58 protein-coding genes (2 of these 58 running past the window's edge) are annotated in these 54,819 nt (G+C 64.7%); 29 read left to right on the plus strand and 29 right to left on the minus strand.

The genetic code is table 11. The features are described from left to right. Window positions 1-264: the beginning of a phosphonate metabolism transcriptional regulator PhnF gene (gene phnF / locus BKY27_RS05820; protein WP_071673514.1), read on the minus strand. The gene continues 447 nt to the left of window position 1, outside the view; 264 of the gene's 711 nt are visible here — the first part of the coding sequence; its start codon is at window positions 262-264; its stop codon lies off the left edge, out of view. Between the two features lie 95 nt (window positions 265-359). Between phnF and phnG the strand changes: the two genes are divergently transcribed. The 3 genes from phnG to BKY27_RS05835 are packed head-to-tail and all read left to right on the plus strand — an operon-like array spanning window position 360 to window position 2,481. Further along, window positions 360-809: a phosphonate C-P lyase system protein PhnG gene (gene phnG, locus BKY27_RS05825; RefSeq protein WP_071673515.1), complete on the plus strand. Its 450-nt coding sequence runs from the start codon at window positions 360-362 to the stop codon at window positions 807-809. Window positions 810-811: 2 nt separating this feature from the next. After that, the gene (gene phnH, locus BKY27_RS05830; RefSeq protein ID WP_071673516.1) at window positions 812-1,384 is read left to right on the plus strand and encodes a phosphonate C-P lyase system protein PhnH; all 573 of its coding nucleotides are present in this window, start codon (window positions 812-814) and stop codon (window positions 1,382-1,384) included. Next, complete coding sequence (locus tag BKY27_RS05835) at window positions 1,384-2,481, plus strand: carbon-phosphorus lyase complex subunit PhnI (protein ID WP_071673517.1); 1,098 nt, start codon at window positions 1,384-1,386, stop codon at window positions 2,479-2,481. Before phnH ends, BKY27_RS05835 begins: the two co-directional genes overlap by 1 nt. 92 nt (window positions 2,482-2,573) lie before the next feature. Here the strand turns inward: BKY27_RS05835 and BKY27_RS20505 are convergent, their stop codons facing one another. After that, entirely contained in the window at window positions 2,574-2,708 is a 135-nt protein-coding gene (locus tag BKY27_RS20505; protein WP_267888885.1) for a hypothetical protein, read from the minus strand. An 85-nt stretch (window positions 2,709-2,793) separates the two neighbouring features. On the opposite strand from BKY27_RS20505, the gene BKY27_RS05840 reads away from it, so the two are divergent. Genes BKY27_RS05840 through phnN form a run of 5 tightly spaced genes read left to right on the plus strand, consistent with a single transcriptional unit; the run spans window position 2,794 to window position 6,622 of the window. Further along, window positions 2,794-3,630 (plus strand): alpha-D-ribose 1-methylphosphonate 5-phosphate C-P-lyase PhnJ, encoded by an 837-nt coding sequence (locus BKY27_RS05840; RefSeq protein ID WP_071673699.1) that lies wholly within the window; start codon window positions 2,794-2,796, stop codon window positions 3,628-3,630. 23 nt (window positions 3,631-3,653) lie between these two features. Continuing rightward, window positions 3,654-4,424, plus strand: coding sequence for a phosphonate C-P lyase system protein PhnK (phnK, locus tag BKY27_RS05845; RefSeq protein WP_071673700.1), 771 nt, complete (start codon window positions 3,654-3,656; stop codon window positions 4,422-4,424). Window position 4,425: 1 nt separating this feature from the next. Then, the gene (locus BKY27_RS05850) at window positions 4,426-5,406 is read left to right on the plus strand and encodes a magnesium transporter CorA family protein (RefSeq protein ID WP_071673518.1); all 981 of its coding nucleotides are present in this window, start codon (window positions 4,426-4,428) and stop codon (window positions 5,404-5,406) included. After that, window positions 5,403-6,083 (plus strand): phosphonate C-P lyase system protein PhnL, encoded by a 681-nt coding sequence (gene phnL, locus BKY27_RS05855; RefSeq protein ID WP_071673519.1) that lies wholly within the window; start codon window positions 5,403-5,405, stop codon window positions 6,081-6,083. Before BKY27_RS05850 ends, phnL begins: the two co-directional genes overlap by 4 nt. Beyond that, window positions 6,080-6,622: a phosphonate metabolism protein/1,5-bisphosphokinase (PRPP-forming) PhnN gene (phnN, locus tag BKY27_RS05860; protein ID WP_071673520.1), complete on the plus strand. Its 543-nt coding sequence runs from the start codon at window positions 6,080-6,082 to the stop codon at window positions 6,620-6,622. The genes phnL and phnN overlap by 4 nt, the downstream gene beginning before the upstream one ends. Here the strand turns inward: phnN and BKY27_RS05865 are convergent. Next, window positions 6,604-7,287: a DUF1045 domain-containing protein gene (locus tag BKY27_RS05865; protein ID WP_071673521.1), complete on the minus strand. Its 684-nt coding sequence runs from the start codon at window positions 7,285-7,287 to the stop codon at window positions 6,604-6,606. The genes phnN and BKY27_RS05865 overlap by 19 nt on opposite strands. 38 nt (window positions 7,288-7,325) lie before the next feature. On the opposite strand from BKY27_RS05865, the gene BKY27_RS05870 reads away from it, so the two are divergent. Beyond that, the gene (locus BKY27_RS05870) at window positions 7,326-8,471 is read left to right on the plus strand and encodes an alpha-D-ribose 1-methylphosphonate 5-triphosphate diphosphatase (RefSeq protein WP_071673522.1); all 1,146 of its coding nucleotides are present in this window, start codon (window positions 7,326-7,328) and stop codon (window positions 8,469-8,471) included. 50 nt (window positions 8,472-8,521) lie between these two features. On the opposite strand, the gene BKY27_RS05875 is transcribed toward BKY27_RS05870, so the two are convergent. Further along, a complete protein-coding gene (locus BKY27_RS05875) occupies window positions 8,522-9,676 on the minus strand; it encodes an alpha-D-ribose 1-methylphosphonate 5-triphosphate diphosphatase (RefSeq protein ID WP_071673523.1) in 1,155 nt (384 codons plus the stop codon). 159 nt (window positions 9,677-9,835) lie between these two features. Between BKY27_RS05875 and BKY27_RS05880 the strand changes: the two genes are divergently transcribed. The 5 genes from BKY27_RS05880 (at window position 9,836) to phnE (BKY27_RS05900) (ending at window position 14,282) form a co-directional block, all read left to right on the plus strand. Further along, window positions 9,836-10,447, plus strand: coding sequence for a DapH/DapD/GlmU-related protein (locus tag BKY27_RS05880; protein WP_071673524.1), 612 nt, complete (start codon window positions 9,836-9,838; stop codon window positions 10,445-10,447). Between the two features lie 135 nt (window positions 10,448-10,582). After that, entirely contained in the window at window positions 10,583-11,608 is a 1,026-nt protein-coding gene (gene phnD, locus BKY27_RS05885; RefSeq protein ID WP_233491784.1) for a phosphonate ABC transporter substrate-binding protein, read from the plus strand. 106 nt (window positions 11,609-11,714) lie between these two features. After that, complete coding sequence (gene phnC / locus BKY27_RS05890; protein WP_071673526.1) at window positions 11,715-12,524, plus strand: phosphonate ABC transporter ATP-binding protein; 810 nt, start codon at window positions 11,715-11,717, stop codon at window positions 12,522-12,524. 10 nt (window positions 12,525-12,534) lie between these two features. Then, window positions 12,535-13,437, plus strand: a complete 903-nt coding sequence (gene phnE / locus BKY27_RS05895; RefSeq protein WP_071673527.1) for a phosphonate ABC transporter, permease protein PhnE — start codon at window positions 12,535-12,537, stop codon at window positions 13,435-13,437. After that, a complete protein-coding gene (gene phnE, locus BKY27_RS05900; protein ID WP_071673528.1) occupies window positions 13,434-14,282 on the plus strand; it encodes a phosphonate ABC transporter, permease protein PhnE in 849 nt (282 codons plus the stop codon). The genes phnE (BKY27_RS05895) and phnE (BKY27_RS05900) overlap by 4 nt, the downstream gene beginning before the upstream one ends. Before the next feature lie 49 nt (window positions 14,283-14,331). Here phnE (BKY27_RS05900) and BKY27_RS05905 read toward each other — a convergent pair whose 3' ends face one another. From BKY27_RS05905 to BKY27_RS05925, 5 genes are read right to left on the minus strand one after another with little or no spacing between them, the layout of a single operon-like run. Next, a complete protein-coding gene (locus BKY27_RS05905; RefSeq protein WP_071673529.1) occupies window positions 14,332-15,057 on the minus strand; it encodes an SDR family NAD(P)-dependent oxidoreductase in 726 nt (241 codons plus the stop codon). Between the two features lie 3 nt (window positions 15,058-15,060). Next, window positions 15,061-15,609 (minus strand): DUF3833 domain-containing protein, encoded by a 549-nt coding sequence (locus tag BKY27_RS05910; protein WP_071673530.1) that lies wholly within the window; start codon window positions 15,607-15,609, stop codon window positions 15,061-15,063. Further along, complete coding sequence (locus BKY27_RS05915) at window positions 15,606-16,775, minus strand: SAM-dependent methyltransferase (RefSeq protein WP_071673531.1); 1,170 nt, start codon at window positions 16,773-16,775, stop codon at window positions 15,606-15,608. Before BKY27_RS05915 ends, BKY27_RS05910 begins: the two co-directional genes overlap by 4 nt. Next, window positions 16,775-17,521: a DUF1365 domain-containing protein gene (locus tag BKY27_RS05920; RefSeq protein WP_071673532.1), complete on the minus strand. Its 747-nt coding sequence runs from the start codon at window positions 17,519-17,521 to the stop codon at window positions 16,775-16,777. The genes BKY27_RS05915 and BKY27_RS05920 overlap by 1 nt, the downstream gene beginning before the upstream one ends. Beyond that, window positions 17,518-18,807: an NAD(P)/FAD-dependent oxidoreductase gene (locus BKY27_RS05925; protein ID WP_071673533.1), complete on the minus strand. Its 1,290-nt coding sequence runs from the start codon at window positions 18,805-18,807 to the stop codon at window positions 17,518-17,520. Before BKY27_RS05925 ends, BKY27_RS05920 begins: the two co-directional genes overlap by 4 nt. Window positions 18,808-18,902: 95 nt before the next feature. Here BKY27_RS05925 and BKY27_RS05930 point away from each other — a divergent pair, with 95 nt between their 5' ends. Continuing rightward, window positions 18,903-19,550, plus strand: a complete 648-nt coding sequence (locus BKY27_RS05930) for a sigma-70 family RNA polymerase sigma factor (RefSeq protein ID WP_084667872.1) — start codon at window positions 18,903-18,905, stop codon at window positions 19,548-19,550. Beyond that, window positions 19,547-20,182, plus strand: coding sequence for a ChrR family anti-sigma-E factor (locus BKY27_RS05935; RefSeq protein WP_071673534.1), 636 nt, complete (start codon window positions 19,547-19,549; stop codon window positions 20,180-20,182). The genes BKY27_RS05930 and BKY27_RS05935 overlap by 4 nt, the downstream gene beginning before the upstream one ends. Window positions 20,183-20,293: 111 nt before the next feature. On the opposite strand, the gene hisD is transcribed toward BKY27_RS05935, so the two are convergent. Continuing rightward, window positions 20,294-21,562, minus strand: a complete 1,269-nt coding sequence (hisD, locus tag BKY27_RS05940; protein WP_071673535.1) for a histidinol dehydrogenase — start codon at window positions 21,560-21,562, stop codon at window positions 20,294-20,296. A 203-nt stretch (window positions 21,563-21,765) separates the two neighbouring features. Here hisD and BKY27_RS20115 point away from each other — a divergent pair, with 203 nt between their 5' ends. Further along, a complete protein-coding gene (locus BKY27_RS20115) occupies window positions 21,766-21,915 on the plus strand; it encodes a hypothetical protein (RefSeq protein ID WP_158514965.1) in 150 nt (49 codons plus the stop codon). On the opposite strand, the gene BKY27_RS05945 is transcribed toward BKY27_RS20115, so the two are convergent. From BKY27_RS05945 to BKY27_RS05965, 5 genes are all read right to left on the minus strand, one after another. Continuing rightward, window positions 21,891-22,244: a c-type cytochrome gene (locus BKY27_RS05945; RefSeq protein WP_071673536.1), complete on the minus strand. Its 354-nt coding sequence runs from the start codon at window positions 22,242-22,244 to the stop codon at window positions 21,891-21,893. The two genes, BKY27_RS20115 and BKY27_RS05945, sit on opposite strands and share 25 nt — an antisense overlap. A gap of 208 nt (window positions 22,245-22,452) precedes the next feature. Beyond that, the gene (locus BKY27_RS05950) at window positions 22,453-23,754 is read right to left on the minus strand and encodes an NAD(P)/FAD-dependent oxidoreductase (protein WP_071673537.1); all 1,302 of its coding nucleotides are present in this window, start codon (window positions 23,752-23,754) and stop codon (window positions 22,453-22,455) included. Window positions 23,755-23,758: 4 nt separating this feature from the next. After that, window positions 23,759-25,153, minus strand: coding sequence for an aspartate aminotransferase family protein (locus BKY27_RS05955; RefSeq protein WP_071673538.1), 1,395 nt, complete (start codon window positions 25,151-25,153; stop codon window positions 23,759-23,761). A 23-nt stretch (window positions 25,154-25,176) separates the two neighbouring features. Further along, entirely contained in the window at window positions 25,177-26,565 is a 1,389-nt protein-coding gene (locus tag BKY27_RS05960; protein ID WP_071673539.1) for a glutamine synthetase family protein, read from the minus strand. A gap of 307 nt (window positions 26,566-26,872) precedes the next feature. Continuing rightward, entirely contained in the window at window positions 26,873-27,523 is a 651-nt protein-coding gene (locus tag BKY27_RS05965) for a GntR family transcriptional regulator (protein ID WP_071673702.1), read from the minus strand. Window positions 27,524-27,657: 134 nt separating this feature from the next. Between BKY27_RS05965 and BKY27_RS05970 the strand changes: the two genes are divergently transcribed. From BKY27_RS05970 to BKY27_RS06000, 7 genes are all read left to right on the plus strand, one after another. Next, entirely contained in the window at window positions 27,658-28,740 is a 1,083-nt protein-coding gene (locus BKY27_RS05970; protein ID WP_071673703.1) for a polyamine ABC transporter substrate-binding protein, read from the plus strand. A 76-nt stretch (window positions 28,741-28,816) separates the two neighbouring features. After that, a complete protein-coding gene (locus tag BKY27_RS05975) occupies window positions 28,817-29,959 on the plus strand; it encodes an ABC transporter ATP-binding protein (RefSeq protein WP_071673540.1) in 1,143 nt (380 codons plus the stop codon). Between the two features lie 12 nt (window positions 29,960-29,971). Further along, the gene (locus BKY27_RS05980) at window positions 29,972-30,868 is read left to right on the plus strand and encodes an ABC transporter permease subunit (RefSeq protein ID WP_071673541.1); all 897 of its coding nucleotides are present in this window, start codon (window positions 29,972-29,974) and stop codon (window positions 30,866-30,868) included. Further along, window positions 30,865-31,683 (plus strand): ABC transporter permease, encoded by an 819-nt coding sequence (locus BKY27_RS05985; RefSeq protein WP_071673542.1) that lies wholly within the window; start codon window positions 30,865-30,867, stop codon window positions 31,681-31,683. Before BKY27_RS05980 ends, BKY27_RS05985 begins: the two co-directional genes overlap by 4 nt. A gap of 2 nt (window positions 31,684-31,685) precedes the next feature. Beyond that, complete coding sequence (locus BKY27_RS05990; protein WP_071673543.1) at window positions 31,686-33,026, plus strand: glutamine synthetase family protein; 1,341 nt, start codon at window positions 31,686-31,688, stop codon at window positions 33,024-33,026. Between the two features lie 5 nt (window positions 33,027-33,031). Further along, on the plus strand, window positions 33,032-34,363 hold the full coding sequence (locus BKY27_RS05995) for an NAD(P)/FAD-dependent oxidoreductase (protein WP_071673544.1): 1,332 nt from the start codon (window positions 33,032-33,034) through the stop codon (window positions 34,361-34,363). 3 nt (window positions 34,364-34,366) lie between these two features. Beyond that, window positions 34,367-35,095 (plus strand): type 1 glutamine amidotransferase, encoded by a 729-nt coding sequence (locus tag BKY27_RS06000; protein WP_071673545.1) that lies wholly within the window; start codon window positions 34,367-34,369, stop codon window positions 35,093-35,095. 17 nt (window positions 35,096-35,112) lie between these two features. On the opposite strand, the gene BKY27_RS06005 is transcribed toward BKY27_RS06000, so the two are convergent. Further along, window positions 35,113-36,006, minus strand: coding sequence for a LysR family transcriptional regulator (locus BKY27_RS06005; RefSeq protein ID WP_071673546.1), 894 nt, complete (start codon window positions 36,004-36,006; stop codon window positions 35,113-35,115). Between the two features lie 131 nt (window positions 36,007-36,137). Here BKY27_RS06005 and BKY27_RS06010 point away from each other — a divergent pair, with 131 nt between their 5' ends. Together BKY27_RS06010 and BKY27_RS06015 are read left to right on the plus strand one after the other, a co-directional pair. Continuing rightward, window positions 36,138-37,346 carry an acyl-CoA dehydrogenase gene (locus tag BKY27_RS06010; protein WP_146636191.1) on the plus strand — a complete coding sequence of 403 codons (1,209 nt, stop codon included), beginning with the start codon at window positions 36,138-36,140 and terminating at the stop codon, window positions 37,344-37,346. A gap of 106 nt (window positions 37,347-37,452) precedes the next feature. Further along, window positions 37,453-38,700 carry an NAD(P)/FAD-dependent oxidoreductase gene (locus tag BKY27_RS06015; RefSeq protein WP_071673547.1) on the plus strand — a complete coding sequence of 416 codons (1,248 nt, stop codon included), beginning with the start codon at window positions 37,453-37,455 and terminating at the stop codon, window positions 38,698-38,700. A 133-nt stretch (window positions 38,701-38,833) separates the two neighbouring features. On the opposite strand, the gene BKY27_RS06020 is transcribed toward BKY27_RS06015, so the two are convergent. From BKY27_RS06020 to BKY27_RS06045, 6 genes are all read right to left on the minus strand, one after another. Continuing rightward, a complete protein-coding gene (locus BKY27_RS06020; RefSeq protein ID WP_071673548.1) occupies window positions 38,834-40,435 on the minus strand; it encodes a GMC family oxidoreductase in 1,602 nt (533 codons plus the stop codon). Between the two features lie 108 nt (window positions 40,436-40,543). Next, window positions 40,544-41,896 (minus strand): TRAP transporter large permease, encoded by a 1,353-nt coding sequence (locus BKY27_RS06025; RefSeq protein ID WP_071673549.1) that lies wholly within the window; start codon window positions 41,894-41,896, stop codon window positions 40,544-40,546. A 4-nt stretch (window positions 41,897-41,900) separates the two neighbouring features. Continuing rightward, window positions 41,901-42,401 (minus strand): TRAP transporter small permease, encoded by a 501-nt coding sequence (locus BKY27_RS06030; RefSeq protein ID WP_071673705.1) that lies wholly within the window; start codon window positions 42,399-42,401, stop codon window positions 41,901-41,903. Between the two features lie 20 nt (window positions 42,402-42,421). Beyond that, window positions 42,422-43,456 carry a TRAP transporter substrate-binding protein gene (locus tag BKY27_RS06035; RefSeq protein WP_071673550.1) on the minus strand — a complete coding sequence of 345 codons (1,035 nt, stop codon included), beginning with the start codon at window positions 43,454-43,456 and terminating at the stop codon, window positions 42,422-42,424. A gap of 92 nt (window positions 43,457-43,548) precedes the next feature. Next, window positions 43,549-43,872, minus strand: a complete 324-nt coding sequence (locus tag BKY27_RS06040) for a 2Fe-2S iron-sulfur cluster-binding protein (RefSeq protein WP_071673551.1) — start codon at window positions 43,870-43,872, stop codon at window positions 43,549-43,551. Window positions 43,873-43,987: 115 nt separating this feature from the next. Further along, window positions 43,988-45,163, minus strand: coding sequence for a cytochrome P450 (locus tag BKY27_RS06045; RefSeq protein ID WP_071673552.1), 1,176 nt, complete (start codon window positions 45,161-45,163; stop codon window positions 43,988-43,990). A 104-nt stretch (window positions 45,164-45,267) separates the two neighbouring features. Between BKY27_RS06045 and BKY27_RS06050 the strand changes: the two genes are divergently transcribed. Then, window positions 45,268-46,170, plus strand: coding sequence for a LysR family transcriptional regulator (locus tag BKY27_RS06050; RefSeq protein WP_071673706.1), 903 nt, complete (start codon window positions 45,268-45,270; stop codon window positions 46,168-46,170). 3 nt (window positions 46,171-46,173) lie between these two features. On the opposite strand, the gene BKY27_RS06055 is transcribed toward BKY27_RS06050, so the two are convergent. After that, window positions 46,174-47,082 (minus strand): ketopantoate reductase family protein, encoded by a 909-nt coding sequence (locus tag BKY27_RS06055; protein ID WP_071673553.1) that lies wholly within the window; start codon window positions 47,080-47,082, stop codon window positions 46,174-46,176. A 122-nt stretch (window positions 47,083-47,204) separates the two neighbouring features. Next, the gene (locus BKY27_RS06060; RefSeq protein WP_071673707.1) at window positions 47,205-48,095 is read right to left on the minus strand and encodes a LysR family transcriptional regulator; all 891 of its coding nucleotides are present in this window, start codon (window positions 48,093-48,095) and stop codon (window positions 47,205-47,207) included. Window positions 48,096-48,227: 132 nt separating this feature from the next. Between BKY27_RS06060 and BKY27_RS06065 the strand changes: the two genes are divergently transcribed. Both BKY27_RS06065 and ygiD read left to right on the plus strand, forming a co-directional pair. Further along, the gene (locus tag BKY27_RS06065; protein WP_071673554.1) at window positions 48,228-48,644 is read left to right on the plus strand and encodes a DoxX family protein; all 417 of its coding nucleotides are present in this window, start codon (window positions 48,228-48,230) and stop codon (window positions 48,642-48,644) included. A 22-nt stretch (window positions 48,645-48,666) separates the two neighbouring features. After that, window positions 48,667-49,491 (plus strand): 4,5-DOPA-extradiol-dioxygenase, encoded by an 825-nt coding sequence (gene ygiD / locus BKY27_RS06070; protein WP_071673555.1) that lies wholly within the window; start codon window positions 48,667-48,669, stop codon window positions 49,489-49,491. A 43-nt stretch (window positions 49,492-49,534) separates the two neighbouring features. Here ygiD and BKY27_RS06075 read toward each other — a convergent pair whose 3' ends face one another. The 5 genes in view from BKY27_RS06075 to BKY27_RS06095 are tightly spaced (at most 15 nt apart) and all read right to left on the minus strand, a layout consistent with a single transcriptional unit that may run on beyond the window. After that, on the minus strand, window positions 49,535-50,434 hold the full coding sequence (locus BKY27_RS06075; RefSeq protein ID WP_071673556.1) for a 2-oxo acid dehydrogenase subunit E2: 900 nt from the start codon (window positions 50,432-50,434) through the stop codon (window positions 49,535-49,537). Window positions 50,435-50,444: 10 nt separating this feature from the next. Then, window positions 50,445-51,875 carry an NAD-dependent succinate-semialdehyde dehydrogenase gene (locus tag BKY27_RS06080; protein ID WP_071673557.1) on the minus strand — a complete coding sequence of 477 codons (1,431 nt, stop codon included), beginning with the start codon at window positions 51,873-51,875 and terminating at the stop codon, window positions 50,445-50,447. A gap of 15 nt (window positions 51,876-51,890) precedes the next feature. Next, the gene (locus BKY27_RS06085) at window positions 51,891-53,195 is read right to left on the minus strand and encodes a biotin/lipoyl-containing protein (protein ID WP_071673558.1); all 1,305 of its coding nucleotides are present in this window, start codon (window positions 53,193-53,195) and stop codon (window positions 51,891-51,893) included. Further along, entirely contained in the window at window positions 53,185-54,180 is a 996-nt protein-coding gene (locus BKY27_RS06090) for an alpha-ketoacid dehydrogenase subunit beta (protein WP_071673559.1), read from the minus strand. Before BKY27_RS06090 ends, BKY27_RS06085 begins: the two co-directional genes overlap by 11 nt. Window positions 54,181-54,191: 11 nt before the next feature. Beyond that, window positions 54,192-54,819, minus strand: partial view of a thiamine pyrophosphate-dependent dehydrogenase E1 component subunit alpha gene (locus tag BKY27_RS06095; protein WP_071673560.1) — the 3' portion only. It continues 380 nt past the right edge of the window; only the last 628 of its 1,008 coding nucleotides appear in the window; its start codon lies beyond the right edge, outside the window; its stop codon occupies window positions 54,192-54,194.

The raw sequence follows: 54,819 nt of genomic DNA on the forward strand, positions 1-54,819 counted from the left end.
GAGGTTCTGGTGGAAGCGCACCCGCTGGCCGATGGCGTAGTCGGTGGGCCGATGCGTCACGAATACGCCTGCGCCACGTCGGGAATGGACCGTGCCGTCCTCGGCCAGGGCCGACAGGGCGCGGCGCACGGTATGGCGGTTCACGCCGAAGCGGTCGGAAAGCTGCGCCTCGGTCGGCAGGCGGTCGCCGGGCTGGTAGTGGCCGCGCGCGATCTCGTCGCTGAGCGTGGCACGGATGGCCGTCCAGAGCGGGCTGCGTCCCATATGTCACCAAACTTTCATCATGCGGCACTTGCCCCGACTCGGGGGCGTCTGTATGGATTTGTCTAGTTGTATATATAAATGGACAACTTGGCAAGATGTCTGATCAAATTGAAATTGACGCCCGCAAGGCCCGGCTCTCGACGCTGGCCAAGGCACCGCATGCGCGGCTGCTGGACTTGTGGCAGGGCTTTGGCGCGGCGCCGGAGCATGAGGTGCTGCGCGCGCCCGAGATCGGCACCGTGATGGTGCGGGGACGCGCGGGGGCCGTGGGCGCGCCGTTCAACCTTGGCGAAATCACCGTGACGCGGTGTTCGGTCCGGTTGGGATCGGGCGCGGTTGGGCATGGCTATGTGCAGGGGCGCAGCCATGAGGCGGCGCGCGCTGTTGCGCTGATCGACGCCCTGTCCGAGGACGGGCAGGCGGCGGCGCTGGAGGCGGCGATCCTGTTGCCGCTGCGGGCCGAGGCCGAAGGCGGCAAGGCCGCGCGGGCCGAAAAGGCCGCCGCGACGAAGGTGGAATTCTTTACCATCGTGCGGGGAGAATGAGCATGGAAATGACGGCGATGGATGGCGGCTTTGCCGATGCCCCGCGTGAGGCGGCGCTGGCGTTTCGCGCGGCGTTGCAGGTGCTGGCCCGGCCCGGTCGGATCGACCGGCTGGCGGGTGCGGCGCCGCCCGCGCCGGCCTCGCCCGCTGCGGGGGCGCTTCTTCTGACGCTGTGCGACCCGGAAACCGGGGTCTATCTGGCGGGGGCGCATGACACGCAAGCGCTGCGCCAGTGGATCACCTTTCACTGCGGTGCGCCGCTGGTGGGGCCGGAGCAGGCCGATTTCGCGCTTGGAACATGGGCGGCGTTGCAGCCGGTCGGGGCCTATCGGATCGGGACGTCGGAATACCCGGACCGCTCGGCCACGCTGATCGTCGAGACGGAGGTGCTGGACCCCGCGGGCGCGCGGTTGACCGGGCCGGGGATCGAGGCCGAGGCGGCGCTGAGCCTGCCGGAGCTGGCGGCGTTCCAGGCCAATGCCAAGCGCTTCCCGCTGGGGTTCGACTGTTACTTCACCTGTGGCGACCGGGTGGCCGGTCTGCCGCGATCCACGACCGTGACGGAGGCTGGCTGATGTATGTGGCTGTAAAAGGCGGCGAGCGGGCGATCGACAATGCGCACGCGTGGCTGGCCGAGGAACGCCGGGGCGACACGGATGTGTCCGAGTTGAGCCTGGCCCAGATCCGCGAGCAACTGGCGCTGGCGGTGAACCGGGTGATGGCCGAGGGGTCGCTTTATGATCCCGACCTTGCGGCACTGGCGATCAAGCAGGCGCGGGGCGACATGATCGAGGCGGTGTTCCTGATCAGGGCCTACCGCACGACGTTGCCGCGGTTTGGCGCGTCGGCGCCGGTGGCGACCGGGGCGATGGCCTGTGACCGGCGCATCAGCGCGACCTTCAAGGATTTGCCGGGCGGGCAGGTACTGGGGCCGACCTTCGACTATACCCACCGGCTGCTGGATTTCGCGCTGGCCGCCGAGGGCGGTGAGGTGCCGGAGCCCGCGACCGGCGCGGCCACCGAGGGCGACCTGCCGCATGTGACAAGCTTTCTGGCGCGGGAAGACCTGATTCAGGACGAACCCGAGGGCCCGGCCACGCCGCGCGACCTGACGCGAGAGCCGCTGGATTTCCCGGCAGACCGGCCCCTGCGCTTGCAGGCGTTGACGCGGGGGGACGAGGGGTTCGTGCTGTCGATGGCTTATTCCACGCAACGCGGCTATGGCCGCAACCACCCCTTCGTGGGAGAGTTGCGCGTGGGCACGGTGCCGGTCGAGATGGAGATCCCGGAACTGGGCTTTGCCATCGAGATCGGCGAGGTGAAGGTCACCGAATGCGAGACCGTGAACCAGTTTCTGGGGAGCAAGAGCGAGCCGCCGCAATTCACGCGGGGCTATGGGCTGGTCTTCGGGCATTCGGAGCGCAAGGCGATTTCGATGGCGCTGGTGGACCGGGCGTTACGCTGGGAAGAACTGGGCGAAGATGACATGGGTGCGCCTGCGCAGGATGCGGAATTCGTGCTGTATCATTCGGATAACGTGCAGGCGACGGGGTTCCTCGAACATATCAAGCTGCCGCATTACGTCGACTTCCAGTCCGAACTGGAACTGATCCGGCGCATCCGGGCCGAGGCCATGGCCGCGCAGGGCGACGTGCAGGAGGCGGCGGAATGATCGCGGTCGTTGGCGCAAAAAAAGACGGCGCCACGATGGGCGCCGCTTTCAGGCTGTGGCGGTTGCCCCGGCGCGGCCGGGGCACAACAGCTTTACGCCGGAGCGCCGCTGTCCATCGTATCCGCGTCCGCGCGCTCTTCACGGCGCGCGAGGATGAATTTGTGAAGCGCGTTTGCGCCCATGGTGCAGCATACGACGGTGGCGATGCAGGCAAGGTAAAGTGTCATGTAACGTCTCCAGTTTGGTTTTACTCGTTGTGTCTCAGAACATCGCCCCGGTTTGTGGCACGTTGACGGCGGAGAATGGGAAATGATCAGCAATTATAACTTTGCCTATCTCGATGAGCAGACCAAGCGGATGATCCGCCGCGCCATCCTGAAGGGCGTCTCGGTTCCCGGTTATCAGGTGCCGTTTGCCAGCCGCGAAATGCCGATGCCCTATGGCTGGGGCACGGGCGGTGTGCAGGTCAGCGCGGCCTGCCTGACGCCCGACGATACCTTCAAGGTGATCGACCAGGGCGCGGACGATACGACCAACGCGGTTTCTATCCGCAAGTTCTTTGAAAAAACGGCTGGTGTGGCGGTGACCGAGCGCACATCCGACGCCACTGTGATCCAGACGCGGCACCGGATTCCGGAAACCGACCTGACAGAGGATCAGATCCTCGTCTATCAGGTGCCGATCCCCGAACCGCTGCGGTTTCTGGAACCGCGCGAGACCGAGACACGCAAGATGCACGCCTTGGAAGAATACGGCCTGATGCATGTTAAGCTGTATGAAGACATTGCAAAACATGGCGAAATAGCGACAGCCTATGCCTATCCGGTGAAAGTTGAAGGCCGCTACGTGATGGACCCTTCGCCGATTCCCAAGTTCGACAACCCGAAGCTGGAATCGGCGGCGCTGCAATTGTTCGGGGCCGGGCGCGAACAACGCATCTATGCGGTGCCACCTTATACCAAGGTGGTGAGCCTCGATTTCGAGGACTACCCGTTCGACCCCTCGCGCGCCGACCACCCGTGTGAATTGTGCGGGGCCGAGGACAGCTATCTCGACGAGGTGATCGTCGATGACGCGGGCGGGCGGATCTTCGTCTGTTCCGATACCGATTACTGCGCCGCGCGCCGCGAAAAAGGAGAGGCCGCATGACCGCCGCCGTGAAAGAGACCCCGGTGACCCCGCTGCTTGAGGTGCGAAACCTCTCCAAGTTCTATGGCGCGCGCATTGGCTGTGAGAACGTGAATTTCAATCTCTATCCCGGCGAGGTTCTGGGCATCGTGGGAGAGTCCGGCTCGGGAAAGTCCACCTTGCTGAACTGTCTTGCCGGCCATCTGCCGTCCGATAGCGGCGAGGTGATCTTCGACACCCGCGCCGACGGCCCGCAGGACACGCTGACCATGAGCGAGCCGGAACGGCGGATGTTGGGGCGCACCGATTGGGCCTTTGTTCACCAGAACCCGCGCGACGGGCTGCGGATGCGGATCAGCGCGGGCGGCAATGTGGGCGAGCGGCTGATGGCCGTGGGCGCGCGCCATTATGGCGACATCCGGCAGGAAGCCGGTGATTGGCTGGCGCGGGTCGAGATCGACATGAGCCGGATCGACGACCGCCCCTCGGGCTTTTCGGGCGGGATGCAGCAACGCCTGCAAATCGCGCGCAACCTTGTGACCGGGCCGCGACTGGTGTTCATGGACGAACCCACCGGCGGGCTGGACGTGAGCGTGCAGGCGCGTCTGCTGGACCTGTTGCGCGGTCTGGTGCGGCGGCTTGGGCTGTCTGCGATCATCGTCACCCACGATCTGGCGGTGGTGCGGCTGCTGGCCGACCGGCTGATGGTGATGAAGGGCGGGCAGGTGGTGGAAACCGGCCTGACGGACCAGGTGCTGGACGATCCGCAACACGCCTATACACAGTTGCTGGTCAGCTCGGTCCTGCAGGTATGATATGCTGACGGCCTACGGACATAGCGGCAAGGGGCTGATCGCGCTGGAGGCGGGGGCGGGGTCTCTCATCGACGATCGCGGCGCGGTGACGATCCCGGACGAGGCGGTGTGGATCGACCTTTTCCGCCCGCTGCCGCGACAGGTCGAGGCGGTGCGCGCCCTTGGCGTTGATGTGCCGACGCTGGAAGAGATGGAGCAGATCGAGATTTCAAACCGGCTGTTCCGCGAAGAGGGGCTGGAATACCTGACCGTCGTGCTGCCGGGAAAGACCGCGGATGGCGAGCCCTCTGCCGGGCCGGTGACCTTCATCCTGACACCCGACCGGCTGGTGACGGTGCGCCACCATGCGCCGCGCCCGTTCGAGGTTTTCCCGCCGCGCGCGGCGCAATCGGCGGCGGGGTGCGGGTCGCCCGACCGGATTTTCCTTGGGCTTGGGGAAGAGATCGTGGCGCGGCTGGCGGATTTGCTGGAAGCGGCGGGCCGGGTGCTGGACGAGGCCGCGCGCAGCGTCTTTGCCGAGGATGCCACCAGCGATTCCGACGCGTTGCAGGCGACCTTGCGGCGGGTCGGCCAACAGGGGGAACTGATCGGCCGGGTGCGGCTGGCCCTTCTGACCATGGAGCGTGCGGTATCCTATTTCGGCGCGATCGAGCGGGATGACCCGGCGCAAGCGCTGATCAAGGGGCTAATGCGCGATATTCAGGCCCTGTCGGTCCATAGCGATTACCTGTCCGGGCGGATCGGCCTGACAGTCGATGCCACGATGGGCATGATCAATCTCTTGCAGAATGCCACTGTGCGGATCGTGTCCGTGGCGGCGGTTCTGTTCCTGCCGCCGACGCTTGTTGCGTCGATCTACGGGATGAACTTTCACCTGATGCCAGAGCTGGACAGCCCGTGGGGCTATCCGGCGGCGCTGGCGTTGATGCTGGCCTCGGCGGTTGGCTGTTACCTGATTTTCAAATGGAAGAAATGGCTATGATCACGGTCGAAAACCTCGCCAAGTCCTTTACGCTGCACAATCAGGGCAGCGCGGTCATCCCGGTGCTGGAAGGGGCCGATTTCACCGTGGCCCCCGGCGAATGCGTGGCGCTGACGGGGGAAAGTGGCGCGGGCAAATCCACCGTCATGCGCATCCTCTACGGCAATTACCTGGCGCAGGCGGGGCGGGTGATGATCGGCGACGTGGACCTGACCGCCGCCGAACCGCGCGAGATCCTTGGCCTGCGGCGCGAGACACTGGGCTATGTCAGCCAGTTCCTGCGTGTGGTGCCCCGCGTGCCGACGCTGGAGGTGGTGGCAGAGCCGCTTTTGGCGCTTGGGGTCGCGGACGACGCGGCCTTTGCCCGCGCCCGTGACCTGCTGACCCGGCTGCGCATTCCCGAAACGCTGTGGGGCCTGTCACCCACCACCTTCTCGGGCGGGGAACAGCAGCGGGTGAACATCGCGCGCGGCTTTGCCCATGGCTATCCGGCGCTGCTGCTGGATGAGCCGACCGCGAGCCTCGATGCGCTGAACCGCGAAACGGTGTTGCAACTCATTGAAGAGGCCAAGGCGAACGGCGCGGCCATCGTCGGCATTTTCCACGACGTGGAGGCCCGCACCCGCGTGGCCGACCGCGAGGTCAATGTCAGCGCCTTCACCCCGGTCGCGGCATGAGCACCGGACGCTTCATCGCGGTCGTTGGCCCCTCGGGCGTTGGCAAGGACAGCGTGATGGAGGCGCTGATCGCGGCGCATCCCGATTTCCACCGGGTGCGGCGGGTTATCACCCGCCCCTCGGCGGCGGGGGGCGAGGATTTCGAGGGCGTCAGCCGGGCCGAGTTCGAAGCCCGCCGCGACGCCGGGGCCTTTGCCCTGTGGTGGCCCGCGCACGGGTTGCTGTACGGGATTCCAGCCTCGGTCCACAAAACCCTGTCGCTCGGGATCGACGTTCTGGCAAACCTGTCGCGTGCGCACCTGTTGGCGGCGGCCGAGGTGTTTCCCAGTCTGCACGTCCTGCACGTCACCGCCGCGCCCGAGGTGCTGGCGCAGCGGCTGGCGGCACGGGGGCGCGAAACGCCCGAGGATATCCGCGCCCGTCTGGCGCGCGAGGTGGCCTTGCCCGACGGGCTACGGGTGACCGAAGTGGACAATGGCGGGCGGCTGCAAGACAGTGTCGAGACCGCCCTTGCCGCGCTTTACCCCGAAAGGGTGTAGCGATGGAGGGCGTGAAACCTGCCTTGCGCGTCTTCTCCCATCAGGGCGAGGTCTGCGATGCGGTAGGGCTGCGGCAGGACCGGCGTGAACTCTTTGCGCAGGTGTTCGGCCATGGTCTCGGCGTTGTCGCCAAGACGGCCTGTCAGCGTCAGGTGAAAGCGGAACTCTTCCATCACGTAAGGGTAACCCCATTGGGCGAGGTTGGCCTCTTGCCGGGCAGAAAGATCCGATGCGCGGCGCCGTTCCAGCTCGGCCTCGGAGGGGGCGGAGCGGAAGGCATCGAGCCCTTTCACGGTTTCCGCCGCCAGATGCGTCAGCGTGTCGGAGGGGACAACCGGCACCACCGCGACGAAGCCGCCAAGGCGGCGCACGGTCAGGGCCGGAATCTCGACCGGCGCGAGCCGGGAAAACAGTGCGGTCGCGGCATCGCGCAGCGCTCCCTCGGTCATGCCGTCGGCCAGCCGGAAGGGTGGTTTCACGGTGCCGTGAAAGCCGTATTTGCGGGGCGTCCCGGTCATCTCGGCCACCGGGCGGGGCAGGCCCTCGACCTCGGGGTGATCCAGCTTGCAGCCCGCCACGCTGTCCCAACCCAGCCACGCGGCCCCCTTGGCGTAAAACGCCCCGTGGGGCACGGCGTAGATTCCGTAGCGGCGATAGGCGGTCATAATTCTTTCCTTTCCAACCTCGAAGAGGTCACGTTCAGATGACAGAAGAGACGATCCTTGCCAATGCACGGCTGGTGCTGCCCGAGGGCGAGATCACCGGCAGCCTGCGGATGGCGGATGGCGAGATCACCGATATTGCAGGGGGGGCGAGCGTGCCCGCCGGGGCCATCGACTGTGGCGGCGACTACGTTGCGCCGGGGCTGATCGAACTGCACACCGACAACCTCGAACGCCATATCCGCCCGCGCCCGAGCGCCGACTGGCCCCATGCCGCCGCCATCGTCGCCCATGACGCGGAACTGGCCGCGACGGGGATCACCACGGTCTTTGACGCGATCCGCGTGGGGTCGATCGAGGGCAAGGGCGGCGTCGGCTGGCGCCGCTATGCCCGCGCGCTGGCCGACGAGGTTCTGGCGATGCGCGCGAGCGGGGCGCTGAAGATCAGCCACCATTTGCATCTGCGCGCCGAGATCTGCTCGGACACGTTGATCGAGGAACTGGACGATTTCGGCCCCGAGGACCGCGTCGGCATCCTGAGCCTGATGGACCACACGCCGGGGCAGCGCCAATTCGCGGACCTGCGCCAATACGAGATCTACATGCGCGGCAAGCACGGCCTGTCGGAGGACGTCTTCAACGAGCATGTGGCGACCCGGGTGGCGCTGGGTGAAAAGGTGCGCGAGCCGCATGAGGCCGCCGCCGTGGCTGCCGCGCAGCGCTTTGGCGCGGTGATGGCGAGCCATGACGACACGACCGAAACGCATGTGACGCGGTCTGCCGAGCATGGCATCGCGCTGGCCGAGTTTCCCACGACCGAGGCCGCCGCGCGCGCCTGTCAGGCGCATGGCATCGCGGTGATGATGGGGGCGCCCAACCTTGTGCGGGGCGGGTCGCATTCGGGCAACGTGGCCGCCGGGGAACTGGCCGAATTGGGGCTGCTGGATATCCTGTCGTCCGACTACGTGCCTTCGGCGCTGCTCTATGCTGCGGTGAAGCTGGGCGTGTTGTGGGACTCGATGCCCGACGCCATCGCCACCGTCACAAGCGCCCCGGCCAAGGCCTCGGGGCTGGAAGACCGGGGGCAATTGGTGCCGGGGCTGCGGGCCGATGTGCTGCGCTTCGGTCTGTCGGGCGAGGTGCCGCTGTTGCGCGGAGTCTGGTCGCATGGAGTTCGCGTGGCCTGAGGGCAGGGCGCGGCGCGGCGCCCGCCCGTGCGGGGCCGGTGTTCGGGGTTTCAAAATACCCGCACGCCTTCGCGCCAGACGGCGCTGACCTGCGGCTGGCCGTGCACCACGCGCACGGCGGCAAGGTCAGCGCGCAGGCCTTCCTCGATCCGGCCCCGGTCGCCCAAACCGGTCAATTGTGCCGGGCGGTCGGTGACCAGGGCGACGGCTTCGTGCAGCTTGTGGGGCAGGGCGGGATCGGCGGCGATGGCAAAGGCCGCATCCAGCGGACTGCGCGGGATGTAGTCGGACGCCAGCACATCCACCAACCGCTGTTCCAGCAGGGTCCGCACCGCGACATTGCCCGATTGCGACCCGCCGCGCAGGTAGTTGGGGGCGCCCGCCACGATGGCCTGCCCGTAATCGCGTGCCTTGCGGGCGGCATCCAGCGTTGTGGGAAATTCCGAGATCGTGACGCCCTCGGCCTGTGCCTGATCGACATGGTCGAGCGTGCGGTCATCATGGCTCATCAATGGCAGGGCGTGGGCGTGGGTGGCGGCGACCACATGGGCGCGCACTTCGGCACCGACGCGGGCCGAGCGGTCCAGCAGTTCCTGCATCCGCAGACGGCCCTCTGCCTCGTCGATCTCCATCTCGTGGATCATGTGGTGGAACCAGCGCTCCATGTCGGGGCTTTGGCGGTCGCCGGGGGTGTGGTCCATGACCGAAACCAGCCGCGCGAGGCCCTTGCCGATGGTGGCATCGACCAGATCAATCGTGGCGGGGTCGGAGATTTCGCAGCGCATGTGCAGCAGGTGCTCGGCGCGGAACAGGCCATTGGACACGCCATGCTCGATCGCCTCGACCAGAGGTCCGAGGATTTCGCGCCGCTCGGGTCGCTTCATCGAGGCACCGACGGAAAGCGAGTCGAACACCGTCGTGGTGCCGCCCGAGATCACCACCCCGTCATGGGCCATCAGCGCGGGCAGGAAGGCCCATTGCACCGTGTTGCGGGGGTGCACATGGGCCTCGACATGGTCGGTGTGCAGATCGACGATCCCGGGGATCAGGACGTGCCCCGACAGGTCCACGCCCTCGCCCCGGTCAGAGGCAAAGCCCGCGATCCGGCCGCTCTCCACGCGCAGGGTGGCCTCGATCAAGCCTTCGGGCGTGACGATGGTGGCGTTGGACAGGGTCAAGGGGGCGGGGGCGACGGCGTCGAACATGGGTCTCTCCTGAATGCGCGTGTGCGCGTCAGAAGACCCCCGCCGGTAACGGCTTCATGTCGGGGGGATGAAGTTTCGGTGACGGTGGTGGGCCGGGGCTTCCCTGGGTCGGGCGGTGGCGGTTAGCTGCCGGTGACACACACCCGAAGGACCAAAGCCATGAAGCGCCTGAGCGAAGCCCCCACCATCCACCCAGAGGCCAGCGTGGCCCCCGACGTTTCCCTTGGCCGCTGGACCGAGGTCGGGCGCGGCACGCAGATGAAGGACAGCCAGATGGGCGATTACTCCTACATCTGCGAATGGGGCCACGTCATCTGGACCACGGTCGGCAAGTTTACCAACATCGCCAATGGCGCGCGGATCAATCCCGGCAACCACCCGACATGGCGGGCCTGCCAGCACCATGCGGTGTATCGCGCGGCGGCCTACGGGTTGGGCGAGGACGAGGACGACTTCTTCGGATGGCGCAAGGAGCATTGGGTGACCATCGGCCACGATGTCTGGATCGGCCATGGCGTCACCATCACCGCCGGGGTCAGCATCGGCGACGGGGCCGTGGTGGGCGCGGGGGCCGTGGTGACCAAGGACGTGGCGCCCTACACCATCGTCGGCGGGGTGCCCGCCAAACCGATCCGCCGCCGCTTTTCGGAAGCCCAGGCCGAGGCGCTGCAAGAGATCGCGTGGTGGGACTGGAGCCACGAGGCATTCGGGGCGGCATTGCCCGATTTCCGAAAATTGTCGGTGGATGAATTCATAGACAAATACCGCTGAGCGGGAGTTGGGGGGCTGCCAAAGCCCCCTGATTTGACGTGGTTTTCCATGGTTTTCCGCAAATTCAGACAAGTTTTCGGCGTAACATTAACTTCATATATCGTTCGTCAAGCTTTCACATCCGCGCCGTAGCCGATGGCTCGTGTTCAGGGGCGGATCGGCTGCATTCGGCAGGTGGCCCCCCTGAGGCTGAAACGCATTCAGGACGGGACAGAAACGATGTTCAAGAAATCCTTGGTCGCCCTCATCATGGGCGCGACCGCCCTCACCTCGACCGCAGCTTTTGCCGAAAGCCATGGCGGCTCTGCCGATTGGCGTGACGAAGTTCCGGTGTTCCGCATCGGCATCCTCGGCGGCGAAAACGAAGCCGACCGCCTGCGCGACCACGCTTGCCAGCAGGCTTATCTGGAAGAGCGTCTTGGCGTTCCGGTCGAACTCTACCCCGCCTCCGACTATGCTGGCGTTCTTCAGGGCCTGCTGGCCGGTCAGCTGGAATTCGCTGGTCTGGGCTCTTCGGGCTATGCCGGCATCTACCTGCAAGACCCCGAAGCGGTTGAGCCGCTCTACACCGTCATGCAGGTGGATGGCTCGCTCGGCTATTACTCGGTCATGTATACCCGCGCCGACAGCGGCATCGAGAGCCTGGCCGACATGGAAGGCCACAGCCTGGCGTTCGCTGACCCGAACTCCACCTCCGGCTACCTGGTCCCGTCCTACGAATTGGCCAATGAAGAAGGCCTCAACATGGACACCTACTTCTCGCAGACCGGCTTTGGTGGCGGCCACGAGCAGGCGGTTGTCGCGGTTCTGAACGGTCAGTACGACGCTGGCGTTACCTGGACGTCGGGTGTTGGCAACTACGACGAAGGTTACTCGCGCGGCAACCTGCGTTCGATGGTGGATCGCGGCATGCTGGACATGAACGAGATCCGCGTTCTGTGGCAGTCGAACCTGATCACCAACGGCCCCCGCGTCATCCGTTCCGACGTTCCGCAGGAACTGAAAGACCTGGTGATGGGCGCCATGATGCAGCTGCAGGTCCAGGACCGCGAATGCTTCGATGCCATCAACGACGGTGAGTCGCTCGGCTACTGGCCGATCAACCACGACTTCTACACGCCGATCATCAACATGCGTCGTGAGGCCGCCAGCAACCGCTGAGCCGACCAGACCTAACGCCGCGGAGCTGGCCCTTGCGCCCGCTCCGCGGTTTTTCCTTTGCCGGGGGGCCAAGGCCCGGCCCGGCCCAGACTTCGGGACCGCCTCCATGCTCAAGCTCGACAAGTTGACCCGCCGCTTCAAGGATACCGTCGCGGTGTCCTCTGCATCGCTCGACATCCCCGACGGCCAGATGGTCGGAATCATCGGTCGTTCCGGCGCGGGGAAATCCACCCTTCTGCGCCTGCTCAACCGGCTGATCGACCCGAGCGACGGTCAGATCCTGTTCGGCGACAACGACATTGCGCAACTCAGGGGGCGCGACCTGCGCGCGTGGCGGTCTGACTGCGCAATGATCTTTCAGCAGTTCAACCTTGTGGGCCGTCTCGACGTGCTGACCAACGTGATGACCGGTCGCCTCTTCGAAATGCCGGGCTGGCGCGCGATGGCACAGATCTTCACCGCCGAGGAACGCGCGCTGGCGGTGCAGGCGCTGGATCGCCTCGGCATGGCGCACACCGCGCTGCAACGGGCCGAGACGCTTTCGGGCGGGCAACAGCAACGGGTGGCGATTGCGCGTGCCTTGGCGCAGCAGCCGCGCATCCTGTTGGCAGATGAACCGATTGCCTCGCTCGACCCGATGAACGCCAAGATCGTGATGGACAGCCTGCGCTCGATCAACCGCGAGGATGGCATCACCGTGATCTGCAACCTGCACACGTTGGACACCGCGCGCGACTATTGCGACCGGATTATCGGAATGCAGGACGGCCGCGTGGTGTTCGATGGCACGCCCGAGCAACTGACCCTTGGCATGGCGCGCGACATCTACGGCGCCGAAGCGGGCGAGGCCTTCAACGAGGCCGCGACCTCCACCTCGCTCGGGGCGCGTCCCGCGCCCGCGCGCGCAACCGCCTGAGGTCCGCGACATGAGTGACCAAAACGACGCCGTCAGCACCTTCGAGCGCCACCGCGCCGAACTGCTGGCCTCCAAGCGGCTGATGACCATCGTCGCCCTTGCGATCTTCCTGATTTGCGTGGCCCTGTCCGTCTGGATCAGCCGCTTTACACCCGAGCGGCTGGCCAATGGCGTGCCGCGCATTTTCGAATATTTCCAGACGATCGTTCCCCAACTGCAATGGGATGTGCTGTTCGAGGCACGTAACGAGGCGGGCCGCGCGACGCCGGGGTCGCTGACCTACTGGTATGCCGATTTCTGGACCTATATCGAGCTGATCGGCGAAACGATCCTGATGGCCATCACCGCCACCATGATCGGCGCCATCGGCGCTTTCGTCCTCAGCTTCCCGGCCGCGCACAACTTTGCCCCGAACAGCTGGGTGCATTGGCTGTCCCGCCGGTTCCTCGAACTCTGCCGTGGCATCCCCGAGATCCTGCTGGCCCTCGTGCTGGTGTTCATGGTGGGGATCGGTCCACTGGCGGGCGTGGTCGCCATCGCAATCCACACCACCGGCGCGCTTGGCAAGCTCTTCTCGGAAGTAAACGAAAACGCTTCGTCCCGGCCTGTCGAGGGCATCGCCGCCGTCGGCGGCACATGGGTGCAGCAGATGCTTTACGGCGTCGTGCCCCAAGTGACGCCCAACTTCACCAGCTATGCCCTGTTGCGCTTCGAGATCAATGTCCGCGCCTCGTCGATCATCGGCTTTGTCGGCGCCGGCGGCATCGGGCAGGAACTCAACCGGGTGATTTCCTTCTACTCGGATGACCGCGTGCTGGCGGTGCTGATCCTCGTGGTGCTGACCGTGACCGTGATCGACCTGATCTCGGAACGCCTGCGCCTTGGCTTCATCGGACGGGAGAATTTCGCATGAGCACCGCCCTCGTTTCCCCCGCCCTAATGGCCGATGTCCGGGCCACGCATCCCGAGGTCTTCGGCACCGCGTGGAAGACCGTCAAGAAATGGGCCCCGTGGGTCATCGCGCTGGTCTACCTCGTCTGGTCGTTGTGGTATTTCGATATTGCCCGCCTGCTCAACGCGTCCGAGCGGGTCTGGGACTTGCTGCGCAACTTCGTTGTGTGGCGCGACATGGAAAGCTGGCAATACGGCAACATCTACACCGGCATCGCGCAGACGCTGGCGATGGCCTTTCTCGGCACGCTTCTGGGGTCTATCGGGGCGCTTTTCGTCGGCTTCCTTGCCGCGCGCAACGTGATGCCGTTCCTCGTGGTGCGTCAGGTGATCCGCAGGGTGCTGGACGTGCTGCGCGGTGTCGATCAACTGGTCTGGGGTCTCGTCTTCGTGCGCTCGGTCGGGCTGGGGCCGCTGGCTGGCGTGCTGGCGATTTTCGTCAGCGACCTTGGCACGCTGTCCAAGCTCTATTCCGAGGCAATCGAGAACATCGACCGCAAGCAGGTCGAGGGCGTAAGGGCCACCGGGGCCGGTCCGCTGGCGGTGATCCGCTATGGCTACATCCCGCAGGTTCTGCCGGTCTTCATCTCGCAATCGCTGTATTTCCTCGAGTCCAACACCCGCTCGGCCACCATCCTCGGGATCGTGGGCGCCGGCGGTATCGGCATGATCATCATCGAACGCTTCCGCGCGAGCCTGTATGATCAGGTCGCCTTCGTGGTGCTGAACGTGCTGGTGCTGATCTTCCTGATCGACTGGCTCAGCAAACGCGTGCGCCTTTGGGCGATCGGCAAGAACACCGATTGATCCGACCACACCGTGACAGGCCCGCGCAACGTCAGGCGCGGGCCTTTTCCTATGCGCCGAGAAGACGGCGAAAGAGCCGCTTCGGCAGCCGCGCCCCAAGGCGGAAGAAGGTCGCCATCTGCCACGGGTAGGACGTGGCGAAGCGGCGCGACGTCATCGCCCTGAGCGTCCGTCGGGCGGCGTCTTCGGGGTCGATGATATAGGGCATGTCAAAGGTGTTCTTCGCCGTCAGCCGCGTGCGGATAAAGCCCGGGTTGATTTGCTGCACGAGGATGTTCTTGCGCGACAGGTCCATGTAGAGGTTCTCGGCCAGGTGCATCAGCGCGGCCTTGCTTGCGCCATAACCGATGGCCCCCGGCAGCCCGCTGAACCCGGCAAGCGAACCGATGACCACGATATGCCCTTGCCGCCGCGCGGCCATGTCTGGCACGACGTGGCCCAACACCCGCATTGCACCGGTGAAGTTGACGTCCGACACCTTCAACGCGGCATCCACGTCCCAGTCTTCTGCGCTCATCGGCTCATAGGCCCCGGCGGCATAGATCACGCCGTCTATTTCGCCGACATCGCCCGCCGCTGCCGCGACCGAGCCATCATTGGTGACATCCATCGGCAGGGCGCGCGCGCCCCGGATCTCGCCTGCCAGATCGACAAGCCGGTCGGCATTGCGGGCCGACAGGATCAGCCGTGCACCCTCGTCGGCCAAGAGATGCGCCAAGGCCCGCCCCAAGCCTTCCGACGCGCCGATCAGCCAATATGTGCGGCCTTCGAACATGGCTCAGGTCGCCGGGCGCATGGTGGCGATCAACTCGGCCACACGGATACCGAACTTGCGCATTTGCGAGCGGTTGATGATCACCCCGTTGTCCATGAGATACATCCAGTCTGTCACATCCAGCACATGCCCGCCCGCATCCTCGGGCAGGCGCAGACGGTAGGTCATGCAGATCGTCGCGCCCGACACGACGCCGCGCCCCTCGCCGACAATGTCATCGGCGGTGGCGGTGAAGGTGCCGTCATTGCCCATCCGCAGGCGCCATTCCCGGTCCTGCGTGCCGCCACCAGCATAGGCGAAATGTTCGGCCAGCGTGCCGGTGGCACCGGTCCAGACCCCGTTCATGTTGGCCGTGAAGCGAGAGGTCACGCGGCCAAGTGGCCCATAGATCACGCCTTCGCACAGGATCGGCCCCGACAGGTGGGTGCGCAGGTCAAAGGCCGGGTGTGTCCCGGCATAGGCGGCCGGGGATTGGCTGCGAAAGCCGGTCCGGTGTCGAAACACGATCCAGCCGCCAAGCAGGATAACGACGATGCCAAGCATGAAACTCATGAAACAGCCTTCCCGTGATGCATCAGTGTGACTTGGCTGACGCCGGTCTGTCCGGTCAGGAAGGCCGCCGTGCAACTGCCAAGGTAGAACCGCCAAGCACGCAGGAACTCGGGCGGGTAGCCGAGCCGGTTGATGCGCCGCTCTTCCTCCTGCATCCGGGTGTGCCACGCCTGGCAGGTCGCGGCGTAGTGGGGGCCGAACTCGAACCGGTCCACTACCTTCAATCCCGCGCGGCGGGCCTGATCGCGGATCGCCCCGTGCGACAGCAACATGCCGCCGGGAAAGATATGCGAGCGAATGAAGTCCGACCCGCGCCGGTAGATGTTGAAATAGCTGTCGGGCACGGTGATGACCTGCAACACCGCCTGTCCGTTGTCTGACAGGCGATCCTTCAGCGCCTTGAAATAGGTTGGCCAATACCGTTCGCCCACGGCCTCGACCATTTCGATCGAGACGATGTTATCGAACCGTCCTGTCGCGTCGCGATAATCCTGCAACCGGATCTCGGCCCGGCCATCCAGCCGCGCATCGGCATAGCCCTTTTGGCTCGGCGACAGGGTCAGGCCGGTCACGCGATGGCCCCGATCCGCCGCCGCCTCGGCGAAGCCACCCCAGCCACACCCGATTTCCAGCACGCTTTCGCCATGCAACTGGTTCAGGATGCGCGCGTTCTTGCGCTCTTGCGCGCGGGTCAGGTCGCTGTCGCCATCGGCAAACAGGGCCGAGGAATAGGTCATGCCGGGGTCGAGCCACAACGCATAGAACTCGTTGCCGACGTCATAGTGCTGGCGGATGTTGCGCGATGCCCCCCGGCGCGAATTGGCGCGCAGAACGGTGTTGAGCAGGCGATACCCCATCCGCGCCCAGAAGCCGCCATAAACGAAGGTTTCCAGCCGCTCCATGTTCATCAATGCCACTTGGCACAGGTCCGCGACCGAGGGCGTATCCCACAGCCCCGCCATATAGGTTTCGCCCAAACCGATATCGCCTTTGGCGGCGCAGGCGGTGACGACGGACCAGTCGTTGATCTGCATTTCGGCATCGGGCAGGCCCTGTCCGAAGGTATACATCTCGCCCTCCGGTGTGCGCAGCCGCAGGGTGCCAGCCTGTATCTGGCCGCAACTTTCCAGAAATTCGCGTTTCACGCGGGCCGTCAGGAAATTCATCAACTCACCTCTTCTGTGGGGGCTTGGGGGCGGCTGCGATAGCGCGCGCCTTTAAGTTTCAGGCGTAGCGCGTGCCAATGGATCAGCCCCCATGTGCGCAGTGTGCCGAGGGGGCGACGCAAGGTTGCGGCAAGCAGCCCCCACGTTGTCATCGGCTGGCGATTGCCGGACAGGGTGGCGACCACGCCTTCGGGGCCGTTGTCGTGCAGGATGCGGATCACGATACGTTCCGGCGTCACGCGAAACTGGAAGCGATAGCCACCGGCCACCTCTTGGAAGGGCGAGACATGCATGACCTTTTCGGCCTGCAACACGTCGCTCGGGCCGACCGGGGCAAAGCCGGGTTTGTGGCTGACATAGCTGTGCCGGTCGCCGAACGTGTTGGTCACTTCCGAGATGACCGCCACGAGTTGATCGCCCCGGAACGCCAGCCAGAAGCTGACCGGGTTGAAGACACGGCCCAGAAACGCCGGTTGCGCCAGCAACAGCAGGCGCGCATCGCTCAGGCCCCGCGCGGCCAGAACCTCGCGCGCCCACTCCGCGCCGCGCCCGTGCTTGGGCGGGCCGCCATGGTGGCGGTCCTGCACGGAAAAGAGCCCGCGCCGGTTACGCGCGAAAAGGGCCGGGCCCGCGTCGCTGTCAGGGTCGATCAGCACGAAATCCACCGAATGCGTGAAGGCATGGGCAATGCCGCCCCGCCGCGCATGGGTGGTCTTGCCGCGCAGATGTTCAGGCCACTGGCTCATGCGGCAGCAACCCGTTCCACCGGCGTCATCGCGCGGGCGATGCGCGCGGCGCTGGCGAACCCGTCTTCGTGAAAGCCGTGCCGCGTATAGGCCCCGGCGAACCACGTGTTGTTCTGGCCCTGCATCTCGCGCAGCGCCCTCTGCGCCGTGAGGGCGGCCAGATCGAAGACGGGGTGGCGAAAGCTGGTCTGATCGTAGACCAGATCCTCGCGGATCGACTGCGCGGGGTTGAGCGTCACGAACATCGGATCGCTCTCGGGGATGTTCTGAAGCCGGTTCATCCAGTAGCTGACTCCGATCGCCGGGACGTCGACCCCCGTCTGCGCCTGATAGACCCATGACGACCACACCTTGCGCCGCTTGGGCATCTGGGCGGTGTCGCGGTGCAACCAGATCGCGTTGTCCTGAAACCGGATCGCGCCGAGGGCGTTCCGCTCGGCCTGCGTGGGGCGGTCCAGCAAGCGCAGCGCCTGGTCGGAATGACAGGCGAAGATGACGTGATCGAAGACCTCCGCCGCGCCGTCTGTCTGGATCGTGACGGCGCCGGGCGTGCGGCGGACGGATTTGACCGGCGTGCCAATGCGCAGATCGGTCCCGCGTTGCGTCAGGGCGCGTTCCAATCGCGTCACATATTCCCGGCTGCCGCCATCGACGGTCCACCACTGGTGTTGACCAGTGGGCGACAGCAGCGCGTGATTGCGAAAGAATTGCACCAGTGCGCGGGCGGGGAAGGCCATGATCTGGTCGGGCGGGGTCGACCAGATCGCGCCCGATAGCGGCGCGAGGTAATAGTCGCGGAACCATTGCCCAAGCCGCAGGTCGCGCATCAGGTCCGCGATGGTGGCACTGTCGTCGCGGGCCAGCTCTTCGGCACGCGCGTTAAAGCGCAGCACGTCGCGCACCATGCGCAGGAACCCCGGCCGCGCAAGATTGCCGCGCTGTGCCAGCAGGGCGTCAAGGTTCTTGAGGCCATATTCGATCCGACCGCCGTCAATCGAGGCCCCGAAACTCATGTCGCTTTTCGCGACCGGCACGTCGAGGTCTTGGAACATCCGTGTCAGGTGCGGATAATTTGCGTAGTTGAAGACGATAAACCCCGTGTCAACCGGCTGGTCGCCGTTCAGGCCGGCCATCACCGTGCGGGCGTGACCGCCCAGGCGCGGCTCGGCCTCGTAAAGCGTGACCGCGTCATTGCGCGACAGCAGCCACGCGGCGGCCAGCCCCGAAATGCCCCCGCCGATGACGGCAATACGGCGCGAGGGTCGGAACGGGGCGTCAAAGGACATCGGGCAGTCTCCAGCTTGTGTATGCAACTCATACGAGCGGGAAATTTCTTCGGATCAAAATTGATCCGCGATTTGCGCCGACGCGTAAGAGCCGTATGTTGATCGCAACAGATATCTGCAAGCCCGCGCGCCCGGCCCGCCCGATGGCCCCGCCGCGCCCCTTGCGAAAGGAAAAGGACGCCGTGGCGCCCGAACGCGATCTATCAGAGCAAACCCGGCTGATGCTGGCGGTGCGGGACTCCTGCGACCGTCAGGCCTTTGCACGGTTGTTCGATTTCTATGCCCCCCGCCTGAAGGGCTTCGTCATGCGGGGTGGGGCAGATGCGGCGCAGGCCGAGGAAATCGTGCAGGACGTGATGCTGACGATCTGGCGCAAGGCCGATCAGTTCGATCCCACCCGCGCGCAGGTGTCGGGCTGGATCTATCAGATCACCCGGAACCGGCAGATCGACATGATCCGCCGTGTCAGCCGCGCCATGCCGGAAGAGCTCAAACACGAGGACGAGCACGACCCTGACCCCGGTCAGATCCTCGCCCTTGAACAGGAAACAGGGAAGTTGAAACAGGCGTTGGGAAAACTAAAACCGGAACAACGCCAGATGATCGAAAAAGCCTACCTCGGTGAATTGACGCATCAGGAAATACACGCCGAGACAGGGTTGCCGCTTGGAACCATTAAATCCCGCATCCGATTGGGGCTGGAACGCCTGCGGCACGAGTTGAAGGGCCTGAGAGAGCCATGAGCAAGATACATCACCATATCCCTGAACCAATGCTTGCCGCCTATGCGGCAGGAACGTTGCCGCACGTGTTCGAGGTGGTCGTGGCCACCCATATTTCGCTCTGCGCACAGTGTCGGGCAGGGTTGGAGGCACATGAAACCGCAGGCGGTGTCGTGTTGGAAGCGACCAATGCGGCCGCCCTGTCGGATGACCTGAAAGCAGATGTCCTGGCGCTGCTGGATATCGACATGCCCGAGCCGCCCGCGCCGAAAGGATCTGGTATTTTCCCGGCCCCGGTGATGGCGGCGCTGAAAAACAGGCCGCCGCGTTGGAAAAGCCTCGGGTTCGGGGTACGGCAGAGCATTCTGGAACACGGCTCTGAGGGCAGCTTGCGGCTGCTCCACATCCCGCCCGGTCGCGCTGTGCCCGATCATGGCCATAACGGGATCGAGATGACGTTGGTTCTTCAGGGCAGCTTCGCGGATGAGACCGGCGCCTTTGGCGTGGGCGATCTTGAAGTCGCTGGCGATGAGTTGGAGCATACCCCCATCGCGGGCGAGGGCGAGCCCTGCATCTGCTTGGCCGCGACCGACGCGCCGCTGCGCTTCACCACGATGATCCCGCGCTTGTTGCAGCCCTTGTTTCGCATATGAGGAACGGGACTGGTCGGCGTTCGACTAACCGCGCGTCGGCCAGCCCGCAGAACGGTCTGTCAATCGAGCAGAGGCCTGACGACCTTTGGTCCGCGTGTGGCGCTCTGGTCTTTACCCACGCAGCCGCAAATCCGCCGTGCGCGCGTGGCCTTCCATCCCCTCCAGCCGCGAAATTCTTGCCGCCGCCGCCGCGACTGGCCGCGCGGCCTCTGGCGTGGCGCGTTGCCATGTCACGGTTTTCAGGAACTTGTGCACGCTCAGCCCACCGGTATAGCGCGCCGCGCCTGACGTGGGCAGCACATGGTTCGGCCCGGCGCACTTGTCGCCGAAGGCCACCGTGGTTTCTGCCCCCAGAAACAACGATCCATAGACCCGCAGGCGGTTCAGCCACCATTCCAGCCCCTCGGCCTGCACATGCAGGTGTTCGGGCGCATATTCATCGGCCACCCGCGCCATGTCTTCGAAGCTGTCGCACAGGATGATCTCGCCAAAACAGTCCCAGGCGCGGCGGGCGTTTTCGGCATTCGGCTCTGGCAGGGTGTCGATCAGGCGCGGCACCATCGCCAGCACGCTTTGCGCAAGGCAGGTGTCGTTGGTGACCAGCCAGACCGGCGAGTTGTATCCATGCTCTGCCTGCCCCACCAAATCCCATGCCACGGTTTCCGGGTCCGCCCTTCGGTCGGCGAGAATCATGGAATCCGTCGGCCCCGCCACCATGTCGATCCCGACCGGGCCAAAGAGCTGCCGCTTGGCCTCGGCCACATACTGGTTGCCCGGCCCGACAAGAATATCCGCCCCCGGCAGACCGAAATGCCCGTAGGCCATCGCCGCCACCGCCTGCACCCCGCCAAGCGACAGGATCGCGTCGGCCCCGGCAAGGTCCATGGTGAAGATCACGGCGGGCGGAATGCCTTGTCCCGGCTTGGGCGGCGACGCCGCCGTGATATGTGGCACGCCCGCGACCTTGGCCGTGGTGATCGTCATCAAGGCCGAGGCCACATGCGAATAGCGCCCCCCCGGCACGTAACAGCCCGCCGCCGAAACCGGGATGAGCTTTTGCCCCGCCACCAGCCCCGGCGCCAGCTCGATTTCGCAATCGGTGACCGAGGCGCGCTGCGCCTGCGCAAAGCGGCGGATGTTGTCATGGGCATAGCGAATGTCATCCTTGACCGCGTCCGGCACCATGGCGATGGCCCGCGCGCGGTCGGCATCTGACAGCAGAACCGGGCCGTCATGGCGGTCGAACTGCCGGGCATAGCGCGTCACCGCCGCTTCGCCCTCGGCCTCGATCACGCGCAGCATCAGGCTGACCTGATCGCTCAGGTCCTGGCGGTCCTCGCGGGCCTGCGGCAGACCCTCTTTCACATAGGTTATGACCATCGGTCCGACCTTTCTGTTCGCATAGCGGAAATCTTGCGGGTGGGTCGAAAATTGGTCAATGAAATTCGTGTGTTATGCCATTCATTTCGGGATTTCGAAATTCCCGTTTTCAAGCCGCGAAAGCTGCCCGGCCCGGAGACGGAACTTTTTTGCTTCCCCGCCAAGGATCGCCGCTTAGGCTGCGTCATACCAAGGACATGCGCATGAGTGTAAGCGATGAAGATCTGGCCGAGGCCGCCGCGCTCAGCCGCCTGCGAGCGGTCGGCTTGACCAATGGACCGGCCAATTTGCCGGAAGGTCTATCGCCTCTGGTCCGCCAGCTATGCGCCTACTGCTGGATCGTTTCGATATAGCCCGCCAATTCGCGGATCAGGTCTTGCGAATACCGATCCCCCCAGACCGGCATCGGCGATCCATGTGCCCGCACGCCCTGGCGCCCGTCGATGATCTCGATCACCCGCTGCATCGGGAACGTGCCCCCGTTTACCGCAGAAAGCCGCGTGAGGTCGGCCAGCATCCTGCCGTTGTGGGTGCCCCCGTGGCATTGCTGGCAGGTGGTCTGAAAAACCTCCACGGCGTCGCTGTCCCGATCCACGGACACGTCACTCGCCGGGGCCTCGCACCCGGCCAGCCCGCAAAGGATCAAAACGACCGAAGTGGCGAAAAACATGCGCTGGAACATTGGACTGCGCGCTCCCTGTTTTTTGGGCAGTATGTCATGGACGACCCAAAGTGGTTTGATCCGGCGCAAGGACGGCGAAAGGAATTTGCGTCTTTCACCTTTGTAGGAATACTTCGGCGGCGCCGACGTCAGGCGACGGGGGCGGCGCCCCCGCGCGATGGGGAAGGATCGCGCCCGGATCGACGCGCCAAAGGCGCGGCGACCCTTGTCAGAGCTTGTCGCGCAGGGAAAACCAGACCATCGCCAATACCAGAAGCGGCCAACGCATCGCCACGCCGCCGGGAAAGCGGGGGGTGGGCACGCTGGCCATCAGGTCGAAGCGTTCCGCCTGTCCCGCGATGGTTTCGGCCGCGATTTGCCCGGCCAGCGTCGCCATCGCCACGCCATGCCCGGAATAGCCCGACAAGCTCAGCATATTGCCCGCCAGCCGCTCGAAATGCGGCATCCGGTTCATGGTGATCCCCAGCGTGCCGCCCCAGCCATGGGTCAGCTCCACATCCGCCAGTTGCGGAAAGATTTCGGCCAGCGGTCCACGCACCTTGGCGCGAATGTCCTTCGGGAAGCGGTAGCCATAGCTTTCCGTGCCGCCGAACAGCAGCCGGTGATCGTCGGAAAAGCGGAAGTAATTCACCACGAACTTGCTGTCGGCCACCGCGTGGTTGCCGCGAATGATCTGCTCCTGCCGCTCTGGCCCCAAGGGTGCGGTTGCCACGACGTAATTGTTGATCGGCATGACACGGGCCGCAACGCGAGGCTCCAGCCCGCCGAGATAGCCGTTGCAGGCCAGCACGACGTGGCGCGCGGTGATCTCTGCCGTCTCGGTGGTCAGCTCGGCCGGGTCGCCCTGTGTCAATGCTGCGACCTTGGCATTCTCGAAAATCCGGGCGCCGGCCGCTTGCGCCAACCGCGCCAGTCCAAGCGCCAGTTCCAGCGGGTCGATATGACCCGCGCCCATGTCAAGCGTGCCGCCGTGATAGGCGGGCGAGGCGACGAGGCCCTGCATCTCTTCCCGGTCCAGCGCGCGAATCCGGTCATAGCCATATTCGGTCTGCAACTTCTCGGCATAGGCGCGGTATTCGGGCACATAGCGCGCCCTGTGGGCCGCATGGATCACGCCGGGATGGAACCGCGCGTGAACCTCGTCGCGCGCCGCGACCTCTCGCACCAGATCGACCGACTGGTTGGCAATCTCCCACAGCGCGCGGGCCCGATCCCGCCCCACCATCGCTTCCAGCTCATCCTGCTCCAGCCGCTGCCCTTGCCCGACCTGCCCGCCATTGCGCCCCGAGGCGCCGAAGCCCACCCGCTGCGCCTCCAGAAGCACCACGTCATAGCCGCGCTCGGCCAGGTGCCACGCGGTGGACAGCCCGGTGAACCCGCCCCCCACCACGGCCACGTCGCACGTGATCGTGCCCTGCGGGGCCGGAAACCGGGGCAGGGGTGTCGCCGCGTGGGCGTAAAAGGACGGGGGATAGTCCCCCGCCCGGTCATTGACAGTCAAAAGGTCCATGGGATCAGGCCGGAACCAGCAGCCCCTGCTCCTTGGCGATGGCATGGGTCTCGTCCAGCGCCTTGGTCGCCCGCGAAATTAGCGTGTCGATCTGATCCGGCGTCAGGATCAGCGGCGGCGAGATGATCATGCGGTCGCCCACATGCCGCATCACCAGACCGTTGGCAAAGCACCGATCCCGCGCGATCAGCCCGACCGTGCCCTTGGGCGCGGCAAAGGTCGCCCGGCTTTCCTGGTGTGGCGTCATGGCGAGCGACCCCATCATGCCGACGATCTTCGCTTCGCCGATCAGCGGGTGATCCACCATCGCTTCCCATTTCTCCTTCAGGTAAGGCGCGGCCACGTCGCGGACGTGATCGACGATCTTCTCTTCCTCAAGGATGCGCAGGTTTTCCAGCGCCACGGCGGCAGCCACGGGGTGGCCGGAATAGGTGTAGCCATGGTTGAACTCGGTCGAGGCGATCACCTCGGCCACCTCGTCCGACAGGATCGAGCCGCCAATCGGCGCATAGCCCGACGACAAGCCCTTGGCGATGGTCATGATGTCGGGGCGGATGTTCAGAGTCTGCGACCCGAACCAGTTGCCGGTGCGCCCGAAGCCGCAGATCACCTCGTCCGCGATCAGCAGGATTTCGTACTTGTCGCAGATGCGCTGCACCTCGGGCCAATAGCTGTCTGGCGCCACGATCACGCCGCCCGCGCCCTGCACCGGTTCCGCGATGAAGGCCGCCACGCGGTCTTCGCCCAGCTCCAGGATCGCCTCTTCCAGTTCCCGCGCGCGTTGCAGCCCGAACGCCTCGGGGTCCATGTCACCGCCCTCGGCCCACCAGTTGGGCTGGTTGATGTGGTGGATGTTCGGGATCGGAATGCCACCCTGCGCATGCATGGCCGGCATCCCGCCGAGCGAGGCCGACCCCACGGTCGAGCCGTGATAGGCGTTCTTGCGGCTGATGATGACGTTCTTCTCGGGCTTGCCCTTGACCTGCCAATAGGTGCGCACCAGCCGGATATTGGTGTCATTGGCCTCGGACCCGCCAGCGGCGTAGAACACATGGTTCAGGTCGCCCGGCGCCAGCTCCGCGATCTTCCTGGACAGCGCGATCACCGGAACATGGGTCGTCTTGAAGAAGGTGTTGTAATAGGGCAGCTCGCGCATCTGCCGCGCCGCCACGTCGGCCAGTTCATCGCGGCCATAGCCGACATTCACGCACCACAACCCCGCCATCGCGTCGAGAAACTCGTTGCCGTCGCTGTCGGTCAGGGTCACGCCACGGGCGCGGGTGATGACGCGGCTGCCTTCCTTGGCAAGGTCGGCATTCGACGAAAACGGGTGCACGTGGTGGGCGGCGTCCAGCGCTTGCAGTTCGGCCGTGGGCATATGGTTGCTGATCATGTTCATGACATCTGTCTCCTGTCTCTCCGTTACACGTTCAGCAGCAGGTGCTGACGTTCCCACGGCGAAATTTCCCGTTGGTATTCTTCATTCTCGGCGCGCTTTATATCGCCGTAGAGCTGGCAGAACTCTTCCCCCAGCACCTCGCGGATTTCGTCGGCCTCTTCGAAGCGGTTGAGCGCCGCGAACAGGGAAATCGGCAATTGATCCTCGGTTTCCCAGACCTCCACCTCGACGGCGGGGCGCGGCGCGACCTTGTTGACCATGCCCAGATAGCCCGCCGCCAGCGAGGCGGCTATGGCCAGATAGGGGTTGCAGTCCATCCCCGTCACCCGGTTCTCGACGCGCCGCGCGTCGGGTTTCCCGGCGGGAATGCGCAGGCCGGTGGTGCGGTTGTCGCTGGCCCATTCAAGGTTGGACGGTGCGCTTTGCCCCTCGACCGTGATCCGGCGATAGGAATTGACGTAAGGGGCCAGCAGCGGGATCAACTGCATCAGGTGTTGCTGCGAGCCGCCAATGAAATGATAGAACGCGTCGGTCGGGTTGCCCTTCTTGTCCGAAAAGATGGTCTTTCCGGTCTTGGCGTCGACAACGCTCTGGTGCAGGTGCATGGCGCTGCCCGGTTCATCCCGGATCGGCTTGGCCATGAAGGTGGCGAAAATGCCGTTCTTGAGCGCCGCTTCGCGGATCGACCGCTTGAAGTAAAAGACCTGATCGGCCAGCCATAGCGGGTCGCCATGCAGCAGGTTGATCTCGATCTGACCGGCGCCGCCCTCTTGAATCACGGTGTCGATGCGAAAGCCCTGATCCTCGGCATAGTCGTAGATCGTGTCGATGACGGGGCCGTATTCATCGACGGCGGCCATGGAATAGACCTGACGGCTGGCACCCTTGCGGCCCGTGCGGCCAAGCGGCGGCTCGATATCTTCGTTGGGGTCGGTGTTGGGCTTGGTCAGGTAGAACTCGAGCTCGGGCGCGACCACCGGCTTCCAACCCTTGGCGGTGTAGAGATCCAGCACCTTGCGCAGCACGTTGCGCGGCGCGATGGCCAGCGGCGTGCCTTCGCGGGTCGAGAGATCGCAGATGATCTGCAAGGTCGGATCGTCGGCCCACGGAACGGCGGTGGCGGTGGACATGTCGGGCGTCAGCACCACGTCTTTTTCAAGCCACTGGTTCTCGATGTCCATATCCACGTATTCCCCGGAAATCGTCTGGTAAAACAGCGAGATAGGCAGGGAAAAGGTTTCGTCGGGACGGAATTTGTAGGATGGCATTGCCTTGCCCCGCGAGGTGCCGGCGAGGTCGGGAATGATGCATTCCACCTCTTCCAGACGGCGTCCGTCGAGATAGTCGGTAAAGGCTTCGGGAAGATTGGAAATCCAATCCGCGTCCGACTTGGCCTTGCGAGGCGTTCGCATGTCATCCTGCCGTGATCTAGGTCGATTGAAGGCCCGCACGGCCAGCGCCCCACGCATGGCAGGGGCCCCGTTCAGTCGCCTGTAGGAAGAATATGATCAAAAAAATGAGTCTGTCAATCGGGACGGTATTTGTCGTTTCGCCGCCTGCGGCGGCGACCCGCCGGGGGGCGCTGCCCCCCGGACCCCCCGGAGTATTTGTGCCAAGAAGAAGGGAAAACGGCGGTTCGTCTGCACGGGGGGTGCACAGGGGGTGTACGGGGGGTGTACGCAGGGCCCCCCCCTGTTTTCGGGCCGGAAGGGCGCCGGGTCAGGCGCCGAGCGCCTGGGTCATCAGGTCGAGCCCCTGCTGAATGTCGCCCTCGATCGCGCGGGCGGTGGCGAGGGGATCGCGGCGGCGCAGGGCGTCGAGCGTTTCCGAGTGCATGTCCGGCAGGTTCGATGTGCCGAAACGGCCGCTGACAACCCGGTGGGAGGGGCCGAATTGCAGCCACAGCGAGGTGGCGATCTTGCGCAGAACGGGGGTGCCGGCGAGGTCGTAGAGGGCGAAGTGAAAGCGGAAGTTGCTTTCCAGGTAAGCCTCGACATCACCGGAGTCTATTGCAGAATCCACATGTTCATCAAGGGTTTGAAGCATGTCGATCTCGGGGTCGGTGATCTTTTCCGCGGCCAGTTCCGCCATCTTGGGTTCGATGGCGAAGCGGGCGAAATAGATTTCGTCGATGCGCGGCGCGGTAATCTCGGGCACCACCACGCGGCGGTTGCCAAGCGCCTCCAGCGCGCCCTCGGCGGTGAGTCGGCGCATGGCCTCGCGCACGGGCGTGACACCTGCGTTGATGCTGTCCTTGAGCCCCAGAATCGTGACGGCCTGACCGGGCCGAAGCTCTCCGAAAAGGATCATGTTGCGAATCTTTTTGTAGATCGCCTCATGTTCAGGCAACTTGGTGTCGCGTGCGGTCAAATCGCAGGCCTTCCCCCTTGTGGCCCCCCACGAGGAGGGCCGAATCCAACGCTCTTTCGGAAAAATCTTGCGCCGAATCGAGTTTTTGATCAAATAAAAAACAAAGAACCAATCCAACGGGAGTGAAACGAATGATGAAGAAGGTCACATTGCTGGCTGTGGCGGGGTCGATGACCGCGTTGACGGCGGCCGCAGAAGAGGTTCGTGTCTACAACTGGTCGGACTATATCGACGAAGACCTGCTGGCGCAGTTCGAGGAAGAGACCGGATACGATCTGGTCTATGACGTGTTCGACTCGAACGAGCTGCTTGAAACCCGGATGCTGGCCGGCGGGTCCGGCTATGACGTGGTGGTGCCGTCGGGCACTTTCCTGCAACGCCAGATTCAGGCCGGGGCGTTCCAGCCGTTGAACTACGACCTGCTGCCCAATGCCGTCAACCTTTGGGACGTGATCCAGAACCGCACGGCACAATACGACCCCGGAAACCAGTATGCCATCAATTACATGTGGGGCACCACGGGGCTCGGGGTGAACGTGAACCGTGTGCAAGAGGTTCTGGGCGATGATGCGCCGATCGATTCGCTGGCGCTGATCTTCGACCCGGCCAATATGGAGCGCCTTGCGGAGTGCGGCGTGCATCTGCTGGATGCCCCGACCGAGATGATCCCCGCCGCACTGACCTATCTGGGTGAAGACCCGGACAGCCATGATCCCGACGTGATTGCCCGTGCCGAAGAGGTGCTGGCACCGATCCGGCCATACGTGCTGAATTTCCATAGCTCGGAATACATCAATGCGCTGGCCAACGGTGATATCTGCGTCGCCTTCGGCTGGTCGGGCGACATCCTTCAGGCCCGTGACAGGGCGGCCGAAGCCGATAACGGCGTGGAAATCGTCTATCACGCCCCGACCGAGGGCGCGCTGATGTGGTTCGACATGATGGCAATCCCGGTCGATGCGCCGAACCCGGAGGGCGCGCATGCCTTCCTGAACTTCATCATGGATGCCCACAACATGGCGGCGGCGTCGAACTACGTCTACTACGCCAACGGCAACCTCGCGAGCCAGGAGTTCCTGGAAGAGGACGTGATCGGAGATCCGGCGATCTACCCGGACGCGGCGACGCTGGAAAACCTCTACACCACCACCCCCTACGAGCCGCGCGTGCAACGCGTGGTGACCCGGCTCTGGACCCGGATCAAGTCGGGCACCTGAGCCTGACCACCACATTGGAAATGGCCGCGTCCGGGACGTTCCCGGGCGGGCCGCCTGTCCGGGCCAAGGAACCAGCATGAAACCTGCCGTCAAACCCGCCGCCGTTTTCGCCCCGTGGGAGGATGAAAACGAAACCCCGCTGATCCGCTTCGATGGCGTCACCAAACGCTTTGGCGACTTCACGGCCATCGACAATGTCGATCTCTCGATCCACCGCAAGGAATTCTACGCGCTGCTCGGCCCATCAGGCTGCGGCAAGACCACCCTGATGCGGATGCTCGCCGGGTTCGAAGCCCCGAGCGAGGGCACGATCACTATCGGCGGTCAGGACATGAAGGGCATTCCGCCGAACCGGCGCGAGGTGAACATGATGTTCCAATCCTACGCGCTGTTTCCGCATCTGAGCGTGTGGGACAACATCGCGTTCGGGTTGCGGCGTTCGGACATGCCGAAGGATCAGATCGGCGAACGGGTGAAGGAAATGCTGCGCCTGACCCGGCTGGAGCAATTTGCACGGCGCAAGCCGCACCAGATTTCCGGTGGGCAACGGCAGCGCGTGGCGCTGGCGCGGGCACTGGCCAAGGCGCCAAAGCTGCTGCTGCTGGACGAACCGCTTGGCGCGCTGGACGCGAAACTGCGGCAGGACACGCAGTTCGAGCTGATGGATATCCAGGAAAAGACTGAGACCACGTTCGTGATCGTGACCCACGATCAGGAAGAGGCGATGACCGTGGCCAGCCGCGTGGCGGTAATGGACAACGGCAAGGTTATTCAGGTCGATACGCCCCCGCGCATCTACGAAAACCCGAAGTCAGTCTATGTCGCGGACTTCATCGGCGACGTGAACCTGATCGAGGGCCGCGCTACACTGAAGGACGCGGGGCTGGCCTCGCTGACCTGGGCCGAGGGCGCGCCCGAGATCATCGCCACGGCCGGAGAAGGATTGGTCAACGGGGCCAAAGCCACCTTTGCCGTGCGCCCCGAGAAAGTGGCGATCAGTGCCGAGCGCCCTGATGACCGCAACAATGTCGTGCATGGCCGCATCCATGATATCGCCTATCTCGGCAACCTCTCGACCTACCATGTGGAAATCGCGGGCGGGCAGATCATCAAGGCGCAGACCGCCAACAACCGGCGCCTGTCGCGCCGCAGTTTCACTTGGGAAGACGAAGTCTGGCTGTCCTGGACCGATACCGCCGGCCTCGTGTTGGCCGGGTAGGGGGGCAGCGACATGAACCTCGCCCGCCGCACCCTGATCGGGATACCCTATCTCTGGCTTTTGCTGCTGTTCCTCGTGCCGTTCGGGATCATCTTAAAGATCTCGCTTTCGGACGTGACGCTGGCCATTCCCCCCTACACACCGACACTGGACCTGACCGAAGGCTGGTCCGGGATTCGTGCGTTCCTGCGCGGGCTGGATTGGGAGAACTACGTATTCCTGACCGAGGATGACCTCTACTGGAAGGCCTATCTCTCGTCGCTCAAGATCGCGCTGATTTCCACGTTCTTCACCCTCTGCGTCGGCTACCCCATCGCCTATGGCATGGCCCGCGCCGCGCCGGAATGGCGCCCCACGCTGATGATGCTTGTGATCCTGCCGTTCTGGACCAGCTTTTTGATCCGGGTCTACGCATGGATCGGCATCCTCAGCTCCGAGGGCTACCTGAACCAGTTCCTGCAATGGATCGGGCTGATATCGGAGCCTTTGCAGATCATGAATACGCCGACGGCGGTCTATATCGGCATCGTCTACACCTACCTGCCGTTCATGATCCTGCCGATTTATGCCACCCTTGACCGGATGGATGAATCGCTGCTGGAAGCGGCGGAAGACTTGGGCTGTTCGCGCCTTTCGGCGTTCTGGATGGTGACCTTCCCGTTGTCGCGTTCGGGCATCATCGCGGGCTGTTTCCTCGTCTTCATCCCGGCCATCGGGGAATTCGTGATCCCCTCGCTTCTGGGCGGCTCGTCGACGCTGATGATCGGCAAGGTGTTGTGGGAGGAATTCTTCTCGAACCGTGACTGGCCAGTGGCCTCGGCGGTTGCGATCATCCTGCTTTTGATCCTCGTGATCCCCATCATCCTGTTCCAGAAGAACCAGGAAAAGGAACAGGAGGCTGACGCATGAGACGGTTTTCGTGGTTCAACGCGACGGCTCTGACGCTTGGCTTTGCCTTTCTCTATGTGCCGATGCTGATCCTGATCGTCTACAGCTTCAACGAAAGTCGGCTGGTGACGGTCTGGGCCGGGTTCTCGACCCGCTGGTATGGCGAGCTGTTTCAGGATCAGGCGTTTCTCGACGCGGCATGGGTGACGCTGCGGGTGGCCTTCGTGTCGTCGACGCTGGCCACGGTGCTTGGCACGATGGCGGCCTATGTGCTGGTCAGGGGAGGGAAATTTCTGGGGCGGACGCTGTTTTCCGGCATGATCTACGCGCCTCTGGTCATGCCCGAGGTGATCACTGGCCTGTCGCTCTTGTTGCTGTTCATCTCGATCGGGCTGGATCGTGGCATTTTCACCATCATCCTCGCGCATACGACCTTTTCGATGTGCTATGTCTCGGTGGTGGTGTCGTCCCGTCTTGTGGGGTTCGACCGGTCGGTGGAAGAGGCGGCGCTCGATCTGGGCTGCACGCCGTTCGACGCCTTTCGCTCGGTCACCCTGCCGCTGATTGCGCCAGCCGTGATCGCGGGCTGGCTGTTGGCCTTTACCCTGTCGCTCGACGATCTGGTCATCGCATCCTTCACCGCTGGTCCTTCGGCTACCACGCTGCCGATCAAGATCTTCTCTTCGGTTCGGCTTGGGGTGAGTCCCGAAATCAACGCGCTTTCGACGATCCTGATCCTTCTGGTGACCATCGGGGTGATCTCCGCCTCGCTGGTCAGCAAACGGCGTATCGTCCAACAGAAGCGCGATGAGCAAATGGCGGAACAGGCGGCATAAAAATGAAGAAAGACTATGAAGATTACTGCGCCGCTCACGGGCGGCCGGATCGGATCGAATTGATGTTATGCGACATCAATGCGGTGCTGCGCGGCAAGTGGCTGCCGGGCGACTCCTTAAGCAAGCTGACCGGTGGATCGGTGCGGTTGCCCTATTCCACCTACGCGCCGGCGATCATGGGTAACGAGGTCGAGGCGACGGGGCTTGGCATTGTCGTGGGCGACCCCGACGGGGTGCTGGTGCCGGTCGAGGGCACGCTCAAGCCGGTGCCGTGGATGCCCGGCAATGTCGCCCAGATTCAGGTTGAGATGCTGACGCCCGAGGGCGAGGCAAGCCCCATTTCGCCGCGTGAGATTCTCAAATCCATGCTGGAACGCTATGCCGAACGCGGCTGGCACCCGGTGGTGGCGACCGAGCTTGAATTCTACATCCTGCGCCCGCGCGAACGCGGCGACGACCCACCACAGCCCCCGGCCCGCACACCTGCCGCGCAGAACTACGATCTGGAGGTCGTGGCGCGGCAAGAGGCGATCCTGACCGAAATCCTCGCGGCCTGCGACGCGCAGGGGCTGGAGACGGATACGCTGATCGCGGAATATGGTCCCGGTCAGTTCGAAGTGAACTTTCATCACACCGACGACGTTCTTGCCGCCGCCGAGACCGCCGTCTTTTTCCGCCGTCTCGTGCGCGGGATCGTCAATCGGCACGGCATGGAGGCGACCTTCATGGCCAAGCCCTATGCCGATGCGCCGGGCAACGGAATGCATGTGCACTGCTCGATCCTTGACGATGCGGGCAACAACATCTTCCGTCCGGACGCCCCCGGCACCGGGCCCTCGCCGCTGTTGAAACAGGCGGTGGCGGGCGTGCTCGACACGATGGCCGACCTACAGGTGATCTTTGCGCCGCACATGAACTCTTACCGGCGGTTCCAGCCGATGAGTTTCGCGCCCTCCGGCCCTGACTGGGGCCTCGACAACCGGGCGGCTGGCGTGCGCCTGCCCGAAACCGATGGCAAGGGGGCGCGGCTGGAACATCGGATCAGCGGCGCGGATGTAAATCCCTACCTTGTGCTGACCGCGATCCTTGGGGGCATCCTGCACGGCGTCGATACCAACCCGGACCTGCCCCTGCCCATTGACGACCCCGAGGCGGAAATGGCCCCGCGTCTGGGGCATGACTGGTTCGACGCGGTGGAACGCTTCGCCGCCTCGGATCATGCCGCGAAAATCTTTGGCGAAGACTATCGCCATGTCTTTGCCGCGGTGAAGAATGACGAGGTGCAGACCCTTACGGGCATGATTACGCCGGTCGAATACCGATACTATCTCAGCCGTCTGTGACCTGCATGAAACGTCTCTACGAACCCATGGCCTATGGGACCGGCCCCATTGCCGAAAGCTTCTGGCCGACCACCGTACCCGACATCCCCGCGCATCCGGCGGTGTCGGGCGACGTAAGGGCAGAGGTCGCCGTGATCGGTGCGGGTTTTACCGGCCTCAACGCGGCGTTGGCACTGGCCGAGGCGGGGCGTGACGTGGTGGTGTTGGAGGCCGAGCAACCGGGGTGGGGTGCCTCGGGGCGCAACGGCGGGTTCTGTTGCCTCGGGGGGGCCAAGGCAGGCCCCGACCAGATCCTGCGCCAGTTCGGTGATGCAGAAACGCGGGCCTATTACCGGGCCGAGCGGGCCGCGGTCGATCATGTCGGTGCGCTGCTGGACCGCCACGGGATCGAGGCCGATCTTCACTCGGATGGCGAGACCCTTTTGGCCTTTCGTCCCAAGGATGTGAAGGTGCTGGAAGGGGTCGCCGAAGACATACGCCGCTGGCAACAGGTCGATTGCGAGGTGCTGCCGCAAGCGGCATTGGCCGAGCGTGGCATGGCCAGCCCCGAGTTTCACGGGGCGGTGACGACCCCGATCGGCTTTGCACTCAACCCGATGAAATACGCGCTCGGGCTGGCCAAGGCGGCGGTCGGGGCCGGGGCGCGGCTCTTCGGGCAATCGCCCGTCATCGCCATGAGCCGCGAGAACGGCGATCATCTGCTGACCACCGATCAGGGCCGTGTGCGCGCAAGGACTCTGGTGATCGCCACCAATGGCTACGGTTCCGATGACCTGCCGCCCGCCTTGGCGGGGCGGTATTTGCCGGTGCAGTCGAACGTCTTGGTGACCCGCCCCCTGACCGATGCCGAGATTGCCGCGCAAGGCTGGTCTTCCCGGCAGATGTGTTACGATACCCGCCATTTGCTGCACTACTTTCGGCTGATGCCGAACAGGCGGATGCTCTTTGGCCTGCGCGGTGCAATGAAGACGACGCCAACGGCCCATGACCAGACCCGCGCCATTGCGCGTGCCGATTTCGAGCGGATTTTCCCTGCGTGGCGCCATGTCGAAACCCCGTATTTCTGGTCGGGTCTGCTGTGTCTGTCGCGCGGGCTGATGCCATATGCGGGGCCGGTGCCGGGCGTGGACAACGCCTTTACCGCCATGGCCTATCACGGCAATGGCGTGGCCATGGGCAGCTATGCGGGCCACCTCTTGGCGGCGCAGATCACCGGAGCAGGCCCCGCCACCCCCGCCCCCTTGCGCGCGCCGTTGAAAAGGTTTGAATTGGGACGCTGGCGGCGGGCGCTGCTGCCGCTGGCCTACGCGTTTTACGGACTTCAGGACCGAGGATAGCCCATGACCCCCCGCACCGTTCGGATTGGCATACTGGAAACCGGCCGCCCGCCAAAGGAATTGACAGGCGCCCATGGCGACTACCCGGCGATGGTCCGAAGTTGGTTGCAGGATGTCCCGGCAGCGTTCACCACCTATGCCGTGCTGGACGGGCAGATCCCGGACGATCCCAAGGCGGCGGATTTGTGGGTTATCACCGGCTCTCGCTTCGGCGTTTACGAGGATCACCCGTGGATTGCGCCCGCCGAAGCGTTCATCCGCGCGTGTCGTGACGCGGGCGTGCCGATGGTGGGCATCTGCTTTGGTCACCAGTTGATCGCGCAGGCGCTTGGCGGCGTGGTGCAAAAATCGGGCAAGGGTTGGGGCCTCGGTGTGCATGACTACACACCGCAGAACTGGCCCGATGCGCTTGGCGATGCGCCCGAGCGGATCTCGATCCAGGCCTACCACCAAGATCAGGTCATGACCCCGCCCGAAGGGGCGGAAACCATCGCGCGCTCGCCGTTTTGCGAGTATGCGGCGCTTTGGTATCCGGGGTTCGCGCTGACGGTGCAGGGCCATCCGGAATTCGCCAAACCCTATGCCAGTGCCTTGCTGGATGCGCGCCGGGGCACCAGCCTGACGGACGAGCAAGTCGATGTGGCTCAGGACAGCATGGCCAAGCCCGACACGCGCACCGATCTGGCGCGGATCGTGCGAGACCGCCTGTTGGGCTTGCCCGCCGACGCCTGAGCGGGCGAGAGGGCGGTTCAGGCCTTGGCGACTTCCTCTGTCAGCCAGTCCTTTAGGGCGACCAGCGGCGGGTAGTCCGACTGGGCCTCTGGCCAGACAAGGTAGTAGGCCCCGAAGACAGAGCCTGAGCGTTGCGGCAGGGCGATGAGCGTGCCCGCAGCAAGGTCGCGTTCGATCAGGAAACGGGGCACGAGCGCCGCGCCCAGCCCCTGTTTGGCCGCCTCGACCATGGTTGCGAACTGGTCGAACTGGACGGCCACGCGTTCGTCTGTTCCATGCCCTTGCGACATGAACCAGCGCCGCCATGCGCCCTTGCGGCTTTCGATTTGCAGGCGGGGCAGGGCGGCGACATCGTGTGGCGTGGCGATGTCCCGACCGGCCAGAAGGGCGGGGGCGACGACGGCGACGTTTTCCTCGTCCATCAGCTTGAGAAAGCCCGCGCCGGGCCAGTCTTCTTGTCCGAAATGGATCGCCGCGTGAAAATCTTCGCTGGCGAAATCGAACGGATGCGTCCGGGTGGACAGGTTGACCGTCACGCCGGGATGCGCCGCCATGAAGCCGGGCAGGCGCGGGGCCAGCCAATAGGTGCCGAAGGCGGGTAGTATGGCCAGGTTCAAAAGGCCGCCACGCGGGTTCGACTGCACCGACAACGTGGCATTGGCGATGGTCGAAATCGCACCGCGCAGTTCGCGCGCATAGGCCGCGCCTGCCGGGGTCGGCACAAGGCGCTTGCGGTCGCGGCGAAAAAGGGCTTGCCCCAGCCGCGCCTCCAGTTTCTGGATCTGACGGCTGACAGCGCCTTGGGTCAGATCCAGTTCCTCGGCCGCGTCGGTCACCGACCCAAGCCGCGCCACCGCTTCGAACGCGGTGAGCCAAGGCAGAGGGGGAAGGAAACGGCGACCAAACATCATTCCATTGTGTAATGATGTCCTGCGGGAATGTCGATGGAATTGGCGTGCAGTATGCTCTAGCCCTTGGTCAATGCATCCCTGTGCGGCACCGTGATGCCGTGCCCCTGATGATCTGTCCGAGGAGACCCGAAATGACCCTGAAAGCCAAAGACGCCCCCGACCTGTCCAGCTTTACCTGGGACGATGCCCTGCTGCTGGAAAGCCAGTTGACCGAGGACGAGCGGATGCTGCGCGATGCGGCCCGCGAATTTGCGCAAAGCGAGCTGCAACCACGCGTGATCAAGGCCTATTCCGAGGAAACCGTCGCGCCGGAACTGTTCCCACTGATGGGGCAGGCGGGGCTGTTGGGCGCGACCCTGCCCGAGGAGTATGGCGGGCTTGGCGCGAATTACGTCACCTACGGATTGATCGCGCGGGAAATTGAGCGGGTGGACAGCGGCTATCGCTCGATGATGTCGGTGCAGTCCAGCCTCGTGATCTATCCGATCTATGCCTATGGGTCCGAGGAGCAGCGGCAGAAATACCTGCCCGGACTGTGTTCGGGCGCGTTGATTGGCTGTTTTGGCCTGACCGAACCCGATGCCGGGTCGGACCCTGCGGGTATGAAAACGCGGGCTGAGAAGACCGAGACCGGCTATCGCATCAGCGGCTCGAAAATGTGGATTTCCAACGCGCCGGTTGCCGATGTGTTCGTGGTCTGGGCCAAGTCCGAGGCGCATGGCGGCAAGATCCGCGGCTTCGTTCTGGAAAAGGGCATGGCGGGGCTGTCCGCCCCCAAGATCGCGGGCAAGCAAAGTTTGCGGGCATCGGTGACGGGCGAGATCGTGATGGATGGTGTCGAGGTCGGCGAAGACGCACTGCTGCCCAATGTGCAGGGGCTCAAAGGGCCGTTCGGCTGCCTGAACCGGGCGCGCTATGGCATCGCGTGGGGCGTGATGGGGGCGGCCGAGTTCAGCTGGCACGCAGCGCGGCAATACGGGTTGGATCGCAAGCAATTCAACAAGCCGCTCGCGCAGACGCAGCTCTTCCAGAAGAAGCTCGCCGACATGCAGACGGAGATCACCCTCGGCCTACAGGCGGCGTTGCGCGTCGGGCGATTGATGGATGAGGCGCAGGCGGCGCCCGAGATGATCAGCCTGATCAAGCGCAACAACTGCGGAAAGGCGTTGGATATCGCGCGGCAATCGCGGGACATGCATGGGGGCAACGGGATTTCCGAGGAATTCCAGGTCATTCGCCACATGATGAACCTTGAGACGGTGAATACCTACGAAGGCACCCATGACGTGCACGCGCTGATCCTTGGCCGCGCGCAAACCGGGTTGCAGGCGTTTTTCTGATCGACATCTCGCGCGCCCCGTTGGTGATGTTCGCGGGGCGCGAAATCCGCTGGACGTCTCGCTGTTGACCCGGCAAGACTGCGCTGGTCAGCAGGGGAGTCCGGGCATGAGCAGCACAAAACCCGTGGTCGTGATCGGGGCCGGGATCGTTGGGGTCTCGACCGCCCTGTGGTTGCGGCGCGCCGGCAAGGCGGTGATCCTGTTGGACCGGGACGCACCGGGGCAGGCCACATCCTACGGTAATGCCGGGGTTCTGGCGAGTGCGGCCATCGTGCCGGTCACCACGCCGGGCTTGGTCTGGAAGGGACCGGGCTATCTGCTGGACCGCAACTTTCCCCTGTTCCTGCGCTGGTCCTACCTGCCGCGGCTGATGCCGTGGCTGTTGCGGTTCCTGTCGCACGCTAATGACCGCGACACGCGGCGGATCTCGGCGGCGCTGACGGGGCTGATTGGCGATAGCGTCGAGCAGCATCTGGCACTGGCCAAGGACACCCGCGCTGCGCCGTGGGTGGTCGAGAGCGATTACAGCTTTGCCTATGCCAGCCGCGCCGAGTTCGAGAAGGACGCCTATGGCTGGGGCCTGAAGCAAGAGGCAGGGTTCGTTCCGACGCTTTACGAAGGGGCGGCGGTGCAGGCGTACGAGCCGTCGCTCGGCCCGGACGTGGGGCTGGTGGCGGCTCTGCCGGGGCATGGCTTTGTCACCGACCCGGGCGGCTACGTGACCGCGCTGGCCGAAGAATTCCGCGCCATGGGCGGCGAGATCCGGCAAGCCGAGGTGGTGGATGTCACGCTGACCGATGGCATGGTCTCGGCCGTTGTCACGCGGGGCGGAGAGATCGCCTGCGACCAGGCGGTGCTGACCACCGGGGCGTGGTCGAAACCCTTGATGAAAAAGCTTGGGCTGACGATCCCGCTGGAAACCGAGCGTGGCTATCACATCGTGTTCGAGAATGCCCAAGGCGGCCCGACCCGGCCGATCATGGTCAGTTCCGGCAAGTTTGTCGCCACCCCTATGAAACAGGGCCTGCGCTGTGCCGGGATCGTGGAACTTGGCGGGCTGGAGGCCGGCCCCTCGCGCGCGCCGTTCGACTTGCTGCGGCGGCAGGTGGCGAAAAGCTTTCCGGGGCTGAAGGCGACGGGCGAGGTCGAATGGATGGGCCACAGACCCACCGTGCCCGACAGCTTGCCGCTGATCGGAGAGATCCGGGGGACAGGTGTCTTTGCCGGGTTCGGACACCAGCATATCGGGCTGACGGGCGGGCCCAAGACCGGACGGCTGTTGGCGCAGTTGATCACCGGGCAACGGCCCAACCAGGACCTTTCCGCCTTCGATCCGGTGCGTTTCAGGGGGTAACGGGCTTCGCCGCCTTCGGCGCCGACCCGCGGGCGGCACGCCTCGGCCCCCGCTGAAGCGGGAGCCTCGCCGCGCCGCTTGGGGCCAGCCCCAAACCCCGGGAGTATTTTTGCCAAGAAGAAGGGGGCGAGGGTCAGCCCCCGGCGCGGATCATGTCGGCGGCCTTTTCGGCGATCATCACCGTGGGCGAATTGGTGTTGCCCGAGGTGATCGTGGGCATGATCGAGGCGTCGACCACGCGCAGCCCTTCCATGCCGTGAACCCTCAGGCAGGGATCTACAACCGCGCCGGGGTCGGTGCCCATGCGGGCGGTGCCGACGGGGTGGAAAATCGTTGTGCCGATCTGGCCCGCCGCGTCGATCAGTTGCTGGTCGGTGGCGTAGTCGGGGCCGGGCCGGATTTCCTGCGGATGGTATTGGGCGAGCGGAGTCTGGCCAACGATCTTGCGCGTCAGCGTGATCGAGCGGGCGGCGGTGAGGCGGTCGGCCTCGGTCGAGAGGTAGTTGGGCTGGATCGCGGGGGCGTCGCCGGGATCGGGCGAATTCAGGCGCACATGGCCGCGTGCCTCGGGGCGCAGGTTGCAGACCGAGGCGGTAAAGGCGGGGAACGGGTCGAGGTCTTCGCCGAACCTGGGCAGGCTGAGCGGCTGGACGTGGTATTCCAGATCCGGGGTGTCGAGGCTAGGGTCCGACTTCGCGAAGGCGCCAAGCTGTGACGGGGCCATCGACATCGGGCCAGACCGGAAGAGCGCGTATTCCAGACCGATTTTTGCCTTTCCAAACAAGGTGGAAGACAGTTGGTTGAGGGTCTTCACCCCCGCGACGCGATAGGACAGGCGCAGTTGCAGGTGGTCTTGCAAATTGCCGCCGACGCCCGCCAAATCGTGGGTTACGCCGATCCCGTGGTCCTGCAAATGCTGGCCGGGGCCGATGCCGGACAGCATCATCAAATGCGGCGAGCCGATTGACCCGGCGCAGAGGATCACTTCGCGGGTGGCGGTGGCCTGTGCGGGTTGGCCGTCTTTCAGGAACCGCACGCCGGTGGCCTTGCGACCTTCCAGGATCAGCCCTTGCGCTTGAGCACCGGTCAGCACGGTGAGGGTCTGGCGGTGTTCGGCGGGGCGCAGGAAGCCCGTGGCGGTAGACCAGCGCCAGCCGCGCCGCTGGTTGACCTGGAAATAGCCGACACCTTCGTTGGTGCCGGTGTTGAAATCGTCCGTGCGGGGGATGCCCGCGGCCTCGGCGGCATCCGCGAACGCGTCAAGGATTTCCCAGCTAAGTCTTTGTTTTTCAACGCGCCATTCGCCGCCTTCCCCATGGGTTTCGGACACGCCCTGGTAGTGATCTTCGGATTTCAGGAAGTAAGGCAACACGTCATCCCAGCCCCAGCCGGGATTGCCCATTTGCCGCCATTGGTCGTAGTCGCGGGCTTGGCCGCGGAGGTAGAGCATGCCGTTGATGGCCGAGCAGCCGCCCAAGATCCGGCCGCGGGGGTAGAGGATGGCGCGGTTGCCCAAGCCCGGTTCGGCCTCGGTGGAGAACATCCAGTCGGTGCGGGGGTTGCCGATGCAATAGAGGTAACCAACGGGAATCTTTGTCCAAATATAGTTATCCCGGCCGCCCGCTTCGAGCAGCAGAACGCGGGTGCGCGGATCTTCGGACAGGCGGTTGGCCAGCACACAGCCAGCCGAGCCTGCGCCCACGATCACATAGTCGAACGGCCCGAAATCCTTCATCGTCCCCTCCCGTTTCCGACAGGTATGTCGGTTATTTCTGACAGGTTTGTCGATTTTGCCGCCGGGGTAAATGGGGTGCGGCGCGCGATGTGACGCGTCGCGCCGGGGTCAGAAAACCGAGGGCAGCCAGAGCACCAGTGCCGGGAACATGATCAGGACCACAACGCGCACGATTTCCGCCCCGAAGAAGGGCAGGACGCCCTTGAAGGTGTCGATCATCGGTGTGTCCTTTGCGAGGGCCGATATCACGAAGACATTCATCCCCACAGGGGGCGTGATCAGCCCCAACTCGACCACGATGAGCGCGAGGATGCCAAACCAGACCTTGAGGTCTTCGGTGCTCATGCCATAGCCGGTGTCGGGGCCGAAGGCGTAGAGGCCACCGTTCAGTTCGACCAGCACCGGCCAGAAGAACGGGATCACCAGCAAGATCATCGACAGCGAGTCCATCAGGCAGCCCAGAAGGATCAGCGCGACAAGCAGGATGACCAACACCGTCATCGGTTCCAGCCCCGAGCCCGAGATCCATTCGGCGGTGGCCTGCGGCATCCGGATGCGGGACATGAAGATCTTCATCAGTTCCGCGCCCAGGAGGATCAGGTAGATCATGCCGGTGGTCTGCGCGGTTTCCTTGAGGCTGTCGACCATGTCGCGCCAGCCGAGGCTGCCGCGGAACAGGCCATAGACCGCCACGAGGAAGACGCCCACGGCCGCGCCGGGGGTGGGGTTGTAAAAGCCGCCGTAGATGCCGCCCAGAACGATGGCGAAGATCAGCACCACGGGCAGCACGCCAAGGGTGGCCGCGATGAATTCGGCACGGTCGGCGGCGCCGCCCTTGGGGCCGGCCTCGGGGCGCAGGGTGACGTAGACCAGGATGGTGACGAGGAAGAACAGCACGGCGAGGATACCGGGGATCATCGCGGCCATGAACATGGTCACGATATTGGCCTCGACGATGATCGAATAGATGATCAGCACGACCGAGGGCGGGATCAGGATGCCCAGCACCCCGCCCGCCGCGAGCGACCCGGTCGCCAGCGCGCCGGAATAGTTGTAGCGCTTGAGTTCCGGCAGGGCGATCCGGCCCATGGTCGAAGCGGTAGCCAGTGACGAGCCGGAGACCGCGCCAAAGCCCGCGCAGCCCGCGATGGCGGCCATGGCGGTGCCGCCGGGGGCCCATCCAAGCCACGCGTTCGCGCCGCGAAACAGCGCCTTGGACAGCCCCACGCGCGATGCGATGGCCCCCATCAGCACAAACATCGGCACGACCGAGAGGCCGTAGTTGGAGAACTGCCCATAGGCCAGCGTCTTGAGCTGGTTCATCACGGTGAAGGGGCCGTTCATGATGAGGGTGCCGACGCCGCCGATCAGGATCATGGAATAGGCGATCGGCATCCGCAGCGCGATCAGGATGACCAGCAGGACGAGGCTGATCAGCCCAAGGGTGATGGGATCAAGCATGAGGTCAGTTCCCGCCCCGAGCCACTTTGCCGAGGTTTTCCAGAAGTGTGATGAGGGCCGCCACGGCCAGAAGGAGCAGCGAAATCAGGCAGGGCACATAGGCCCACCAGATCGGAATTTGCAAAATGGCCGTCGCATAGTGGTATTCGCGCTGGCTGAGCAGTCCGCCATACATGCTGTAGATCATCAGGAGGCCGAAAAATAGCGCCACCATCGAGGCCACGAGGGCGAAGATCGAGATCCACAGCGCCGAGGCGCGGGCGGTGAAGATATCGGCGGTCACATTGGCGCCGGTCAGTTGGCAATACGGCAGGAAGGCAAAGGCGGCGATGGCGATACCCATCTCGGTCAGTTCGAAATCGCCCGAGAAGGGCAGGCCGACCACCGCGCCGACCACGCTCCAGACATTCATCAGGACCACGGCCAGCACCATGACCCCGCCGAGGATGCCCCAGGTGGCAATCACCGACTCCGCCGCACCGGTCAAGCCGGCGCGACGGGTCATATCTGCGACGGGCGCGTCCATTACATGTCGGACGCGTTTTCGGCGATCAGGTCGCGCGCCGTCTGCACGAGGCCCGCGCCGTCGATACCGATAGAGGACACTTCCTCGATCCAGCGGTCAACCACCGGTTCCAGCACCTCTTGGAAGGCTGCGGTTTCGTCTTCCGTCAGGGTGACGTGGGTGTTGCCCGCTTCCACGGCCATGTTGATGCCGAAATTGTCGGATGCGCGCCAGATCTCGCCGACATGGCCCCACCATTCCCGGTTCGAGGCCTCGCGGAATGCGGCCTGAATATCCTCGGGCAGGCCGTTCCAGCGATCTGCGTTCATCGACACCTGGAAGGTGGTGGTGCCGAAGCGGGCCATGTCATAGCCCTCGATCTGGTATTCGGTCTGTTCCTGAATGCGCAGCGGCGGGATAATTTCCCACGGGATCAGCGCGCCATCGACGACACCGGTTTGCAGCGCCTGCGGCAGTTCGGGCACGGGCATGGCGACCGGGGTCGCGCCGAGCGCCTCGATGATCCATGCGCCGGTGCGCGTCGGGATGCGCAGGCGCATGCCGTCGAGGTCTTCGGGGCGGTGCACCTCGGTATCGACCATGTGCAGGCCCTGACCGGCGTGGACATGCAGGAACATGACCTCGAGCCCGGTGTATTCTTCGCGCAGGTAGTCGTCGAACATGTCGTAGAGCGCGAGGTTGGCGGCCACCGGATCGTTCACATAGACGAAGGGAAGCTCCATCACTTCGGTGCGCGGGAAGAGACCGGGGGTGTAGCCGTTTACCGTCCAGATCAGGTCGACCACGCCATCGCGGGCCTGGCTGACCAGTTCGGGCGGGCGACCGCCGAGGGTCATGGCCGGGAAGATTTCAATATCGACGCGGCCGCCGGATAGTTCTTCGACCCGTTGGACCCATGGTTCCAGCATCTGGGTTTGGGCCGGGGCCTGCGCGCCGAGAAGGTGGTGCAGGCGGAACGTGTATTCCTGGGCGCTGGCGCCGGTGGCCAGCGTCAAGACGGCAGCGAGTGCGCCTATGGCAGTTGTGGTCTTCATGTGGTCTCCTCCCTTGGGTGTGCTGGTCTTGTCCGGCGAACCGGCCAGCTCGATGCGGTATCAAATCCGCAAATTCTGTTTTTCCGACGCTATCATACTTGATGCTCGGGCAGGTATACGATGAGTCCGTCAAGGTTCTCGGCCACGACGATCTGGCAGGACAGGCGGCTGGTGGGCTTCACCTCGCAGGCGGCGAAGTCGAGCATGTCGGCCTCGGTCTCGCCGGCGGGGCCGACCTTGTCGGCCCAGTCATCGGCCACGTAGGCATGGCAGGTGGCGCAGGCCATGGCACCGCCGCATTCGGCGGTGATACCGTCGATGCCATGGGCCATGGCGGTCTGCATGACGCTGTCCCCGATCTTTGCAGCGACCGTGGTTTCAGTTCCGTCGGCGTCGATAAAGGTGACCTTGGGCATGCCGGGGCCTGTCCTTTCTTGTTGGATGTTCTTAGGGCGCGGTCGCGGCACGGGGCCAATCCATTTGCGCGGGCACTGCATAAGTTCTGGGTATAGGGGCACGGCCCCGGTCGGTTCAGTTGAGACGGACGGGCAGGTTCAGCGGGCCGCGGAAGCCAAAGCCGCGCCAGACCACCGAGGACGGATCGACCAGTTCCATGTTGGGGAACCGGTCGAAGATCATCGGCAGCATGATCTTGCCCAGCATCATCCGCGCCAGGTGGGCGCCCATGCAGTGATGCGGCCCCGAGCCGAAGCTTTGATGCGGGTTCTTGGCGCGGAGGGCGTTGAACAGGTGGCCGTCTTCGAACAGGTCTTCGTCGTGGTTGGCCGAGGCCTGAATGGTCATCACCACCGTGTCCTTGGGCAGGTCGATGCCGCGAATTTCGGTGTCGCGGGTGGCGCGCCGGGCGCTGACCTGAATCGGGGCGACCCAGCGGACCGCCTCTTCGAAGGCCGCGCCCCAGTTGCCGCTGCGCTTCACCTCGTCCAATTGGTCGGGGTTGGTCAGCAGCCCGTAGAGCACCGTGAGCAGCGCGTCGCGGGGTTCGTTGATGCCGCCGCCGATCGCGATCTTGATATTGGCGACGATCTGGCTCCAGGCGATTGGATCGTCGGCATTGATCATGACCGACAGCGCGGTCTGATCGGGCTCGGCGCGGTATCGGTCGACGTTTTTCTCAAGCAGGGCATTCATCGCCATATGGGCACGGTCAACCCGCTCGAACGGTTCGTCCTGCCAGCCGAAATTGCCCGCGCCGTCGATCAGGGCCTGCGACCAGAATTGCATGTCGTCATCGCTGGCCTCGGGCAAGCCGAGGATTTCCGCGAGGATGCGGGCGGCGAGGGGGCCGGCGAGGGTCGGGAAAAGATCGACCACTTCGTCGCGCGGCAGCCGGTCAAGGTATCGCCCGGCGAATGTCTCATAGGCCGGGCCCCAGAGCGTCTTGAGGTTCCTGGGCGAGAAGGTGGGCATCATCGCGCCGCGTTCGGCCTTGTGCTCCTCGCCGTCCTTGCGCATCAGCGTATGCGCCTGAAAGGCCCGTTTCATCGGGGTGTTGGGATCGTCCGAGGACCAAGTGTCGGGGTCGTCCTTGACCGCGCGGGTATCAGATGCCTTGGTCAGCATGACACGGCCAACGGCCTTGACCGCGCAGACCGGGGCTTCGGAGCGAAGGCGGCGATAGAGTGGGTAGGGGTTCTCGACCAACTCGGTGATCGTGACCTTGTCTTCGACAGGGGCCAGCGGCATGACGTCATCCTCCCTTACGCGTCTCCTCGGCCCTCGGGATAGCTTGTGATACTTAATCTAACAACTTAATGGAATTGATTGGCCGGATCAGGTATTTTGATTTCATGGAGTCCAAAGCCCTCAACATTGATTTTGCGGACCTGCGCACTTTGCGGCTGGTGCATGAGCACCTGTCTTTTTCCGAGGTGGCGCAGATCCTTGGCGTGAACCAGTCGGCGGTCAGCTACACGATTGAAAAGCTGCGCCGCGCCTTTGACGACCAACTGTTCTTCCGGCAGGGCGGCGGGGTCGTGGCGACCGAGCGGTGCGCGGTCATTGCCACGGCAGCGGCGGGGATGCTGGCGGATCTGGAACAGTTGGCGATGCCCGAAGCCTTCGATCCGGCCGAGGCCGAGCACCGCTTTACCATCGCCTGCAATTTCTATGAACGGCAATTGATCTTGCCCCTGATCATGCGAAAGCTGCGCGAGACGGCACCGAACATGCGGGTGGATACGATCAACTCGATCTCGTTGGGGCACCTACAACTGAAACGCGGCGAGGCCGAGCTGCTGATCGGGCCGCTGAAACCTGAGGAGGCGGGATTCTATTGCCGCAATCTGGCGACGGAGCGCTATGTTTGCGTGATGGACCCGGACAACCCGCTGGCGCGAAAGCCGCTGACGTTGGAGGATTACCTGACGGCCAAGCACGCGGTGGTGCTGTATGGCGGGGGGTGGAGGTCGGGCTATCTGCGTGCCCTTGACCGGATGGGCCGCAGCCTCGACCAGGTCTTGTCGGTTCCCAGCCCGGCCGGGCTGAACCGGGTGCTGGCCGGGACAGACCTGCTGTCTACCGTGCCCAACCGCATTGCCGACACCTTTGGCGACGGCCTGCACATCACCGATTGCCCATGCCCGGCGCCCTTCGACATTGATCTTGTCTGGACCGAGCGCACCCATCGGTCACCCATCCATATCTGGCTGCGCGAATTGATCTCGCGCGAGGTCAAGGCGGCGCTTGGCTGAGCCTTACGCGGTCGGCGCGGCCTCTTTGGTCAGCATCAGGATGGCCAAAAGGGTATTGAGCGGGGCAGGCAGGCCAAGGTCGGACGACCGCCGGGCGACGTAGCCATTGAGCGCCCCGATCTCGGTGGCGCGCCCGTGTTGCAGATCCTGAAGCATCGAGGCCTTGTGCCTGCCGTGATTGGCAAAAGCGTAGGCGATCTGGCCCTCGACCGCCGATAACGTGGCGTCGATCCCTTCGGCTTGCGCAAGCGCGATCACCTCGGCGGCGATGGCAGAGGTGATCGCCGTGGCACCGGGCGCGGCGGCCAGCCCGCCCACGGGCACCCCGGCCAGTGCGGTGGTGGCGTTCATGGCGCAGTTGAAGGCCGCCTTTTGCCAGACCTGCGCCGGGGCCGTGGCGGTGAAGTGGAACCCGGCGGCGGCCAGCGGCGCGGCCAGGGCCTCGGCCTCGGGTGAGGCTTGCCATGCGGTGAAGGGGGTGTGCGCCTTGCCGTGGCTGGCGACATGGCCGGGGCCGCGAAAATCGCCTGGCGTCATGGTGCAGCCATAAAGGACGCGATTGTCCGGAACATGGCGCAACAGCGTTTCCACGTTGCCCAGACCGTTTTGCAGTGTCATCACGAAGGCCCCGCCCGCGATCACGCTGGCGACCGAAGTCAGTGCCGCATCGCTGTGATAGGTCTTGGTGAGCAGCAGGATCAGGTCGGTATCCTTTGGGCAGGCTTCGGGGCGGGCGGCAGCGATTGGCAGGATGTCGGTCCCGTCCTCCCAGTCCACCCGCAGCCCATCACGGGTGACGGCGTCGATATGGGCCTGGTTCAGGTCGAGCAGGGTCACCGACAGCCCGGCCTTGGCCAGATGCGCCCCGATAACCGAGCCGAGCGCCCCGGCGCCCAGAATGGCAATGTTCATGGCTGGTCCTCCCTCGCGTGGGTCGTGCCGATCCTAGGCACCGGGCGCGGGCGGGGCAAGCAATTGATTGCCGTGTGAAGTATTGCCGTGTGAGGTATTGGTGGGAGATGTCGCGGCGGGCGTCAGCGTTTGGCGTGCAGGTCTGCGCAGGCGAAGTCGATCAGGGCACGGACCTTGCGGGGCAGGGTGCGGCCTTCGAGATAGATGGCGCTGAGGGGGGCATGGCCGGTTTCATACTCGGGCAGCAGGTGCACCAGTCGTCCCGTCTGAAGGTCGTCGCCAAGGATGAAATCGGGGACCAGCGCGATGCCATGCCCGGCGCGGGCCAGATCGCGCACGGCGCGGGCGCTGTTGACCATGAAGCGGCTGGACAGGAGGACGTCCTGCGCGTGGCCCTGTTTCGAAAACCGCCAGAGCGCGGGCGTGCGGCGGTTGGTGTCGGCGATGCAGACATGGGTCTTGAGGTCTTGCGGGCCGCGCGGGGTGCCGTGGCGGGACAGGTAGGCGGGAGCCGCGACCAGATGCGTCTCGATCTGGCCTAAGCGCTGCACCTTGAGCGAAGAGACCACCGGCGTGCCGATGCGAAAAGCGAGGTCGATGCCTTCGCTGGCCAGATCGACATGGGCGTCGTCGAGGCGCAGGTCTATGGTCAGGTCGGGATGCGGGGCGGCGAACCGGCGGAGCATCTCCGTCAGGGTGGTTTCGCCGAAGGTGACGGGGGCCGAGATGCGCAGCACACCCGAGAGGCCGCGGGTGCCCTCGGTCATGTCGGACAGCATCAGGTCGAGATCGTCGAGCAGCGCCGGGGCGCGGGCGAGCAGGTCTTCGCCCGCCGGGGTCAGGCCCACGCGGCGGGTGGTGCGCTGAAGCAGGCGGGTGCCAAGGCGGGCTTCCAGCTCGGCCACGTATTTCGAGGTCAGGCGGTTCGACAGGCCAAGGCGGTCGGCGGCCTTGGTGAAGGAACCGCTTTCTGCGGTGGCGACAAAGGCGCGGAGGCCGTCGAGAAGGTCCATGGCTATATTGTGAACAAATTGGAGAAAGTCATAGCCTAAAATCGCCATTTCATTGGTAAAGCGCAAGGCCCATCTTGCCCGGCATGGAAACGCACCGGGGGGTGGCCCCCGGACCAGACAGGAGATTGACCGATGATCGACCAGAAAACCGCCCCCTATGCCGCACTTGTTTTGCGGCTGACAACCGGGGCCTTGTTCCTTGTGCACGGGCTGACCAAGCTCTTCGTCTTCACGCCTGCGGGCACCGCCGGGTTCTTCGGCTCTTTGGGTTTGCCCGAATGGCTGGGGCCGCTGACCATGGTGGTGGAAATTCTCGGGGGTATCGCGCTGATACTTGGCGTGGGCACCCGCGTCGTGTCGGCGGTTCTCGTGCCGGTGCTGCTTGGCGCAGCTTTTACGGCCCATTGGGCCAACGGCTTCGGCTTTTCCAACGCCGGTGGCGGCTGGGAATACCCGATGATGTGGGCCGCCGTGCAGGCGTCGCTGGTGTTGCTGGGGGACGGGGCCTATGCCTTGAAACCGGTGTTGCTGCGGCCCGCGCAGGCCTGAACGCGCAGGAAAGGACAAGATCATGGGTATCCAGACGGCGCTTGACGCGCTGAAAGACCGGCTGCGGGCATCTGACCGGATGCCCGTGGTCTTCCTTGGGCACGGCAGCCCGATGAACGCCTTGGAAGAGACCGGCCATGCCCGCACCTGGGCGGCGCTTGGCCAGTCGTTGCAGCGCCCGCAGGCGATCCTAGTGGTCTCGGCCCACTGGATGACGCGGGGCACGACGCTGGTCGATGTGTCGGCGTATCCGCGCACGATCCATGATTTTCACGGGTTTCCGCAGCCGCTGTATGACATGCAGTATCCTGCGCCGGGGCACCCGGACCTTGCCCGAGAGGTGGCGTCGCTTCTGGCCAGTCACCATGTGGAGGGGGATGAAAGCTGGGGCCTCGACCACGGGTCATGGTCCGTGCTGACATGGCTCTACCCCGAGTCCGATGTGCCGGTGTTCCAGCTCTCTATCGACATGAGCAAGGACCTGGACTGGCACCTTGAGATCGGCAAGCACCTGTCGGCGCTGCGTGACCGGGGGGTGCTGATCCTTGGGTCGGGCAACGTGGTGCACAACCTGCGCGCCATGCGGCCCGGCGGCGTGGCGCTGGATTGGGCAGAGGAGTTCGACAGGCTGGTCGCGGACCGGCTGGAAGAGCGGGATATCGCGGCCCTTGCGGACCGTGCCGGGCTGGGGGCGCTGTTGACGATGGCGCACCCAACGCTGGACCATTACCTGCCCGCGTTGACCGTGGCAGGGGCAGCGGAGGCGGGGGATGCGTTAACCTTTATGAATGACAGCATCGACTTCGGCTCGGTCTCGATGCGCAGTTTCGTGTTTCACGATCAGTGAAAGCCGCGCGGCCCCGTGGGACGGAACGGGGCCGCGCGGCCTGTCAGACCGGCAAAACCATGCGGCGCGGATCGGACAGAAGACGGGCGTAGTGGGTCAGGAACCGCGCGGCGTCGGCCCCGTTGATCACCCGGTGATCGTAGGAGAGGTCCATCGGCACCATCGGCACCGGTTGCCACTCTCCATCCGCCCAGACCGGCACGGTTTCGGTGCGGGTGAGGCCGAGGATCGCCACCTCGGGCGGGTTCACGATCGGGGTGAAGGCGCTGCCGCCGATGCCGCCGAGGTTCGAGATCGACATCGACGCGCCACCCATCTCGTCGCCCGAGAGCTTGCGCGTTTGCGCGCGTCCCGCCAGATCGGTGATATCCGCCGCGATCTGCCAAAGCCCCTTTTTGTCGGCGTCCCGGATGACCGGCACCATAAGGCCGTGCGGCGTGTCGACGGCGATGCCGATATGGACGTAGTCCTTGAGCACCAGCGTTTCGCCATCCGACGTGAGCGAGGCGTTGAAGCGTGGAAAGGCGCGCAGTGTCTTGGCGAGCGCCATGACGTGAAAGGCGAGCGCGGTGATCTTGGTTCCGCGCGCCGCGCCTTCGTCTTTCAGCGACTTTCTGAACGCCTCGACCGCGCGCATGTCGGCGCGGTCGTGATGAGTGACCTGCGGGATCATCGCATTGGCCGCCGACAGGTTGGCCGAGGCGATCTGCGCAATGCGCGACATCGGTTCCTCGGTCACCGGGCCATAGGCCGCATGGTCCACGTCCCAGTAGCGGCTGGCGTCGGGGGCGGCTGCGGCGGGCGCGCTGCCGCCCCCGCCCAGATGCGCGTCCACGTCCTCGCGGCCCAATGTCGTGCGACCGGCGGCCTTGGCCACCGTTTCCAGATCGACGCCCTTGTTGGCGGCGTAGTGCTTGGTGCTGGGGCTTGCCTGGATGTCCATGACAGCCCCCTTACCAACTGGCCGAGATATACTGGGTTTCCATGAACTCCAGCATACCTTCGTGCCCGCCTTCGCGGCCAAGGCCAGATTGTTTCACACCGCCGAACGGCGCGGCAGGGTCTGACACGAGGCCACGGTTGAGGCCGACCATGCCGTATTCCAGCCGCTCACAAACCTGCATGGCGCGCTTGAAATCCTCGGAGAAGACATAGGCGACAAGGCCGTATTCGGTGTCGTTGGCGCGCCGGATCACGTCTTCCTGATCGGTGAAGGTCTGGATCGCGGCGACGGGGCCGAAGATCTCGTCCTTCACGCATTCAGCGGTTTCCGGCACGTTCGTCAGCACCGTGGGCGGGTAGAAGAAGCCCTTGCCGTTTGGCATCGTGCCGCCGCAGGTGATCTTGGCCCCCTTGGCCACGGCATCGGACACGAAGTCGGCCACCTTGTCGCGGGTATCGGCATTGACCAGCGGGCCAACATCGACCGACGGATCGGTGCCGTCGCCCACCTTGAGGGCCTGCATGCGCTCGGTCAGGCGGCGGGTAAATTCCTCTGCCACGGCCTCGTGCACATAGATGCGGTTGGCGGCGGTGCAGGCCTCGCCCAGATTGCGCATCTTGGCCAGCATGGTGCCCTCGATGGCGGTGTCCATGTCGGCGTCGTCGAACACGATGCAGGGCGCGTTGCCACCCAGTTCCATTGCCGGTTTCAGCACCTGGTCAGCCGCGGATTTCAGCAGCTTGCGGCCAACGCCAGTGGAGCCGGTGAAGCTGACCACGCGCACACGCGGATCGTGCAGCATATGGTCAACCAGCGCGCCGGTGCGGCGCGAGGGCAGCACGTTGACAAGGCCCTTGGGCACGCCCGCCTCTTCCAGAAGCGGCATAAGCGCCAGCATGGTCAGTGGGGTTTCCGAGGCGGGCTTGATGATGACACCGCAGCCGGCGGCCAGTGCAGGCGCAATCTTGCGGGTGCCCATGGCAGCGGGGTAGTTCCACGGCGTGACCAGCACGGCGAGGCCCGCAGGCTTGTGCTGCACGATGATCCGCGCGCCGGACGCGGGGGCGTGGGTGATCAGGCCATCGGCGCGCACGGCCTCTTCCGCGAACCAGCGGAAGAATTCTGCGGCATAGGTCGCCTCCCCCTTGGCGTCGACGCCCGCCTTGCCGTTTTCCAGCGTGATATAGGTGGCGAATTCGTCCAGCCGCGCGGTCATCAGTTCCCACGCCTTGCGCAGCACTTCGGACCGTTCGCGCGGGGTGCGGGCGGCCCAGTCCTTCATCGCGGCTTCAGCAGCATCGAGCGCTGCGTCGGCGTCTGCGATTTCGGCAGACGCGACAGAGGCCAGGACTTCCTCGGTCGCGGGGTTTAGGACGTCGAAACGGACCTTGTCGGCGCCTTCGCGCCAGTGGCCGTTGATGTAGAGATCGGTAAATTCCATGTCGGTCCTCGCGGGTCAGAGCAGATGGCGGAGCGGCTCGGCCAGCCGTCCGGCAAATCCGCTGATAAGATCGAGCGCCTCGGCGGCAGAAAGCTGTTCGGGCGCGCATTCGAGTGTGAGGGTCAGACTGTCGCCCGCCCCTGTCAGCGTCAACACCGGGGTGTCTTCCGCCCCGAGGCTGATCGAGGTGAGCGGCGATCCGGCAAGGTCGCGGATGGTCAGGGCTGGTTGCCCATCCTCGGGGATCACGCGGGTCTGGCCATATGCTTCAATCGCCACGGCGGTGCCGGGCTGGCCAAGGGCCGCTGCGGCGAAGCTGGCCAGCAGGGCAGGGCGGTTCGCCGGGGCGCCGGTGTCCTTGGCGACCCATGCGCAGAAGGCGGCAAACGCCTGGGACGGGATTTCGGCGGTCAGGCGGCGGGTGGCTTGGGCCACAGCCCCGGTCGGACTGGTCATCGTCGGCAGGCTGCGCAGCACGTCCAGATCGGCGGTGTGATAGGGCTGCGGATGGCCCGCCTCGACCAGGCGGCCAAGGTCCAGCCCCTCTTGCAGGGCAATGCGACGCGCCTTGGGCGAGGCAAGGATGCGCCCGCCAGGGGCGACCGGGGCCGCGGCCTTGGCAGCCGGTTTCGTCGGGGCCTTGGCCGGGGCCGGTTTGTCTTCGGCTTTGGCGGGGGCCGGGGCGGGGGCCGGTTTGGCCTTGCCCGCCCAGCTTCGCTGCATCGGGTTGTCCGGCTTGTCGCCCGAAATGATGGCGATCACCTCGCCCACGGGCGCGGCCTCGCCAGCCTCGGCCAGCAGCGCCGCGACAAAGCCGTCATGACCTGCTTCGACCTCCATCGTGGCCTTGTCGGTTTCCACTTCGAACAGGATATCGCCCGAAGTAACGGCGTCGCCCGGGGCCTTGTGCCACGCGACGATCACGCCTTCGTCCTGTGCCATACCGAGCGCGGGCATGATGATGCCGGTTCCGTCGGGCAGGTCATCCTGCGCGCCCGCGTCATCCTGGCCCACGTCCTCCTGCGCCGGGGCAGCTGCGGCGGTGCCGCTGCCCTCTGCCGTGTCCGAGATCATGGCGATCACATTGCCCACGGGCACATCCTCGCCATCGCCAGCGGTCACATCGGTCAGGAAGCCGTCGGCGGGCGCCTCGACTTCCATCGTCGCCTTGTCGGTTTCCACCTCGAACAGCGCATCGCCCGTCTTGACCGCATCGCCGGCCTGTTTCAACCAGCTCACGATCTTGCCGGTGTCCTGCGCCATCCCGAGGGCGGGCATGATCACCTCATGCGGCGTGAAGCCAGCAGTTTCACGCGGCATGGATCATCTCCCCTGACATGAGCTTGCGGGCGTTCTGGACCACGCCTTCCGGCGTCGGCACGGTGATATCCTCCAGCGCCGGGCTGAAAGGCACCGGCACGTCCATCGCCCCCATGCGCAACACCGGCGCGTCGAGATGGTAAAACGCTTTTTCGTTGATCCGGCCCGCGATTTCGCCGGTGATACCAAAGCTTTGGTGGCCTTCGTCCACCACGATCACGCGGCTGGTCTTCTTGGCGGATTCGATCAGCGTCTGTTCATCCAGCGGCACGATGGTGCGCGGGTCGATCACTTCGGCGCTGATGCCCTCGGCTTCCAGCATCTCGGCGGCCTTCTCGCAGACCTGCACCATGGAGGATGTGCCAATCAGGGTGATGTCCGTGCCCGCGCGCTTGATGTTCGCCTCGCCGAAGGGGATCAGAAATTCCTCCTTCGGGACCGGGGCCTTGTCGTTATACATCAGCTTGTCTTCGAAGATCACGACCGGATTGTTGTCGCGGATCGCGGTCTTCATCAGGCCCTTGGCCTCGTAGGCCGACGAGGGCAGCGCCACTTTCAGGCCCGGAATATGGGCCACCAGCGCGTGCAACGACTGGCTGTGTTGCGCCGCAGACCGGCGGGTTGCGCCAAGATTGGTGCGCAGAACCAGCGGCACGTTCAGCTTTCCACCCGACATGTAATAGGCCTTGGCCGCCTGATTGCAGAGCTGGTCCATGATCAGGAAGATGAAATCGCCGAACATCAGGTCGACGATCGGGCGCGAACCAGTCAGCGCCGCGCCCACGGCAAGGCCCATGAAGCCGGGTTCGGCGATCGGCGTGTCGATCACGCGTTCGGTGCCGAATTCTTCGACCAAACCGGACAGCACCTTGAAGGGCGTTCCGGCCTCGGCCACGTCTTCGCCGATGATGAAGGTGGTGGGGTCGCGGCGCATTTCCTCGGCCAGCGCCTCGTTCACCGCTTGGGACAGGGTGATATTTCGCATTTCAGGTCTCCTCAGGCACCGGGCCGCAGGGTGGCGGGGTCGGTCGGGGCAAAGACGTGCATGTCCACCTCGCTCTCATCGGGGTATTTGGCGGACAGCGCGTAATCGACGGCGGCCTTGGCGTCGGCGCGAATCTCGTCCTCCATCGCCTGCAAGTCCTCTGCGTTGGCGATGCCCTCTTCCGCCAGCCACTTGCCGAAATTGACGATCGGGTCGCGGCTTTCCTTCCAGATCGTCTCTTCTTCCTTGGCGCGGTAATAGTCGCGGTTGATGTCGCCCACGTGGTGGCCGTGATAGCGATAGGTCATCAATTCCACGAAGAACGGGCCTTCGCCCTTGCGCGCACGGGCAACCAGCCTCTCGGTCAGCTCGTTCACCGCCAGCACATCCTGCCCGTCAACGGTAAAGCTCTCGATCCCGAACGCCTCGGCCCGCGCGGGGATGGACCCCGCGGCGATTTCCTCGGTCTTTGTGTATTCGGAGTAGCCGTTGTTTTCGCAGGCATAAATGACAGGCAGCTTCCATAGGCTTGCCATGTTCATGACCTCGTAGAGCAGCCCTTGCGCGGTGGCGCCGTCGCCGAAGAAGCACACGCTTACATCGTCGGAGCCTTGCAACTTGGCGCGCAGCGCCGAGCCG

It is taken from the genome of Nioella nitratireducens, assembly GCF_001879715.1.
GTDB lineage: Bacteria > Pseudomonadota > Alphaproteobacteria > Rhodobacterales > Rhodobacteraceae > Nioella > Nioella nitratireducens.

Coding starts and splice junctions, on each gene's coding strand:
- phnG (WP_071673515.1), top strand. CDS start 360: ATGTCTGATCAAATTGAAATTGACGCCCGCAAGGCCCGGCTCTCGACG.
- phnH (WP_071673516.1), top strand. CDS start 812: ATGGAAATGACGGCGATGGATGGCGGCTTTGCCGATGCCCCGCGTGAG.
- BKY27_RS05835 (WP_071673517.1), top strand. CDS start 1,384: ATGTATGTGGCTGTAAAAGGCGGCGAGCGGGCGATCGACAATGCGCAC.
- BKY27_RS20505 (WP_267888885.1), bottom strand. CDS start 2,708: ATGACACTTTACCTTGCCTGCATCGCCACCGTCGTATGCTGCACCATG.
- BKY27_RS05850 (WP_071673518.1), top strand. CDS start 4,426: ATGCTGACGGCCTACGGACATAGCGGCAAGGGGCTGATCGCGCTGGAG.
- phnL (WP_071673519.1), top strand. CDS start 5,403: ATGATCACGGTCGAAAACCTCGCCAAGTCCTTTACGCTGCACAATCAG.
- phnN (WP_071673520.1), top strand. CDS start 6,080: ATGAGCACCGGACGCTTCATCGCGGTCGTTGGCCCCTCGGGCGTTGGC.
- BKY27_RS05865 (WP_071673521.1), bottom strand. CDS start 7,287: ATGACCGCCTATCGCCGCTACGGAATCTACGCCGTGCCCCACGGGGCG.
- BKY27_RS05870 (WP_071673522.1), top strand. CDS start 7,326: ATGACAGAAGAGACGATCCTTGCCAATGCACGGCTGGTGCTGCCCGAG.
- BKY27_RS05875 (WP_071673523.1), bottom strand. CDS start 9,676: ATGTTCGACGCCGTCGCCCCCGCCCCCTTGACCCTGTCCAACGCCACC.
- BKY27_RS05880 (WP_071673524.1), top strand. CDS start 9,836: ATGAAGCGCCTGAGCGAAGCCCCCACCATCCACCCAGAGGCCAGCGTG.
- phnD (WP_233491784.1), top strand. CDS start 10,583: ATGGCTCGTGTTCAGGGGCGGATCGGCTGCATTCGGCAGGTGGCCCCC.
- phnC (WP_071673526.1), top strand. CDS start 11,715: ATGCTCAAGCTCGACAAGTTGACCCGCCGCTTCAAGGATACCGTCGCG.
- phnE (WP_071673527.1), top strand. CDS start 12,535: ATGAGTGACCAAAACGACGCCGTCAGCACCTTCGAGCGCCACCGCGCC.
- phnE (WP_071673528.1), top strand. CDS start 13,434: ATGAGCACCGCCCTCGTTTCCCCCGCCCTAATGGCCGATGTCCGGGCC.
- BKY27_RS05905 (WP_071673529.1), bottom strand. CDS start 15,057: ATGTTCGAAGGCCGCACATATTGGCTGATCGGCGCGTCGGAAGGCTTG.
- BKY27_RS05910 (WP_071673530.1), bottom strand. CDS start 15,609: ATGAGTTTCATGCTTGGCATCGTCGTTATCCTGCTTGGCGGCTGGATC.
- BKY27_RS05915 (WP_071673531.1), bottom strand. CDS start 16,775: ATGAATTTCCTGACGGCCCGCGTGAAACGCGAATTTCTGGAAAGTTGC.
- BKY27_RS05920 (WP_071673532.1), bottom strand. CDS start 17,521: ATGAGCCAGTGGCCTGAACATCTGCGCGGCAAGACCACCCATGCGCGG.
- BKY27_RS05925 (WP_071673533.1), bottom strand. CDS start 18,807: ATGTCCTTTGACGCCCCGTTCCGACCCTCGCGCCGTATTGCCGTCATC.
- BKY27_RS05930 (WP_084667872.1), top strand. CDS start 18,903: ATGTTGATCGCAACAGATATCTGCAAGCCCGCGCGCCCGGCCCGCCCG.
- BKY27_RS05935 (WP_071673534.1), top strand. CDS start 19,547: ATGAGCAAGATACATCACCATATCCCTGAACCAATGCTTGCCGCCTAT.
- hisD (WP_071673535.1), bottom strand. CDS start 21,562: ATGGTCATAACCTATGTGAAAGAGGGTCTGCCGCAGGCCCGCGAGGAC.
- BKY27_RS20115 (WP_158514965.1), top strand. CDS start 21,766: ATGAGTGTAAGCGATGAAGATCTGGCCGAGGCCGCCGCGCTCAGCCGC.
- BKY27_RS05945 (WP_071673536.1), bottom strand. CDS start 22,244: ATGTTCCAGCGCATGTTTTTCGCCACTTCGGTCGTTTTGATCCTTTGC.
- BKY27_RS05950 (WP_071673537.1), bottom strand. CDS start 23,754: ATGGACCTTTTGACTGTCAATGACCGGGCGGGGGACTATCCCCCGTCC.
- BKY27_RS05955 (WP_071673538.1), bottom strand. CDS start 25,153: ATGAACATGATCAGCAACCATATGCCCACGGCCGAACTGCAAGCGCTG.
- BKY27_RS05960 (WP_071673539.1), bottom strand. CDS start 26,565: ATGCGAACGCCTCGCAAGGCCAAGTCGGACGCGGATTGGATTTCCAAT.
- BKY27_RS05970 (WP_071673703.1), top strand. CDS start 27,658: ATGAAGAAGGTCACATTGCTGGCTGTGGCGGGGTCGATGACCGCGTTG.
- BKY27_RS05975 (WP_071673540.1), top strand. CDS start 28,817: ATGAAACCTGCCGTCAAACCCGCCGCCGTTTTCGCCCCGTGGGAGGAT.
- BKY27_RS05980 (WP_071673541.1), top strand. CDS start 29,972: ATGAACCTCGCCCGCCGCACCCTGATCGGGATACCCTATCTCTGGCTT.
- BKY27_RS05985 (WP_071673542.1), top strand. CDS start 30,865: ATGAGACGGTTTTCGTGGTTCAACGCGACGGCTCTGACGCTTGGCTTT.
- BKY27_RS05990 (WP_071673543.1), top strand. CDS start 31,686: ATGAAGAAAGACTATGAAGATTACTGCGCCGCTCACGGGCGGCCGGAT.
- BKY27_RS05995 (WP_071673544.1), top strand. CDS start 33,032: ATGAAACGTCTCTACGAACCCATGGCCTATGGGACCGGCCCCATTGCC.
- BKY27_RS06000 (WP_071673545.1), top strand. CDS start 34,367: ATGACCCCCCGCACCGTTCGGATTGGCATACTGGAAACCGGCCGCCCG.
- BKY27_RS06005 (WP_071673546.1), bottom strand. CDS start 36,006: ATGATGTTTGGTCGCCGTTTCCTTCCCCCTCTGCCTTGGCTCACCGCG.
- BKY27_RS06010 (WP_146636191.1), top strand. CDS start 36,138: ATGACCCTGAAAGCCAAAGACGCCCCCGACCTGTCCAGCTTTACCTGG.
- BKY27_RS06015 (WP_071673547.1), top strand. CDS start 37,453: ATGAGCAGCACAAAACCCGTGGTCGTGATCGGGGCCGGGATCGTTGGG.
- BKY27_RS06020 (WP_071673548.1), bottom strand. CDS start 40,435: ATGAAGGATTTCGGGCCGTTCGACTATGTGATCGTGGGCGCAGGCTCG.
- BKY27_RS06025 (WP_071673549.1), bottom strand. CDS start 41,896: ATGCTTGATCCCATCACCCTTGGGCTGATCAGCCTCGTCCTGCTGGTC.
- BKY27_RS06030 (WP_071673705.1), bottom strand. CDS start 42,401: ATGACCCGTCGCGCCGGCTTGACCGGTGCGGCGGAGTCGGTGATTGCC.
- BKY27_RS06035 (WP_071673550.1), bottom strand. CDS start 43,456: ATGAAGACCACAACTGCCATAGGCGCACTCGCTGCCGTCTTGACGCTG.
- BKY27_RS06040 (WP_071673551.1), bottom strand. CDS start 43,872: ATGCCCAAGGTCACCTTTATCGACGCCGACGGAACTGAAACCACGGTC.
- BKY27_RS06045 (WP_071673552.1), bottom strand. CDS start 45,163: ATGCCGCTGGCCCCTGTCGAAGACAAGGTCACGATCACCGAGTTGGTC.
- BKY27_RS06050 (WP_071673706.1), top strand. CDS start 45,268: ATGGAGTCCAAAGCCCTCAACATTGATTTTGCGGACCTGCGCACTTTG.
- BKY27_RS06055 (WP_071673553.1), bottom strand. CDS start 47,082: ATGAACATTGCCATTCTGGGCGCCGGGGCGCTCGGCTCGGTTATCGGG.
- BKY27_RS06060 (WP_071673707.1), bottom strand. CDS start 48,095: ATGGACCTTCTCGACGGCCTCCGCGCCTTTGTCGCCACCGCAGAAAGC.
- BKY27_RS06065 (WP_071673554.1), top strand. CDS start 48,228: ATGATCGACCAGAAAACCGCCCCCTATGCCGCACTTGTTTTGCGGCTG.
- ygiD (WP_071673555.1), top strand. CDS start 48,667: ATGGGTATCCAGACGGCGCTTGACGCGCTGAAAGACCGGCTGCGGGCA.
- BKY27_RS06075 (WP_071673556.1), bottom strand. CDS start 50,434: ATGGACATCCAGGCAAGCCCCAGCACCAAGCACTACGCCGCCAACAAG.
- BKY27_RS06080 (WP_071673557.1), bottom strand. CDS start 51,875: ATGGAATTTACCGATCTCTACATCAACGGCCACTGGCGCGAAGGCGCC.
- BKY27_RS06085 (WP_071673558.1), bottom strand. CDS start 53,195: ATGCCGCGTGAAACTGCTGGCTTCACGCCGCATGAGGTGATCATGCCC.
- BKY27_RS06090 (WP_071673559.1), bottom strand. CDS start 54,180: ATGCGAAATATCACCCTGTCCCAAGCGGTGAACGAGGCGCTGGCCGAG.